Raw genomic sequence first — 57671 nt, forward strand, 5'->3', positions numbered from 1 at the left:
ATTAGGCGGTGGTGAGAGCGGTGTAGGTACCGCAATTTTGGGTAAACAAAAAGGTTGGGAGGTATTCCTTTCCGATAAAAATTCCCTTAAACCTCACTATCGTGAAACCCTCACTAACGAGGGAATAGAATGGGAAGAAGGTACTCACACCGAAGAGAAAATCCTCTCTGCCGATGTGATTATGAAAAGCCCTGGCATCCCCGATAAAGCCCCTATCGTGAAAAAAGCTCGCGAAAAAGGTATCCGCATTATCTCGGAAATTGAATTTGCCAGTGAGTATACACATAGTCTCATTGTGGGCATCACCGGCAGTAATGGTAAAACCACCACTACCTTGCTCACTCATCACATCTTTAAAGAAGCAGGTTTGCAAGTAGGCTTAGGCGGCAATATAGGCTATAGCTTTGCCGAATTGGTAGCTACCGAAAATCCACCCTATTATGTACTTGAAATTAGTAGCTTTCAGTTGGATGGCATTGAGCATTTCGCCCCTCATATCGCAATACTGCTCAACATCACCCCCGACCATTTAGATCGCTACGACTACAAGTTCGAGAACTATATCGCCTCTAAATTCCGCATCGCGATGAATCAAACCGAAAACGATTACCTCATCTACGATGCCGATGACCCAGTGATTGAAGAATGGTTACAACACCATACCCTAAAAGCTAAACTCATACCCTTTTCCATAGAAAAAGAACTCCCCTACGGAGCTTTCCTAAAAGATAACAAAATACACATTATGTTAGAAAATCAAACTGCTGAAACTACTGAAATCGATGTAGAAGAAATCAGCTTGCGTGGTAAACACAATATCAAAAACACAATGGCTGCAAGTGTAGCAGCCCGCTTGGTAAATATTCGCAACAACTCTTTGCGCGACAGCCTCAAAGGATTTAAAGGTGCCGACCACCGCCTCGAAGAAGTAAAAGTGGTAGACGGCGTTACTTATGTAAACGACTCTAAAGCAACCAATGTGAACTCAGTGTATTTTGCCCTCGATACCATTAAAACCCCTATCGTGTGGATAGTAGGCGGTCAAGACAAAGGCAACGACTACAACGCCTTGTTACCCTATGTACACGAAAAAGTAAAAGCTATCGTGTGCTTAGGCGTTGATAACGAACCTATCTTGCGCTCTTTTAGCAATAGCGGAAAAGAAATGATAGAAACCCAATCTATGGACGAAGCCGTGAGAATCGCCAAAAAATTTGCTGCCGAAGGAGATACCGTACTGCTTTCTCCAGCTTGTGCAAGTTTCGATTTATTCAAAAGCTACGAAGATCGTGGCGACCAATTTAAAGCAGCTGTAGCTCGCTTGTAATCTCTGTTTAGGTGATGCAAGAATGGCTCTCTACACACATCAAAGGAGACCGAGGACTATGGGTAACTATCCTGCTCTTCACACTCGCTTCTCTCCCAGCAGTCTATAGCACTAGTACAAACTTGGTGTATGTTGTTGGGAAAGGAACAACTATAGGCTATCTCGTCAAACATTTAGTTTTTGTTGCAGGAGGTTATACAATTCTTTATTTGGTACACAAGCGCCCTTATGCTCAATTTCGCGTTTGGTCAAAATTACTACTTCCAGTTGTGGTGCTTCTCTTGCTTATCACACTCCTCAAAGGAACTACTATCGAAGGTGCTAACGCCAGCCGTTGGCTCAGTGTCTGGGGAATTTCATTTCAGCCTTCAGCACTCGCTTTAGTCGTACTAATGGCTTATGTAGCTTCCTATTTAGCTAAGAATTACGGCAAAAAACTCACCTTCAGAGAAACTTTCTTACCCCTATGGGTGCCGGTAGGACTCATCTCAGGGTTGATTATGATATCTAACCTCTCTACCGCCGTACTCATACTCACTTCGGTGGTAATTCTATCGTTCTTAGGTAAATTCCCAATGAAACACATACTCTCGGCTATGCTTATAGCTATTGCTTTTATGGGAGTTTTCTTCTTGTTTGTAAAAGCTTTTCCCGAAGTAATGCCTAATAGGGTCGATACTTGGATGAGCCGTATCGAATCCTTTACCGCTGGTGACGACGAAAAAGAAGGCTACCAAATTGAACGCTCTAAAATGGCTATAGCCAAAGGAATAGGGTTAGGTCAAGGCCCTGGCAAAAGCACAATGAAAAACTTCCTCCCTCAAAGCTCCTCCGACTTTATCTTTGCTATCATCACCGAAGAATGGGGAACTGTAGGAGCTATATTCATAATGTTACTCTACATACTATTGCTCGTTCGCATTGTAGCAATTTCACTCAAAGCACCCACCCTATACGGTCAGTTGTTAGTGTTAGGCTTAGGCATCCCTATACTCCTGCAAGCAGTTATCAATATGGGAGTAGCAGTAGAACTCTTCCCAGTTACAGGGCAAAACCTCCCACTTATCAGTAGTGGAGGAACTTCATTTTTAGTAACTTGTATAGCTTTAGGATGCATACTTTCCGTAAGTGCTCAAAAACGTAAAGACGGCAAAATGGAAAAAGACAAAACTGAAGCCGATATAGAAGAAGAACTCGCCGAAAGCGCTCTCCGCCAAATGAAGAAAAACACTAATATTGAATAAACATTTTCACTTTTAACTTTTTCACTAACTAAAAAATGTCTAAAAAAGGAGTATTACTCGTAAATGTAGGGTCGCCTGATTCCCCTGCTGTAAAGGATATCAAGCGATACCTAAGAGAATTTTTAATGGACGAACGTATAATTGATTTGCCTTACCTATTGCGTTACACTTTGGTGAATGGCATCATCCTCAATACACGTCCGCCAAAAACAAGCAAAGCTTATCAAAAAATATGGTGGGACGAAGGCTCTCCTCTCATTGTAATCACTAAACGACTCACTGAAAAAATACAACAGCAAGTCTCTATCCCCGTTGTAATGGCTATGCGCTATGGTAATCCTAGTATAGCCAGTGGTTTGCAACAGTTGCACGACCAAGGAGTAGACGAGGTGCTTTTGATGCCCCTTTACCCTCAGTATGCAATGGCTACCACTCAAACTATTGAGGTATTCGCTCAGCAATTGGTAAAAAAGCAGTTCCCAAAAATGAAACTTATAAAATTCCCTGCTTTCTTTCACCGCCCCGAGTATATTGAGGCATTAGCCGAAGTAACCCGCAAATACTTAGAAAACAACCCTTGCGACCATCTGCTGTTCTCTTATCACGGAGTGCCCGAACGCCATCTGCGCAAAACCTCTCCTACCCCTGCTCACAAAAATATAGTGGAAAATACCTCCTGTTGCAATCCCTATAGTGAGGAAGGAAAATATTGTTACCGAAGTCATTGTTTTGAAACTACACGTTTGTTAGCCGAAAAATTAGAATTGAAAGAAAATACCTACTCACAATCATTCCAATCGCGTTTGGGCAACGATAAGTGGATAACCCCCTTTACTGCCGATAAAATAGCCCAACTCGCTCAACAAGGCGTGAAAAAATTAGCGGTTATTACCCCAGCTTTTGTTACCGATTGTGTAGAAACACTCGAAGAAATTGAAATGGCTGGAGGCAAAACTTTCCGCGAAAATGGCGGAGAAGAATTCAAAATGGTTCCCTGTCTCAACGACTCCAATTTGTGGGTACACGCCCTTAGTAAATGGATTAACGAATACCTAACACCTAATACCTAACACCTAACATTTAACAAAATGAATATTATCATTGCCATTGACGGCTATTCCTCAACAGGAAAGAGTACTACTGCCAAAGCCGTAGCCAAAGCGTTGGGCTACGTCTATATCGATACAGGTGCGATGTACCGCGCCGTTACTTATTTAGCCTTAGAAAAAGGTTATGTTTCTACCTCGGGCATCGAAGTAAAACCGCTGATGAAAGCCCTGCGAAAGTCGGAAATAAAGTTCGTGTACAACCCTGAGTTAGGATTTTCGGAAATCTATTTAGACGGTAAGAATATCGAAAACGAAATACGCGGTATTGAAATAGCCAATTGGGTGAGCGAAGTTGCCAAACAACCCGAAGTGCGCACTTACTTAGTAGACCTTCAACGCAAAATGGGTAAAGACAAAGGTATTGTAATGGACGGACGCGATATAGGTACAACGGTATTCCCGAATGCTGAACTCAAAATATTTATGACCGCTAGCGAACAAGTGCGTGCCCAGCGCCGTTATAAAGAGTTACAAGCCAAAGGCGATAAAGCATCGTTCGACGAAGTGCTTGCCAATATCCAGCACCGCGACCATATCGATACTACCCGCAAAGAGTCACCTCTCAAAAAAGCCGATGATGCCATAATTATCGATAATACAAATCTTACCATAGAGGAACAAGTACAAAAAATCTTAGCAATGGTTAAAAGTTAATATGGCTTTACACACTTTCGTAATTCGTAATTTGTCATTCGTAATTAATTTATTACCTTTGCCCCCGAAATAAAGAAAAGAACTATGTGCGAAAATCAACATACGTGTGGCTGTAGCAATGCCGAAACCCGTCATAATTGGACGAAAGAAGAAATAATGGCTATTTACAATAAACCCCTAATGGAGTTGCTCTACGAAGCCGCTACCGTGCACCGTAAATATCACGACCCTAACTCGGTACAAGTCTCTACACTACTCTCTATTAAAACCGGAGGTTGCTCCGAGGATTGTGCTTACTGTCCGCAATCGGCGCGTTACGAAACCGAAGTAAAGATAGAAAACGCCGATATGATGAGTGTTACTCACGTAAAAGCCCAAGCCCTTCGTGCTAAATCAGCAGGAGCTTCACGTGTGTGTATGGGGGCAGCGTGGCGTAACGTAAAAGATGGTCCCGAATTTGAACAGGTGCTCGAAATGGTGCGTACTATCAATAAGCTGGATATGGAAGTGTGCTGTACACTCGGTATGCTTACCGAAAATCAAGCTAAACGTTTGGCGGAAGCAGGCTTGTATGCTTACAATCACAACCTCGATACGTCAGAAGAATACTACAAAGAAATCATTTCTACCCGTAGTTATGACGACCGCCTCAAAACGATTGACAACGTGCGCAAAACCAATATCACTGTGTGCAGTGGAGGGATTATTGGTATGGGTGAATCACTCGAAGACCGCGCCGGAATGCTCGTGGCACTCTCTACGCTCAATCCACAACCCGAGTCGGTGCCTATCAATGCCTTAGTGCCCGTAGAAGGAACGCCTTTGGAAGACTGTGAGCCTGTAGATATCTTCGAGATGGTGCGTATGGTAGCTACCGCACGTATCGTGATGCCTCAATCGCAAGTGCGCCTTTCCGCAGGTCGTACTCAAATGAGCCAAGAAGGACAAGCTCTCTGTTTCTTTGCGGGAGCCAACTCTATCTTCGCAGGCGATAAGCTCCTCACTACTCCTAACCCCGATATCAATGAGGATATGCAAATGCTCGGTGTACTTGGTATGCGTATTCAGAAACCTTTTGAAACGCATCCACAGCCTCAAACGGTAGAAGCAGAAGATTCTCAATATCACTCCTTAGGTGAAAACCCTAAATGGACGCGCCCTAACCATAAAATAGAGCGCAACGAAGAAAAGAGGAAGATGGTTAAAATAGCACATTAGTAAATCTGCTAATTTTCTAATTATCTAATTTCCTAATTTTCTAATTCTATGTCCCCCGAAATTCTCAAAGAAATCATCACAACCCCAATGCCCTATGGCAAGTACAAGGGTACTATGATTGCTGATTTACCTTCCTATTACCTCGAGTGGTTCAGCACTCAAGGATTTCCCAAAGGAAAATTAGGAATGCTATTGGCTACTACTTTCGAGATAAAAACTAATGGTCTACAAGAGATAATCGATAAACTAAAAGAATATGTTAGTCAAGAAAGTTAACGGAAAGCAACCTACCTTTGGGGAAGGTTGCTTTTTTGCTGAAAATGCTACCCTTACCGGTGATGTGCACTTAGGCGACCGCTGTACCGTGTGGTATAATGCGGTTATTCGTGGCGATGTAAACACTATTTGCATAGGTGATGACACCAATATTCAAGATGGTGTAGTGATTCACGCTACCTATCAAACACACCCTACGACCATTGGCAATCGCGTGTCCATAGGGCATAATGCTATTGTACACGGCTGTACGATAGAAGATGATGTGCTTATAGGTATGGGAAGTATCGTAATGGACGGATGTGTGGTAGAAAGCCATAGCATTGTAGCTGCTGGGGCCGTAGTACCTCCTAATACCCATATAGAAAAAGGGAGTCTTTATGCAGGAGTACCTGCTAAGAAAATCAAAGAAGTAACCGAAGAACAATGTACTCTTATTGAGCGTACCGCCACCAATTACCCCAAATATGCCAGCTGGATAGACAACTAATTTTATAGATTTGACAATCTACAAATTTGCTAATTAACAAATTATTTGTATCTTTGCCATTATTTTTTAAACTAAGAATATCGATGAAAAAAATTATTGTAGCTGCAATGCTTGTGTTTTTCTCAGTAAAAACATTTGCGCAAGACCGTCAACATCAAGTAAATTTAAACATCTTGAACGCCATTTGGTTAGCATCAGTTGAAGTAGGTTATGAACACTTTATAGCCGATAACCAATCTATCGAAGGTGAATTGTTCTTCAACGACCGTTTTTCAGTGATTCCTAAAGGTAGTGGGAAATTTAATGCTACTAGTATAAAAGTAGGCTATAACTACTATTTTGAAGAAGATGGAGGTACAGGTCTCTATATCAATCCCTTTATAAAACAACGTTTTGGTAATTATAAATACGACGATGGTTCCAAAACAAAGTTAGATAGCTTTATCTTAGGAATTGGTGTAGGTTACCAATGGAACTATGAAGATACCTTTGTTGTAGCTCCTTATGCTAATATTGCTCGCAACTTCGGTAAAGGCGTAAACGACGACAAAAAATTCTGGGCAATCGAACCTAATTTTGGTATCAAAATAGGTTATAGATTCTAATCACACAATTGCTAATGAACAATTGGTAATAACAATCAAAAAACAGGTAATAAACACTATTACCTGTTTTTTATGCTCTTAACCCCTGAAACCTATCACCTAACCCCTATCACCTGAAAACAGTGTTTTCCCTCCTCAAAAGTGTAATACACTTTCAAACGGTAACTCTCCGCAATCGATTTTACTATAGCTAAACCCAAACCCGTTGAAGTAGCATCCTGCTCTCCCTTGTGGAAACGTTGGAAAATCTTAGAAGGGTCTAAGCGTATGGCATCTTTGGCAGTATTTTTTACTTGAAAACGATTCTCTTCTATCAATATTTGTATATTGCCTCCCTTTTCAGTATATTTTATAGCATTGCGCAATAAGTTTGAAACGAGCACCCTTGCTAAATCAGGATTCATCTCTACTTGAAAATCACTTATTTCTTCTATGTTTACTTCCAATGATTTAAAGGCTATCAAATCACTCAAGTCTTCTATAATATCAGTAGTAAGAGTTTGAAATGAAATATATTCTGCTTGCTTGTATTGTTGATTTTCTATACGAGTGAGCATCAGTAGCGACTTGTTTAGGTGAGTCATTCGCATCAACGATTGTTTTACCTCACTCAGTTGCACCAATTGCTTCTCAGTCAGCGACGAATCATTGCTGAGCAGTTCCAATTTGTTGAGCGTGATAGCCAAGGGCGTTTGTAGTTCGTGTGAAGCATTCTCAATAAACACCTTTTGTTCCTCAAACATCACCTCATTACGCTGCCACATCTGTTGGATGTTGTCGTGCAGTATGTTGAACTCTATAACCTCAGTAGTGATAGGTTGTAGAGTAGTTTTACTCCCCACCTCATATTGTCTAATTGCAGAGACAATTCCCTTAAAAGGCTTCCATATTTTGTTGATTACTAATAGATTGATAAGATACATCGAAAACACTAATACCACATAAAGCACCCCCAAGGCAACCGCCAAGTTGAATAATAGGTCATCTTTTTCCACTGTCGAAGTGCGTATCTCAAGCGTATAAGGGTTCATATCGCGGTCGTAAAACCCTGTTTTTAGCACCCTATAAGGCTCATCTTCATCGTCAAAAGGCATATAGAAAAATGCATTACTAAGGATATTGCGGTCAGAAAAATCTTCTTGTGAAGGGTAGACCCTAAAATCCTCTATACCAAACTCATTCACTTGCAACAGTTCAGGGTGGCGGAGGATATTTTGGATAATAAGCGTCTTTTTATCCTTAAGTCCATCGTCTATATTGTCGTACACTTCATCTAAAATATAAGCGTAGAATACAACTGCCCACACCGCCAAAATCACTAAGAAGGCGAGTGTAAGGTAGCGCAGAGTGTAGTTTTTCAATGATATTTTCATCCTTATACTAATTTGTAACCAATGCCGTAAACCGCCTGTAAATCTATCTCAGCTTCAGTGGTTTTGAGTTTTTTTCGAAGGTTTTTTATTTGCGAATAGATAAAATCAAGGCTGTCTACTTGGTCTATATAGTCACCCCACACAGCTTCAGCGAGTGTCATTTTCTCCACCAATCGATCAGGGCGAATCATAAAGTAGTATAATAGGTCGTATTCTTTGCGATTGAGAGTCAGAGTCTCCTCACCTACCTTCACAGTACGTGTTTCCGGGAAAAGACGTACGTTTTTAAGATGAATCACCTCCTCACCTTGTTGGTTTTTTCGTCGTATAATCGATTTTACCCGAGCCAAGAGTTCTGCGAGGTGAAACGGTTTTGCCAGATAGTCGTCAGCTCCTTTTTCAAGTCCTAACACCTTGTCTTCCACCGAGTCTTTCGCCGATATAATGAGTACCGAGTGGTTCTTTTTCATCGCTTTCAGCTCGTCTAAGAGCTGCATACCACTGCCGTTGGGCAGCATAATGTCCAACAGTATACAATCGTAGTCGTAATCAGCGAGTTTAGAAAGACCAGAGGTATAATCTTTCGCTGTTTCTACTAAAAAATGCTCTTCTTCAAGAAACTGTCGCAGGGTAAGCCGCAGTTCTTTTTCGTCTTCTATTATCAATATTTTCATACGGGGGCAAAGATAAAGATAATTAGTTAATTAAGCAATTTGTCAATTAGTAATTTTAGTTTGTTATTTTTATATTATTCATATACGTAAGACGAATAGTTATTAAAATATTTTAAAAAATATCGAAAGATTATTTTTGTCTCAAATACCCTTGTAAAGCTTCATTACTCCAAATTTAACAATAAATTAACCTGAAATTCATTTTTAGTAAAAATAATATCTTAAATCTGATGTTTTTATGATTTTAATTTGGTAAAAAGTAAAAAAACAATTCAATATTCATTTTTTTTACAGTTAAAATTTGCAAATTTAGAAAGTGAATAAAATAAAAAATAATCTTATTTAATTTCGTTTGATTATCAAACTACTACATATTTTAAAAAGAAAATATATAAAAAACGAAAAAAAAATTGCTCAAAAAATTTGCATTATGTTAATGTATTCATAACTTTGCCCCAAAATTAATTTATTTCAATAAAGTAATGAAAGTAAAAATATCAATGCTGATTTTCGTTTTTGCATTGTTTAGCGGTGCGCTAATGGCACAAACGAAAGTAACAGGTACAGTTACTGGCGGTGATGGAATGCCACTGCCAAGTGTGAGTGTTGTCATTAAAGGTACAACACGTGGAGTTTCTACCGACTTTGATGGGAAGTATGAAATTCAAGCAAATGCAAATGAGACCCTTGAGTTCATCTCATTAGGGTATGCTACTCAGCAGAAAAAAGTAACTCAAGCTAAAGGGCATCTCACCCTTAATATAGTAATGCAAGAAGAAGCATTACAACTCGGTGGGGTAGTGGTAACCGCTTTGGGTATCAAACGCCAAGAAAAAGCCTTGAGTTATAACATACAACAAGTGAAGTCTGAAGAACTTACTAAGGTGAAAGACGTGAATGTGGTAAATAGCCTCAATGGTAAAGTAGCTGGGGTAAACATCCAACGCAGCTCTTCTGGGGTAGGTGGTTCTACCAAAGTGGTAATGCGCGGTCTCAAATCATTGGACGGTAATAACGGTGTACTCTATGTGATTGATGGGGTGCCACTCTTCAACAAACAAAGTGATGGCGGAGGTAATAACTTCGGTCGTCCAGGTGGAGGAGAAGGTATTTCAGATATCAACCCTGAGGATATCGAAAGTATCAACGTACTTACAGGTCCTTCGGCAGCAGCTTTATACGGTAGTGAAGCCGCTAACGGGGTAATCCTTATCAACACTAAAAAAGGTAAAGAGGGTAAAACTGAAGTAAACCTATCCAGCAGTGTAGAGTTGATGACTCCTATATTATTACCTGAATTCCAAAATACTTATGGTAGCAATGGTGATAAAAGCTGGGGTGCTAAATTAGCAACACCTTCTACTTTCGAACCTCGTAAATTCTTCAATACAGGTACAAACTTTATGAACTCTGTTACCTTCTCTACAGGGAACGCTCAAAACCAAACTTTTGTATCGGCTGCACAAACCAATGCCGAAGGTCTCATTCCTAACAACGCTTACTATCGTTACAATGTAGGGGTGCGCAATACTGCTAATTTTGCTAAAGATAAATTGCACTTAGATGTAAGTGGTAACTTTATCCGCCAAGGTAGCCGTAATATGATGGCGGGAGGTGGTTATTTCAACCCCTTAGTAGGTTTGTATTTAATGCCACGTAGTATGGATTATCGCGATGTACAAGCTTATGAACGCTACAACCCTTCAAGAGGTATTTATGAAAGATACCAACCTTATTCTGATAGAGTTGACAGTTACTTCTCCGAAAACCCTTATTGGGTAGCGAACCGAGAACTCTTTTTGAACAACAAGAAACGCTATATGATGTCGGCTTCTTTGAAATACGATATCCTCGATTGGTTGAATGTTACAGGGCGTGTGCGCTTAGATAACGACTACGGTACTGCTGAAGAAAAACTATATGCCAGCACTACCAACTTCTTAATCGGTTGGAAAACTGAATGGGGGCCTAACAACAACGGTTCTTATGCTAATACCCAAACTAAAGATGAGCAAACTTATGCCGATATAATGTTTAACGTCAATAAAAACTTTGGCGAAAAATTCTCTTTAACAGCTAACGTCGGTTCAAGTTATAACGACCGTTATAGCACTGGTCTTTCGGCAAGAGGCGTGTTGTTCCGTTTGCCTAACCTTTTCTCAACAACTAACTTCGACCCTCAACGAGGAGGCTCAGGTCAGAGCTATTCTCGCGCTAAAAACGTAGCGGTATTCGCAAGTGCTGAACTTGGCTATAAAGGTATGTTATACCTCTCAGCTACAGGTCGTAACGACTGGTCTTCACAACTGGTAAACTCTGCCGAACCTTCATTCTTCTATCCTTCAGTAGGGCTTTCAGCTGTGATTTCTCAAATGGCAAAATTACCTGAGTTTATCAACTATTTGAAAGTACGCGGTTCATATACTGAGGTAGGTTCTCCTATCAGCAAAACAGGTATTACTCCAGGTACTATTACTCACGAACTTACTGCCGACGGCTTGAAAACTAATAAGGTATATCCTTATCCAGAATTTAAAGCTGAACGCACTACTTCTTGGGAAGCTGGTTTAAATACCAAATTGTTCGGTAATAGCTTGTCAGTAGATTTGACTTTGTACAAATCTAACACTTATAATCAATTCTTTGAACAACAATTGTCCGCTTCTTCTATCTACTCTTCTTTCTATTTGCAAGCAGGTAACGTTGAAAATCGCGGTATTGAGTTGTCAGTAAATTACAATAAAGAATTTCTTAACAAAGAACTCAACTGGAATTCTACTCTTACCTATTCACGCAATGTGAACGAAATAAAAGAATTAGTTCGCGGTTACCGCAATCCTTTCACTGGTGAATTATTCGATATTACCGAAGTGCGCAAAGGTAGCACTGTATTGCGCGAAGGCGGTAGTATGTCCGATGTTGTAGTAAGAGGTGTATTGCTCCGCGATGTAAACGGTGATCTTATCGAAGAAGCTTCTCAATACAAATTTGATAAAACTCAAGAAGTAAAATTAGGACGTTCTACCCCCGATTTCCAAATGGGATGGCGCAACACCCTTTCTTATAAAGGTATCGATTTGAGCTTCTTGTTCAACGGTAGCTTTGGAGGTATCGTTTTAGCAGGTACACAACCTATGCTCGATGCTTATGGAGTATCAAAAGCTTCTGCCGATGCTCGTGATAACCGTGGGGTAGTAGTGAACGGTAAAAAATACGACGCTCAAAAATACTACAATACCATTAAAGACCTCCCTGGTTATTACTCTTACGACGCTACTAATGTACGCCTCCAAGAAGTATCTCTCAACTATACTATAGATGGTAAACACTTCTGGGATAAAGTAAAAAGCGTAACGATTGGTGCCATTGGTACTAACCTTTGGATGATTTACAACAAAGCTCCTTTCGACCCTCAACTTACTTATGGTGTAGGTACCTATGCTACTACTGAGTTCTTTATGACTCCAAGTGCAGCTACTTACGGTGCGAGCTTGAAAATTAAATTCTAATTCAAAAACAACAAAACAATGAAATTATTCAATAAAAATATAGCAGTTGTAGCATTATCAGGTATATTACTCGGCGCTTGTACTAAAGATTTTGCCGATGTAAATACCAACCCTCTACAACCCACTGATGCCGATATCAATCGTGGTGGCTATGCCTCTGGTGGATATTTCGCCGAGTTGGTACAACGCCCCATCCCTACAGGAGTAGGTGTTGACCCTGCTAACGACTATCAAGTAGTACAAAATATGAGTACTGATAACTGGGTAGGTTATTTCTCTCCAGGGCGTAACAAATGGGATAATGGTAATAACCAAACCAGTTACTATGTGTCCGACTTCCGTGCCAATGGTACTTTCTCTACACTTATTACTAAGGTGATGAACCCTTATTTTGAGATTAAAAACCGATTGCACAATGTCCAAACTGTAAATGGTAAATTGGTGTACACCCCTAAAGATTTAACAAGCCAAGCGGCTTTTTCTTTAGCGCAAATTGTAAAAATAATGGCTATACACCGTGCTACCGACCTCTTTGGCCCTATCCCTTATAGCGATATGGAACCTGGTAAAATCAAAGCTAAATACGATAGCCAAGAAAAAGTCTATAAATCTTTCTTAAAAGAATTAGACGATGCAGTAACCATACTCAACCAATACGGGACTAACAACAAAGTGTTAGAAAGTTTTGACCCTGTGTACCAAGGCGATACCGCTAAATGGATACGCTTAGCCAATTCATTGATGTTGCGCTTAGCAATGCGCGTACGCTTTGCCGACCAAGCGCTCGCTCAACAATATGTAACTAAAGCTACTACTAATGCAGGGGGACTTATTGAAGACGATTCTCAAGCAGGTAAGTTAGTAACATCTAGTAAATATATTTTCGACCATTCCTTGGTAACTATGTTAGGTTATGGTGAGCTTAAAATGGGCGCGACTATCTATTCTTATCTAAAAGGATATAACGACCCTCGTATGGCTAAATACTTTACCAAAGCAACTGCCGATACCCATACCTCCGATTTCTATGCCGTGCGCTCTGGTATCGACCCTACCACCGATGAAACAACCTACAAAAATTTCTCAGTACCTACTGTAGTAAATGCAACTCCTACCTATTGGTTGCGCGCTTCCGAAGTGCAATTCCTGCTCGCCGAAGCTGCTTTGATAGGTTGGTATACTAACGATACTGCCGAAAATTTGTACAAAAAAGGTATTGAAGTATCTTTCGCCGAAAATGGTTTAACTGCTGCTCAAGCTCAAAGCTATTACAATAGCAGCGCTCAACCCGCTAACTATGCCGACCCTAAAAACTCCGCTTACAATATCAATGCAGCGAGCACTATCGATAAAAAATGGCTCTCTAGCGGTAGTACTGAAGACCACTTAGAGCAAATTATCACTCAAAAATACCTCGCTAACTATCCTAATGGTTTCGAGTCTTGGAGTGAATGGCGTCGTACTGGATACCCTCGTATGTTTACAGCTGCTTTAAACAGAACCAATGTAGGAGCGCAAAACATCCCTGCTTCTGGTAAAGATTTCGGTATGCGCCGCTTCCCTTTCCCTGAAAATGAATTTAAACAAAACAGAGAAAACGTTACAGCTGCTCAAAGCCTCTTAGGTGGTGCTGATAACGCCGCTACTAACGTATGGTGGGACAAAAAATCTAAATAAATTTAAAAGTAAAATACGATGAAAAAATTTGTATACACACTATTAGCCCTTACTATCGGACTTACAAGCTGTAGTAAGTGGACAGAAACAGAGTCGAATGCCGAAGATTTTGAAAGAGCGGCATTAGAGGACTTAAAGAACAAAAGAGACGCTGCTAAATGGCTCGCTGAAGCCGAACGTACTGAAGAGAACAAAAAAGCTCTTGAAGCCTATTGGGCTCAGCTCCGTGAGTACAAACAAAAAGCGTGGATCAATACAGGTGAAGCTGGCGGTCAGGTGCCTATGGTATATTTTTGGTTTGATGGACCTACTTGGCAACCTGTAAAAGGTATAGCACGTGGCTGGTTACAAGCAGTTCCCGACTCAGTAGTAGCTATCTCTATCTGGGGAGGTACCAATATGCGCCCTGAAACCCTAACCCCTAACCATAAAAAAGATATTGAGATTTTCCATAAAAAAGGAAGCTCAATTTTAATGTGCTGGCAAACACCAGGCGTAGGTTTAGGCTTACCCGCTACCAAAGATGGCAAAACATCTGGTTACCAAAATTTCCACAACAAATATCCTTATCCTGCTAACTATGACCAATGGCCAGCTATTTATGCTCGTGAGTTAGCGCGCTATATCATTGCTATGGATTTCGATGGTTATGATGTCGATTGGGAAACTTGTGGCGACCACGGAGCTGTAACTAAAGAAGGTACTCCTTTAATGATTTCTGACAATAACTACGAAAATATTGCTAAGTTTGTAAAAGAAATGTCTAAATATTTTGGCCCCGTAGGTACAGATCATGCTGTAAAAACTCAAGCTGAACGTGAAGCTAATTTAAAAGCTTTGTTTGAAGCCTCTACCGCTGGCTATCACCCTAAAGAAAAAGAATATATAGATGAGTTTAAACCTTATCTACCTGCTAACTATCTTACCAAACGTTACTATTTCTGTGCCGATGTACCTTGTGGTGTCGCACCTATCTTTGGTTCAAATTCCCAAACACCCATACTAAGTGGTAATGCTTTCGCTATTTATTTCGATAAACACTTTATGCAAGATTATCCACACGATGGTGTAAATCTTTCTGGTTCTCAACCTCCAATGTTAGGAGGACCTTACTACAACTCTACTTCTGCTAACTATCAAGCAGGTAATTTCCGCGTGATGATAGGTAAAGGTAAAGCCGTGAGAGAAGGAAAAGTGTGGGGCTTAGGTGCTTATCACGGACAAAGTGATTATGCTGTAACCAATGAAAGTGATGCTTTCTTTAAAAAATATCTCCAAGATAATAATATTACTCGTAAGTATTTGCACTACGCTTGGACTCGTGAAGCAATCCGCATCGCTAACCCTCGCCCTGATTACTCAGGGTATAAAGAAATGGAACCTACAATCATTCTCCCTTAAAAAATTATTACAATGAAAAATACAATCATAAAATTAGCGAGTGTAGCCCTTTTCTTAGGGCTCACCGCTTGCCAAGAAAAGTTAGACAACGACAATAGTAATAGTCTCGGAAACCTTTCAGCGGTGTATATGAACGACAATAATGTCAATGTGAGCTTTGCCAAGTCTACTGAATCGGGTAGCACTAAGTTTGAAATCCGTATGTCTAACCTCAGAGACCGCAATGAAACCATCACCATTGCTGCTACCGATTTTTTCCCTGAATACAACGAGAAAAACACCACTAATTACAAAATGTTGCCCGCCTCTGAATACGAATTGTATGAAGAAGGTAATACTGCCAATAAATCTACAAACGGTAGTTTGAACATCACTCTAAAACCTGGACAAACCGCTGTACAAGTAGGAGTAAAAGTACGCCCTTTAAATGAGAATAATTTCCCTATGGGCGTAAAATATGCTATTCCATTGCGTATTGTCTCTGCTTCTTTGCCTATTCTTTCTAATAAAGATGTAGTGGTAACCCTTAGTCGTCCATTTAAAACTTCAGTAGCCAAAATTAAACAAGGTTATGCTTTAGGAGTAAAAGTAGCCGATAATATACAAGGAAGTGATGAATTTACCATACAAGGAATGTTCTTGTTTGAAGAATTTCACTCCTATAATAATACCAATGTAAATATGTCACTTTTCCAAGGCGAAATGTTACCTTATACCCGTATAGATGCTGGTAAAATACAAGTAAAGAATGGTGGTGGTGACAGTCCTGACGACTGGGCAGAAACTTCTGATATTGCTATAAAAAAATGGGTGCAAATCACTTTTACTTACAAGGATTCTTTCCTTAAACTCTACATCAATGGCAAATTGGTTAAAACCTACCAACGCCCTAGTTTAAAAGTATCTCCTGGTATGCGTATCAATATCGAAAATACCCAAACCTCTTATTCTGCGAATCGCTATTTCCGCGAGTTTAGATTGTGGAACAGAGTCCTTACCGATGCCGAAATCGCAGATGGTCTATATCTACCTGTCGACCCAGATAGCAAAGGTTTAGTAGTCTACTTGCCTATCACCAAAAAAGACGGCTTTAAAGATATGAGCAAGTACAACAATACCACTATCTATAGAAAAGGTACTTCATATGGTAATACAGGAATACAAGATGGTGATTCGTATGTAAAAGATATTGATGAAGCTACCTTTACCCCTACGGTAGAATGGAAAGAGAATGTAAAATTCCCTGCTGAAACCTTAGAAACAGAAAATTAGTAATAAAGCTGTCCTGATTACCTTAGTAATCAATCGCTTTCACTCACATTGTAGGGGCGATTGGCAAATCGCCCGATTAGCAAATCGCCCTTACAAAATAAAACTTTTCAAACACCCCTTAAAAAGGCAATTACAATGAAAAAAATATTTATGCTCGCCTTCTGTTTAACTGCTTTAAACGCTTGTAAAAAAGAGGATATTAGCATTCAGAAGAACGATAGCACTACTTGGGAAATCGATAAGAGTATAGTCGATGACGATATTCGTACACGTATCGGCTACGACCCTCGTTATCAATATGCTTACCCTACTACTTCTGAAGTAGTAGTGCCTATGCTCAGCTTAGAAGGTTTTACACTCACAGGGCAAAACACCCGTTCCTTAGAAGTAAAACTTTCTCGCGCGTCCGAACAAGATGTAAAAGTTTCTTTAGTATACGATGCAACTCTATTTGAGAAACTAAAAGCCAATTATTCCGAATATGAATTAGGAGCAGCTTCTTTGGCGCAAATTACCTCTGCCGAAAAAACAATTACAGCAGGAACCACTACCACTACTTTTGAACTCAAAGTAGCTAATCAAGCTAATTTCAACAAAAAACTAATTCTTCCATTCGCCGTAAAAGTAGCTAACAACAATTTAGTGAAAACACTCGAAGGTAAAGATAGTTTCGTAGTGAGAATCTACCCTAAAACTATTACTTTTGATGTAGCTAATAAAGCCATAACTAAAAGTGCAGTCTTAGAAAATGGTAAAGCTGTGATGAGTAACAAAAATGTAAGTGTAACCGTAACCCCTTCCGACCCTATTGGAACTGATATTTCCTTAGGTTTGGTAAGAGATAATAGCTTGGCAGCTGGCAAAACCTTAGCCCCTGATAATATTATTGGGACTATCAATAAAGTCAATTTCAAAGATAAAACTACAGGTACTATTTCATTTACACTGCAAAATGTAGAGAGCCTTACAGCTAAAGGAAAATATATATTACCTTTAAAATTAATGGCTTACAACACTTCAGGTACAGCCCATCAAGTGCTTGATACTCCTATATTAGTAACTATTGAAGTAGGCGATGAAGATGTGCCAAATACTAATGAAATAGAAATACTTAGTTCCTATTCAGGAGCTTTGATCAATGCAAATAATTATAGCTTTGAAACCAATTATAAGCCCGACCATATCGAGAAAATGCACGATGGTAATGCTTATGGAAATCCTTGGTGGATAGACACTTCCATTGATGAGAATAGCGAGGATTCTCCTTATGTATTAGTAGCTTTTGACGAAAAAACATTGATCAATGGTATCAAGATAACTCAAAATACGCCAAACAAAAGAATAGGTTCTATGAGTATATATGCACAAAAAGAAGGTGCTTATAAACTTCAAGCTACTTATACCTCTACAGGTAGTAAACCAAGAGTTTTGTATATCAAGTTCAAAAAGCCTATCAAAGTAACTGAATTATATTTAGCATATTTCAGAAACGCTGACGACCAATATATTGACATCCACGAAATGGAGTTTTTCTAATAAAAAACATTTTCACAAATGTACAAAAAGCTAAAGAAAACTATAATCTTCTTTATCGCTGGAATATTACTTTCCTGCGGTAAAGAAGATATTTCTATTCAGAAAAATGATAGCACTACTTGGGAAATCGATAAGAGTATAGTCGATGATGATATCCGTACACGTATTGGCTATGACCCTCGTGAGCAACAGGCATATTTCTATAAAACAGAAGCTGATTTGCCAATGTTTTCTTTTGCAGATCTTACTGTTAAAGGTATAAATACAGCTGTAGCTGAATTGAAACTAACTCAAAAAACTACCCAAGATACTAAAATATCATTAGTATACGATGCTGCTTCTTATGAAAAAATAAGAGAAAACTACAGTGGTTATGAGTTAGGAACTCCTAATTTAGTCCAACTTACCCAAAGTGAAATCTTTGTTCCTAAAGGAGGTAATGTAGCTAAATTTGAATTCACATCTTTAAACGATAAAGATTTTAATAAAAAAGTAATTCTCCCATTTAAATTGAAAATTGAAGGAGATAAAGCTAAAATATTAAAAGGTAGTGATATTTTTGTAGTGAAAGTTTTTCCAAAAGAAGCACTTATTACAATCGATTCTCCATCTCTCAATAGAGTAGTAACCCTCGATGCTGCAACCGATGCCCTTTCTGTTGATTTTAAAGATATGGCATTTACTATCAAAAGTGATACTAAAATTTCTGAAGATATATCATTAGGATTAATACGTGATGAGGCTTATACTTCAAGAGATCTTGCACCAATAGGAACTGAAACTACTATAGAGAAAGTACCTTTTAAAAATCTAACAACTGCAAAATTTACTTTTAAATTTAATAATCTAAATCTAATAGGAAGAGTAGGAAGGTACACAATTCCTCTCAAATTAGTAGCTTATGATGCTAATGGAGGTGTACATACTTTAGCAAATATTAAACCTAAAGTGTTTATTACAACCCAATTGGTTTATCCTAAAAATAATATAGAAACATCTAATAGTTTAACCATTCCTTCTGGAAATAAAATTACAGGAGTTACAGGTGATTTTCAACAATTTTTTAATTTTGATAAAGAAGGATTTGGTAATATGTTAGATGGTGATGAAACTACTTTTGCTCGCTTTGCTTCAGCCGATTACTTACCTGAAAAATTAGGGTTTACCTTTGGTGAAAATAAAAAATTAAAAACAATTCGCTTAAAGGTAGACGCAAGTTCGCCTATTAAAACTATGGTAGTATATACAGGTGCTGATGAGCAAGTGTTAGGATATCTCACTTTCAATGCTTCAACTAATTGGTATGTAATTACTTTTAAAAAAGCAATAACCATAGCCGATATTTATCTTGCACAGTTTGGAAACGATAAAGAAGAAAATCAGTTTAAAATTTATGAAGTAGAGTTCTATGAACAATAATTAATACACCATTATGAAAAAATTTATAATAGCACTAAGTTGTTTTTCACTATTAGTATCTTGTAAAAAAGACGAGATTACTGTCGAAAAAAACGATAGCACTACTTGGGAAATTGATAAAAAAATAGAAGACAACGATATTCGTACCCAATTAGGGTATGACCCTCGTCTTAACTATATTTATCTCAGACCCACTGTTGCCGATCTGCCAATGCTCTCTTTTGGTAATGTAACTATTAATAGAAACTATACCAAAGAAGTAGAAGTAAAACTGCTTGACAAACCTTATGATAAGGATGTTCAAGTATCATTTGCTTATGATGCATCAGCTTACAACAAAGTAAAAGCTAATTATTCAGGCTTTGAATTAGGTGATGCTAACCTTGTTCAGTTGAGCGAAGCTACCAAAACCCTTAGCAAAGGTGAAACTTCTGTTACTTTCACGCTTACTATTAGCAATAACTCTAATTTTAACAAAAAAGTTATTTTGCCTTATGCTTTAAAAGTAACCGATAGCGGTCTTACACTTCCTAAAGGGAAAGATGTATTTGTACTAAAAGTCTTCCCTGAAGAAATAAAAATCACTGCGGTAACTCGAGAAGTACCTAAATTGTTAGGTTATTATAATGGTACAACCTATATTGGAGATAACGATAAAAAAGTAACTTTTACAGTAAAGAGTAGTTACGAATTACCTTCAGGACTTACTGTAGCTCTGGTACGCAATACCAATCCTTCTTTAGGGAGCAAAAAGTTAGCTCCTAACGGAGTAGAAGGTACATTGCCTGAAGAAAGCTTTGACGCTATAAGCAAAGACCTCTCATTCAACTTAGATGCATCAAACATCACAGCTAAAGGAGAATATGTATTACCTCTTAAATATATAGTAAAAGAAGCTTCAGGAGTTGAGCAAGAATTGTCAAACAACGGAGTTGTTGTAAATCTAAACGTAAAAGAATTAGTTGCTTCTAATGATAACGTAGAAGTCGCTTCTAAAGAATTAGGTACAAAATTAAATAGAAAAGGTATCCGTATATCATATTATGGAACTGTTTATTACTTAGGTGATATGATAGACGACGATCTCTCTTCTTTAGGATATGTTAAAGAAGGTGCGTTTGTATATTTTACTTTTCCTAAAGTAAGAAATATAAAAACGGTCGTTATAAAAACTCGTCAAGGTAATGAAATGAAAGCTCTTTCATTGTATGCTGGTCTGTCTCAAGGAAATGAACAAATACAAGGATCTGCTACATATAGTGGAAAAGGTGATTTCATTATCACATTCAAAAACTCAGTTCCTCTTATCCGCTTAGCGTTAGGTAATTTTGTCAATAAAGATGATGCAACCTCTCATTGGATGGGTATAACTGATATTCAATTCTACGAAGAATAACACCATCTAAAAATTGCCCGTGTGGCTCACACCCTTTGCCAAAGTTTATAGCATAAAAGCTATCAAAACTTTGGCAAAGGTTATTTTTTGACACATCCCCCTATCAACACATAAATTGCAGCTTGTCCCTCTCACTTGCAGCTTGGGGCTCAACTCTTACCTATTACCTATTACTTGTCCCTCCCACTTGCATCTTGGAGCTCAACTCTTATCTCTTACCTCTTACCTCATCACCTGTTACAAACTGTTAAATTTTTGTATACAAAAAGTTAAAATATAAAATATAAACAACTGCTGATAACCCTGTGTAAGAAAGTTTAACTACATGCTATTTGTTTATAAATGATACAGTTGTATAATTGTTGCTGCATTAATTAAATAAAGGTAGCCCCTTATAAACACCCTATTGGTTTTAACATTTAGCAAAAATAGATTTTGCAGTTTCGTTGGAAATGTGTACTTTTGTGCATTAAAGTACCGTTGTGTACTATCGTTTCAAAATAGCATTTATAGCATTATGAAAAAGTTTTTTCTAACAATTTTCTTACTACTTATGGCAATGGGTGGGCTCAGTGCCCAAGCATTGAACTTAAACAACTTCTCAGCCATTGGTGAAAATGGCCAATGTAGTTCTGATGGTAAAATAAAAGTATCCATACCTGCAGGTATGGGGCCTACAGGCACTAAGTTGCAAGTGAAGTTGGATATCCCTAACGACCCAACAGGTCGTACCTGGCCTCTCGAAATAGGCGTAACAGGTAAAGATAGCTACGAATTTACTACTCTCAAAGCCGGTACCTATACCGTTACTATGATAGAAGTAGCTACTAATAAAAAATCTACAAATCCAAAGGTGATAACCATTACTTCTACCTATGTACCACCCCTATTTGTAGCAAATACTCTAAAGTCTAACCCCCCAAGCTGTACCGGTGCAGGTAATGATGGAAGCGTCACTTTTACTATCCAGCCCGGCGCCAAAGGCCCTTTTGTAGTAAAACTCACCAAAGGGGGCACCTTAATATATAGTGGTAACCATACCAAAACTACCGCTTCTCAGTCTCTACCTATTACTATTCAAGGAGGAGCAACTCACCCTATCACTGTCGGTAGTGACTATGAACTCTCTGTAGAAGATTTAGCCGGAGGAGGAGTCCCTAACTGTGGAGATACCAATAAAACCAATATCACCATACTCCAACCCTCTCTCTCTTTAGCCTGCTTAGATTTAGAACTCAATTTCCTTAATTCAGGCATACGAATGAATGAAAACTGTAAGATAGGTCTTTCTTTTCAGTTGCTTCGTAAAGATAATGTAACACTTTCTAACTTCCAAAATGAAATAAAAACTTCTAATGCTGTATTCGTAAAACGTTACGATTCAGCAGGAAATTTCATTGCTTCCTATCCCATAGCCTCTACTTTTGATATGGCCTGGCGTGGAGCTCAGATAGCTAATTCTTCATCTTTCACTACCCCTTATGTGTTTCAAGAAAACGATATAGTAGAAATAATAGTAAATATAGGAAAAAACCCTATTAAAAGAAAATTTAAACTCGATGGAAGTATCTTAAATGTTATAAACAATACCGCAAGTACACCCGCTTATTCTAATCAAGATGTTTTTAGAGATAATTCTGGTTCAAGAGTGATTGAAGCTCTAAACCGTTCAGACTTGAACGTAAACCCTTCAAAATTATGTACCGACCCTACTCAAAGATATTTATACGTCGATAACTATTGGCGCTCTGTCCGTTTGCCCGATGCCGATGATCCTACCAAAACATTAAATTTTGGTACTTATTATTGGTATAACGGCTTAGTAGGCAAATGGCACCCTAACGCTTCTTTCTCAGGCGCAGGATATTATTACGAAATATATAAATTTATAGGTACAGGATTCCCCGGTTGGAATAACGCTTATACTACCAACCAAATGGACGAAACCGATACTTCTAAATGGTCAAATGAAAGCGGAAACGTAATTTGGCTCAACGAAAACTATGCCGACCTATCCGGATTACCCGATGGTTACTATATGGTCAAGTTTAAAGCTAAAAAAGCAGATGGTTCTTCTTTCTGCTACGAGCCTAAACGCGTTGTCGAAATAAAAGCTAAACCCAATGAAATAGCAAAACAATTCCACGGAATTGAGATAAATAAAGGCGTATTCAAAGGAACCGTATCAATACGCAAATGGCTCTCCCCCGAGCAATTTAACTATCCCGTAACTGTATCAATCGATTACTTAGACGACCCAGGAGCTGGAACAGGAAATCGTACCTACAATTTCCGCACTTCTATGCCCTTCGAAACCTCTCAGCGTACAGTTACTTATACATTCCCTATCGTAAGAACTTTGCTCAACCCTCAAACAGCACCTCCTAATACTGGGCTCTTCCAATTCGGAGACCTACCAGCTGGTAATTATCGCATTACACTTACCGATAACTGTAATAATACTACTTCCAAAGAGTTCTATTTCGATACTCCAATGCAGTACGATAGAGATCAAGTAAAAGTAGAACAAGGTTGTGCAGGCTCTTCTAAAGTAACTTACGACATAAGTTCCTCTCCTATAGGAACTATACGCGATGCTGTCTATACCTTATATAGAAAAAGCCCCTCTGGTAATTACGATATAGTGGTTGCTACTTCAAGAAACCCTAATCATACTTTCAACAACCTCCCTGAGGGCGACTACTTATTCGAAGCCAGAGGTTTCTACTATATGCGTATGAAACAAGGCGTATGGAAAGATAGTGCCCAATCAGGAAGTACAGGAATAATGAATTGGCAAAACCTTACCGACCCTAATGGTGTCGTAAATGGTTATAGTATGATCAATTCTCCTGACATCATAAACCCTTCCGATCCTCAAACCAACGGTACTACTGCCCTCCATAGAAGTAGAGTTTATCTCACTGTGAAACCAACAGGAGAACTCCAACGAAATGTAGTAGGTACCTCTTGTAATGGATCTGCAGGTTCCGGTATCGTAGCAGTTGGTATTAAAAACCCCAACTATATCCGATACCCTCTTACCTTTACCCTTAAGAACAAAGTTACCAATGCTCAGGTAGGAACAGTAACTTTCGGCGCTACCTCCACCGCTACGAACCACGTGTTCAAAAACGTAGCCAATGGCACCTATATAGTTACTACTTCCCACGCTTGTGGCGTCTATACCGATGAAGTCCTCGTAAATACCGATAGCTATACCTCCCCAGGAATTAGTTATGTTGCCCGCTCTACAAACCCTTGTAACGGCGACGTAGTCGATCTTACCTTCGGTGGTTCTACACAGCTCTTCGATATCGAGTGGTTCCGTATAGAAACTAATGGTACCGAAACCGAATTAGGCTTCGCTCAAACAATCTCCGATACCGTAACCCGCGATACTAAATATGTCGTGCGTTACAAATTGCAAGACCCTAACTTATGCGTAAATCGCAACGGTGAAGCCTCTATTACAATTCAGTTCGCTAAAGATACAACCCCTCCAGTAATTACAGGTTGCCCTACTGGAACTATCACCGTTGAAGCTATCTCCGGACGTTGCTATGGTGTACCTACTTGGGGTGTTGTAACGGCTACCGACGATTGCCGTATCGGTACTTGGAGCCAGTCACACCAAAGCGGACAACGATTCGATATCGGTACTCACACAGTTACCTATGTGTTCAAAGATACATCGGGTAATACCGCTACTTGTACTTTCAATGTAGTGGTGAACTCACGTGCCGTAAAAATGAAAGTGGATAACGACTATGTAGATGCTTCCGGAAGTCCTATCAACCGCGAATTAGGACTTACCGAAACATTCTACTACCGATTGAGATATAAAAACGAAGGTACAGCCAATGTTGCTACTGCTACCTTGCAGATTACATTGCCTAATCACCCCAATATCACAATAGGTACCCCCGATTTCAGTAAAGCTAAACAAACTATCTACCTCCCTACAGTGGTAGCTAGTACCGCTAATACTTTTACAATCGATATACCTAAACAAACCCTTACCCCTGGAGCTAATGAGAGAACCATACTCATCCCTATCACTCTCAATGGCGATTGTACCCAAATAGGTAAGCCTTGTATGAACTTGCTCACTTCTACCTATTCATTCACCTATGTAGGTGGTTTGACTGGCTGTACAATCCCCGAGCAAACAGCTACAGGATCTAAAACAATCGCTATCTCTACACAAAACTGTATGCGTAACGAGTTAGCTTGTAGCAACGGTTCTGGCATCAGTACCTTCCGCATTCAGGCTATACCAGGTTTCCTTGAATACAAATGGTATAAAAATAACATCTTACAACCTAACCCTAACAACGATTCTTTCTTTGATGCTACACAAACAGCTACCTATAAAGTAGAAAAAATAGCAGTGTGTGGCGGGGTAACCTATACCACTACCGAGATAATACAATTGCAAACCCCTGAAGACCTCGCCGATCCTATCAAACCGCAGTCTAACGGAGGCGATTTGTGTGCCGATAACAATATTTGGGTAAGTCACTTTATCTTGTGTAACCAGCCCTCACGCAATATAGTAGTAAACTTTAAAAATAGCAACTTCGTATGGCAAAAACTCAAACCTGGCTCTAACCCTACCAGCTTGAACTGCCCTAATGTCGATGATGCTGCTTGGGAAGATGTACATTCTAACCGTACTTTCGTGGCTAATGCACAAGGCCATTTCCGATTGAAAGTAACTAATCCTGAAGGTTGTGATGCTAAATTCTATTTTGATGTATTCACTAATTCTCTCAACGGAAGAATCCTTGACCACGGCGATATTACTAACTATCAACAAGGTTATATCCACGTACAAATGGCTACAGCTGGTATTACCTATAAATATGTACTAAAAGATGCTTTTGGAAACGTAGTAAACCAAAACGGTCAGCCTTTTGTCAATACTACTCAATTAGAGTACCGCGTTCCTGTTACTACACCAGGAACCTATACTGTAGAAATAACCTCTCCAGCATTACCCGATAGCTGTAAATTAGTATTAACTCAAGAAATTAAAAAAGTTACTACTCTTAGCGCTAAAGCCATCGCTAAAGCTTGGAAAGGATGTAACCTCCGCTCAATGCGATTTGAAGCTACCGGCGGTAAAAACCCTTATCAATTCGCAATATGGAGTATAGACGGCATCGTACAAAACGGCTATTCCGACTATGCTTCCGTACCAGCTTCAGCCTTTATATCAACTATTCCCGTAGGTTCTAGCTTCGTCGAAAGCGATATACATATCGATCAACCTGGTAAGTACATCTTCATCGCTAAAGATGATACAGGTGCCTATGCCCTTACCCCCGAAGTAGAAATCTATCCCGAAAGCTTCTTGGGCTACACCATAAAAACACGCGATATCCTTTGTGGTTTCGCCGATAATACCGGTCAGATTTCTGTAACTTACAACACTATACAAAATGTAAAAACTACCCTCTATAAGTTCGATAACTTCGGTGGTAAAACTTATATTGACGAAAATGGTACTGGTTTCTTCGATAACCTTACTGCTGGTAAATATGAAATAGAAATAAAAATTAAAATGGGTTCTTCTGCAAGTGCAACTTGTACCTATAGAAACCCTAATATCGTAATCAACAGTATAGAAAGTACTTTGCGTGCCTATGCTGGTGTGATCGAAGATATCTCTTGTGATACCGCTACTCCATCACAGTACAAAGTACGTGTCAACAACGTTAGCGGTGGTACAGGTACTGGCTACGAATATAGTACTAACAACGTAACCTATAGCACTAACCCTGTACTAATGGTAGGATCTACAGCTAGTGTGGTATATGTACGCGATAGCAACAAGTGTACCCTCGAAATCCCTATCACTATCCGCCCAATAGTACCCCCTACCGTTACCGCTACTACAGTCAGCTACGATTGCGAAGGTAAAGGTACCTTCACCGTAACGGCTAATCCAGCAGGTAACTACGAATATCGAATCATAAAAGACGACGGTACCCTTAGCGAAACTCGTACCTCTAATGTCTTTACACTCCCACCAGGCGTATATAGCATCGAAGCTATTTATACTCCTGCTACAGCTACAGGTACCACACCTAATATCTTATTCAAAGAAGACTTTGGCAAAGGTAATGATACTTGTGACTCACAATCAGTATTTATCACTTGTGCCGCCGGCGCAACTACTTTGGGTGATAACCAATATATGATCACTCGCCAAGTACCTACTGGCGGAACCAATTGGGTGACTACCCCTCCTTCCGATGCCTCTGGCGTTACCGATGGTCGCTACTTAGCTATCAACGGCACTTCTCCAGATAACGATAACGGGGTAATCTATAGACATACAATTAAAGATATAGTCCCTAATACCGAACTAAAAGTAGCAATGCAATTATTCAACCTATTGCCACCTACTTTTGTCGGAGGTGCTAACCCTAACATATTGGTACGCCTATATACCCCAGGTAATCCTGCTATCGGCGTACAACGATCATTAGGTGAATTGCAACGTATGGCTGCTTGGGAACAAAAAGAAATAACTTTCCCCGATACTGATATTACATTCAATACCGCTGTACTCGAAATTAGAAATACTGCCGCCGCCTCTACAATAGGTAGCGACTTAGCTATTGATGATATCGTAATTTCGCAACCTACTAAACTATGTGCCGTACGCGCCGAAAGTATCTCAGTGAAAGTAGATAACAACAGAGCATTTACAGTACAAGCTACTGCCTACGACGAAAAATGCGGAAAAGACGATGGTTCTATCTATTTAATAGTCAATAACCCCGCTGGTAACTCAGTACAATATCACGTCGCTGGTGCTACCGTTTGGACTCCATTAACACTTACACCGCTTACAGCTACTCAAGGAGTCGCTACAATCACCGGTCTTAGTGCAGTAAACAACGGAACGCTCTTTGTACGTCGTACTTCCGACCATAATTGCGAAACAAGTGTCGACTATACAATCAAAAAACCTATACCACTCACCGTTACGGCTACCATTACAGCGCCTGTAACTTGTTTGAATACTTTTGCTTCTGTACGATTTACTGGCGATGGAGGTGCAAAACCTTATAAAAAATTCAGTTTCTCACCTATTACAGGTACAACACCAGCTGCTAATAAAAACGCAGTAAATAACGAAGCCGACTTCAACCTCTCTAAAGGTACTTACCTTATACAGGTGGAAGATAATAACGGTTGTACTACTACCGCTACCCTCGAGGTTCCTGATGTGAAACCTTTACAAGTAGAAGTAGTTGACTTAGAACCTTGCTTCCGAGGAAATAATACCGGCCGTTTGCAGCTAAAAGTCCTCAACGGTAATGGCGAGTATAAATTTAGTAAAGATGGTGGTGCTACCTTTGAAAATGGCTCTGTTGCTGGTGGTACATCTCATATATTCGAAAATCTTACCGCCGGTCAATACAACTTTGTAATTAAAGATGGCGCTGATTGCCAAACTAATACTACCTATACTATCGAAAACCCATTGCGTATACAAGTAACTGCTGTAAATGCCTTGAGTTGTGTCGCAAATAGCGAAGCCGAATATAAAATTACTTATACAGGCGGTAGAGTAGGAACTCGTGAATTCTTGTGGAGTCATAGCCCTACCACTGGATTTACTGCCGCTGTAGGTACTGGTATGACCTTGAGCCAATCAGCAAATGTGTATACATTCAAAACCAAAGTAGAAGGCGACTACTACTTTAGAGTCCGTTACCTAATGCCTAATGGCGACTATTGTAATGTTACCTCTGATAAACAAGTAGTAAAAGTAGTATTACCTTCATTTGCAGTAAGTCCTACTGTCGAAGATGTGAGTTGTGCAGGTGCTAATACTGGTAAAATACACATCAACCCTGCCAGCGTAACTGGTGGAGTACCTCCTTACACCTTGTTAGTAGACGATGGACTCACCACACAATCACACCCAGTAGCCGATATCACTGGATTGCAACCTGGTACTTATACCATCACAATTCAAGATGCTATCTCTTGTAAATCACTACCTGTAGGATTTACAGTTTCCCAAGTAACAGCTATGGTAGCAACCGTTACTCACACACCTATACGTTGTGCCTCTTCAGGTACCCAATTGGCAATTGCCGAAGCAGTAGTTACAAAAGGTGGTACAGCTCCATACAAATTTACTTTAGTGAAAAATGGCGTTGATGTTCAAACTCAAAACAATGTTACTCAAAACACAATTGTTCCTTACAACAATTTAGACATCGGGAACTACCAAATAGTAATAGAAGATGCCAAAGGTTGTAAGTATACTCACAACTTCGTCGTAAATTCCGAAGCCAATGGCTTAGATGTACGCCCAACTGGCGTTACAGGTTGTGCAGGAAATAGCGGTGAAGTAGCAATCTCAGTATACGATAAGAGTGGAGGAGTAATCCAAGACGGACAGTACATAGCTGTTTACCACGAAGGTATGCAAATACCTTATGGAGCAACCGGAGGTGTAAAACCAATGCCTGATGGCCACACTTGGTATCGCGGTGGAGCAGTAGTCTCTACTACCCTTTCCGATGGTACAGTAGTACAAGCCTCTACACACACCTTTACTGGTTTGGTACCAGGGGTTACTTACACCTTTATAGTATACGATGCTAATACCCAATGTACCTTCACTAAAGAAGCAAACATCCACGTTCCTTCACAATCTAATTTGAAGATAACAATCAATGGAACGGCTTCTACTACTTGTGCCGATGCAAATGATGGTAAAGTATTTGTAAACTTGAAAAACTGGAGTGCAGGAACAACTCTCTTGACCTATAGAGTTTATCGCTATATACCATCTCTCATTCCAGGACTTTTAAATCCTACTATAGGCCCTGTAGGTGGAAATATCCCAGTGTCAGGTACAGAAACTGATGTTACAATTACAGGAGTTCCTGCAGGTCGTTACTTTATACTCTTTACCGATGGTAATAACTGTACTATGGGTAGCAAAGAGTTTACTATAGGTAAATCTACCTCATTGCTCACTGCTACAGCCACAGTAACCAAGTTAGCAAACTGCAAACAGCCTGCTAATGTAGGTTTGGGTAGAATAGCAGTAGAAGCTGCAGGTGGAACAGCCCCTTACCAGTACTACTATCACAATTTGGCTACTCCAGCCCCTATAGGTAATGCTTTAGATAATGCACTCGCAAACTCTATTGATCGTGTCGCTAAAGATGTACCTTCAGGTAATTGGCAAATATTTATAAAAGATGCCAATGGCTGTCTCACTAATACTACAGTAGTAGTAGGAATGGATCCTCAACCTTCTATTGCATCAGTAACAGTACTCGACGCTTGTAGCGACAATGCCGATTACCCTATAAATGTAGTGTTCTCTACTATAGGGGTAGGCCAAAACCAATACAAAATTGATGGTATTACAAACTGGCAAAATATCACTGTAGCTACCCAAACTACTTTGCCTATACGCTTAGCACCTAACGCATCACCTTACACTATTTCGTTCCGCGATGCCAATGGTTGCGAAACCAGCACTACTTTCAGAGTGAACGAGATGATTAAATACGATGCTTCTCATACACCTATGTATTGCGGCGGCTCAGCTACTACTACCATCAGTGTAACAAATATTACTGGAGGTTCAGGTTCTTATAAAATAGGATTGTATAGAATCGTTGATAAGGGTGCTCCTAACGAACGTGCCGTAACTATAGTGCCTCCTGGCACTGCAGTACCAGGTAACTCTTACAGTGTACCTACCGGCTATGGTATTGGAGCTTATCGCATCCACGTATACGATGCCACCACTTTTGGTACTTCAGCCGAATGTGCAAAAATAATGGATTTCAACGTAGTAGCACCAGAAGTACCTCAACTCGAAATACTCTCAGTTTCAACACCTACTTGTGCTAACGAAACAGCAACAATCCGTGTGAAAGCTACTCCTGTGGGTATTGCTCCTTATACATTTAAAATTGTAGATAAAACTACAGGTCTCACACCAGCAGGTGTAACAAGCATTACCAATGTGAACTACATTACATTTATAGGAGTCCCTTCAGGGCCTAAGATCACCGGTGGAATTGACTACTATATCTCTGCTCAATCAGTATATAGTTGTACAGCTACCATCACTGTAAATGTAACCTCTCCCGATGTAGTAACTGTTACAACAGGCGCTCTCACTAAAGAAGAGTACCAATGTATATTAGATGATGAAGGTTATCTCACAGGCGAAAGTGCTAATCCTAAACTCCACTTTGATATCACTGGAGTTTCAGGAGGTACCGGTAAGTATACTCGAGTAGAATTTAAAACCGCTTCAGGAACTTTAGTCAACCAGCAACAAATTGAAGATGGCGTAACTAAATATACTTATACTTTGCCTAATTATCTCACTGCCGCAACTAGTTATTATGCCGAAGTATTCGATACCAATGGTTGTTCAGCTTCTACTACTGTAGAAACTATTTCACCTACCCTGATAATGAGTAGCTTGATAGCAAACCAAACACAAACTAAAACTTGTGTTCAAAACGAAGTGTTAAGTATAACAGTAAGCACTACTACTGTATACAGCAATGAACCTATTGAGTATAGCATTATTAAAGTAGGTTGGCCAGGAACTGTTGGTTCGCCAGTAATACTCAACTCTCTCACTTGGTCTGCTACAATCGCCGACCCTGGTAACTATATCATTAAAGCAAAAAATATGGTTACTAATTGTGAGATTACAGCTAACTATAGCGTGTTAGAACCTAACACCCTATTGCTCGAAGCTAAAAATCCTAAACGTATCACTTGTAAAGGCGGTACTGGAGGTGAAATCACCTTAGAACTCACCGATACCCGTCTTTCCGATGGTGATCAAGTGGCAAATGGTTTCAACTATGTGATAACTCCATTACCTACAGGAACACCTATCACAGGACCATTCTCACCATCAGGTACTAAAGTTCACACAGGATTACCAGCAGGTCACTACAAAGTAGAAGCAACCTCTCCAATTACAGGTTGTAGCGCTGTAGCTACCTTTGAACTCGTAGAAGCTGCCGAACCTATTACCGTGTTCGCTAAAGAAACACGAAGTGTAACCTGCGATAACAACCGTGGCGAAATACTCGTTACCGTATCAGGTGGTTGGGCTCCTTATACAGTAAATATACAAGGTGGTGCTATCACTAAACAGAAAAACATTACCTTAGATGGCGATAGCGTATTGTTCAAAGAGTTAGGTGCTACAGGTACCCCTGGCGGATCGCTTACTTACAACATCACCATCACCGATGCTTGGGGTTGTAACGTAGCTTCAGGTACTACCAGTGTAACCTTGTTAGACCCCGATCCTATTGCAGCAGTAGTTACTGTTACCCAACATCCTACTTGTGTAGGCAGTGTCGATGGTGTTATCACCGTATCTGGTACTGTAACAGGTGGATCTGGTAATTTCTACTATACACTCCTAAATGAAGGAACAGGAGAAATATTAGGTCCACAACGCAATGAACCTAAATTCGATAGACTATCACCAGGTTTCTATACTTATGAAATTATGGATACTTGGGGCTGTAGCCTTATAAAATCACAATTAGAGGTGATAGAACCTAAACCTATAAAAGTATCGATTGTTTCTGCTACCTCCGAATTGCAAGTATGCTATGGCGGTGCTGATGCGGCTATTGACTTTACAGTAGAAGGCGGTCGCCCTCCTTACACTATAAAAGTATTGAATAAATACACTAATAGTCCTCATCTCCTATTAACAAGCGTAACTCCTACTACAATTCCTTTCCGTGATACTGGACTTGGAGCAGGTGAATGGAGAATAGAAGTAACCGATAGTAGCCCTAATGGTGGTTGTACAATGTCACCTACATTCGAGTTTACCGTAGATTCAGCACCAGACCTTAATGTAGACCTCGAAGTGATTAGTTCTTGTAAAAACAATAACCCTTATACTCAGTTACAAGTGCGTTTCAAAGACCAAGTTGATGTGAATAAAGTAACATATAGACTCAACGGAACTGGAACTCCTAAAAACTTTGTAGAAAGAGGTAACGGAGTGAATGTATGGTATATCTCCCCTCCAGATTTGAATACCAATATCCAAACTCAAACCATAGAGCTTATCTATACCAATATACACTCTATCACCCAAACCTCAAAAACTTGTAGCATTACACTCGCAAATGCATTTGAGGTGAAAAAAGTTGAAAAACTTAAACTTACAAGAACCCCTACTACAGTAGTGAATACCTTGCAAGTAGAAGGTAAAGATGGAGTTAAACCATATCGTTACGTATTCAACGGTCAAGATTACGATACAAATAATGTATACGAACTCAAAATCACCGATCCTGATTATGTAGACCCAATAAGTGGAAAAACTAAGAAGAAAGTAGAAGTACAAGTAATCGATGCTTCAGGATGTATAGCCTCTGATACTATATACGAAGAATATTTCGATGTGATGATACCTAACTTCTTTACGCCTAACGGCGACGGTGTTTACGACACTTGGGCTCCTATGCACGTTGAGAAATATCCTTTCCTACGCGCTACTATCTTCGACCGTTTCGGTCGCCGACTCAAAGTGTTGAGAGCTGGTGAAGCTTGGGATGGTAAGTATGAAGGTAGAGATATGCCTACTGGCGACTACTGGTACATCGTCGAACTCACCGACGAGTTTGATACCCGTATTTTCAACGGTAACTTCACCCTTTATCGTTAATGATAAAGTAAATCATAACAAAACAAAAAAGCTGCCCGAAAAAGGCAGCTTTTTTGTTTACCTCTTACTTCTTATCTCTTACTTATAAAAAAAGGCCGCCCAATCTCTTAGGCAGCCTTTTTGAATTTAATAATAAAAAAGAAAACTTAAAAATAAAAATTATGAAAAAAACTTTTTGTTTTACGCTTTATCTTTTTACACACAATTGTATTTTGGTTTCTATGGCTATGAAAAAGTCACTATTTCTTTCATTTCCTTTTCTTGACGGCACAAAGGTACAATAAAATTATGAACTACCAAACTTTTTCTTAAAAAATATTTAAAAATATTTAAAAGGATTATTAAAAATAATGATTTTTAACTACGGAAAATATATTAAAAACTCGCTATCATTGATTTTTATACAATAAAATTCTTTTTCCTTTACAAAATATCTAAAGATAATGTTAAAACAATGCCAAAAATTGAATACTGTTAAAAAGTGTCTTTCATACTTTTTCACTTCTTATTTTTAGCACTTTATAGGATAATACAATAAAAAAGATTTTAAGCACTTTTATTATCCAAATACTTTTCGTATCTTTGCACCCTAAAATTTAATTCACTATGAGTATATCAACAAACAAAACCATTGGCGAAATCGTTGCCGACGATTTCCGCACTGCCGCTATATTTAAAAAACACGGTATCGACTTTTGCTGCAAAGGAGGTCGCTCCATAGAAGAGGCTTGCGACAAAAAAAATATAGATAAGCAAGCCCTTATCAACGAATTAGAAGCTCTTCCTAAAGGCAATAGCAACGAAGTAGATGTACGCGATTGGCCTCTCGACCTTTTAGCTAACTACATCGTGCGCATCCACCACCAATACGTGCGTGACAAAACCCCTATGCTCTTGCAGTTCTTAGACAAACTATGTCGTGTACACGGTGAGCGCCACCCCGAACTTTTTGAGATCAATCGTATTTTCAATGAGAGTGCACAAGACCTTGCATCTCACTTTGTAAAAGAAGAAAACGTACTTTTTCCTTACATCGAAAATCTCGTGAAAAAACAACAATCAGGTGAGCCTCTTGGCGAAATACCTTTCGGTACAGTAGAGAACCCTGTAGCAATGATGATGCAAGAACACAGCGTTGAAGGTGATCGTTTTGAAGAAATCGTAAAACTTACCGATAACTATACACCTCCCGCCGACGCTTGTAATACTTACAAAGTAACCTATCAAATGCTCCAAGAGTTTGAAGCCGATTTAAACCGCCATATCCACCTCGAAAACAATATCCTTTTCCCTAAAGCCATCGCTTTAGAAAAACAACTAAGAGGCTAATAACAAAAAAAGCTGTTCAGCACCCGCTGAACAGCTTTTTTCTTATCTCTTACCTCTTATCTAAATCTAATATTTACCCCTACTAACTGATAGCCGTCCCAAGTATTGGAAGTGCTAAATTCCCAATGATATTTTTTAGGGTTGAGAGCATTCACTTCTTCTGTTTTTACTTTAGTAATGCGTCTGTTAGCAATCGTCTTACCGGTAATATAGCCCACAAATAGGGCAATAGGGTAATCGGAAGCCCAATGTACTTTACTTTGCATCATCTCGTAGCACATCAAACCTAAAGCTGTGTAACCTACGGGCTTTATCCATTTGTAGTCGGGGTAGTTTTCGGCAATCACTGTGAGTGCCGACATTGCAGTAGTGAGGTGTCCAGAGGGCATAGCGTCATACATAGGGGTATCCTCTTGGTAAGCTTTAAAGCTGGGAGCAAACGTCCATTGACTGTGCCAACGCCCGTCGCCTGCGGTTATAAACGGACTCTCGCGCCCTGTAAGTCGCTTGATGGGTTGTACAAATGCCCCCGATACGATAATGCTTTCTAATATCTGCATAGCAGTACTTTTAGCGCGATAATCACCTGTGATAAGACCATAAGTAGCCATCCCCCCACTGATAATGATAAAAGTCGTACCATTGCCAATAAAGTACATTGCTGAGTTTACATCGGCGGGAATAATCTTCAAAAAACCTAACTTCTTATAGGTATGTGCTTCATTTAGTCCTAAATTCTCTCCCAAATTTCTACTCTCTCTAATGAGCCAAGGGTCAGCGGGTATAAGTGCAGCAGTAGCACCAATAGCTGCCAATCCGTAAGGATAATTCGGTTTAGACACCATCTCGACCGCCGATTTTCCTATGTTGCGTGGTATTTTGTTGAAGATATCTACAAAACGCGGTTTTTGGTATACATAGGTTAGATTATCATTGATTTTATATTGTTTGCCTGATAAATCTACATCCGATGGGTGTGAGCCTTGCAAATGCTTTGCAATGCTATCCAATGTAGTTTGTGGAATAGAGTCGTTTTCCTGTGCTGTAACAGGATATAGGGAGAAAAGGAGAAAGGATAGTAAAAAGTATTTCATCGAATGAGTTCTGTTAAAAAGCTATCGGTGTTTTTGTTGTTATAGAAGGCTTTGATTTCTTCGGCGTTTTCTTTGAGTAATTGGCGAATGAAAGCATCGTAGGTAGTTTTACGGTCTTCTAAAAAGCCGTTGAAATAGCGTTCGCTTACTTCCAAACCATTGGCTTTTTCTATCTTTAAAAGACGTTCGTACAAAGGGGCTATATGCTCGCTGATGAGTGCTTGAGGCAATGCTTTGCGGTGTGATACAAAAGCAGTAATCTCATCGTGTTCATCGCGTACTATTTCAAAATTAGTAATCACCCAATAATAGCGCCCGCTTTTAGAGAGGTTCTTGATGATAGCGTGGAAATTATTATGCCCTTTGAGGTTTTCCCACAGTATTTTGAAAACTACTTTGGGCATATCGGGGTGGCGAATAAGGCTATGAGGCTGGTCGTATAACTCAGCCTCAGTATAGCCTGATACTTCCTGAAATGCCTTGTTGGTTTCCATTATATGTCCGTGCCTGTTGGTACGACTCATCAGGGTAGTGGTTTTATCCCACAACACTTCTTCGTCTATGGGCACGGGACGTTTGATTGTTGGAGTTTCAGTCATTTTCTTACCTCTTATCTCTTACTTCGTATCTAATTTGTGAAGCCAATTGCGCATATCCACTTCTTTGGCAATAGCAGCGCGCAATTCGGGAATGGCAATGCGCACTTGCTCCATAGTGTCGCGGTGGCGTAAGGTAACGGTGTTGTCTTCCAAAGTTTGGTGATCAACGGTTACGCAGAAAGGTGTCCCTACCGCATCTTGACGGCGATAACGGCGACCTACTGCATCTTTTTCGTCGTAAGCTACATTGAAATCGTATTTTAACTCGTTCACGATTTGTTCGGCAACTTCTGGAAGTCCGTCTTTTTTGAGCAATGGCAATACGGCTACTTTGGTAGGAGCCAACACAAAAGGCAAGCGCAATACGGTGCGAGTATCTCCTCCTTCTAACGCTTCTTCTTGCAATGAGTTAGAGAATACCGCAAGGAACATACGGTCGAGCCCGATAGAAGTTTCGAGTACATAAGGAGTATAGCTCACTTTTTCTTCAGGGTCAAAGTATTGCATTTTTTTACCTGAATACTTTTCGTGGTTACCGAGGTCGAAATTAGTACGAGAGTGGATACCTTCTAATTCTTTGAAACCAAAAGGGAAACGGAATTCAATGTCGCAAGCAGCATCGGCGTAGTGGGCGAGCTTTTCGTGTGGATGGTAACGATAGTTTTCTTCACCCATTCCCAAAGATAAGTGCCATTTGAGGCGCGTTTCTTTCCAATACTCATACCATTGTTGTTGGGTACCTGGTTTGATGAAGAATTGCATTTCCATTTGTTCGAACTCGCGCATACGGAAGATAAACTGACGTGCCACAATCTCGTTGCGGAAGGCTTTACCCGTTTGAGCGATACCAAAAGGAATTTTCATACGTCCGGATTTTTGCACGTTTAGGAAGTTAACGAAAATACCTTGAGCGGTTTCGGGACGCAAGTATAAATCCATAGAGGCATCGGCAGAGGCGCCTATTTTGGTGCCGAACATTAGGTTGAACTGTTTTACATCTGTCCAGTTGCGAGAACCTGTTTCGGGGTCGGCAATTTCGAGTTCTTCGATAAGGGCTTTTACATCGGCGAGGTCTTCTTTCTCAAGCGATTTACCCAAGCGGTGTAATATTTCTTCACCGCGTTGTTTGTATTCTAACACACGAGGATTGGTAGTTACAAACTGTTCGCGGTCAAAAGCATCACCAAAACGTTTTTGAGCTTTAGCGATTTCTTTTTCAATTTTATCGTCGAGTTTGGCTACATAATCTTCTACGAGCACATCGGCGCGGTAGCGTTTTTTAGAGTCTTTGTTATCGATAAGTGGGTCGTTGAAAGCATCCACGTGTCCAGAAGCCTTCCACGTAGTAGGGTGCATAAAGATAGCAGCATCGATACCCACAATATTCTCGTTCATTTGCACCATTGCGCGCCACCAATATTCGCGGATATTCTTTTTTAGTTCAACGCCATTTTGCCCATAATCGTACACAGCACCGAGTCCGTCGTAGATTTCACTGGATGGGAAAATAAAGCCATATTCTTTGGCGTGAGCAACAACTTTTTTGAATTGATCGTCTGTATTTGCCATATATTCAATTGATTTTCAGTTATTAAAATAGATTAAGTTTCGTTTCAGTTTAAAAATAATTGGACAAAAGTACTATTATTTTTTGGAAAAAGGAGTATCTTTGCCGAAAAAGTTGTTGTAATTGTGTTTTTTAGGTAGCCAATCACTAATAACAAATCATTAAACCTAACAACTAAAACTATGATACTATCAGATTTATTATCAGTTTTTACCCCTCATTATTGTAGGTCTTGTGGCAAAATGTTGAAAGAAGAAGAACACTTTTTGTGTCGAGATTGCAGCAGAGATTTGGAAGAGACTCATTTTCACTTACAAGCAGATAACGAGGTAATGCAATTGCTTTCACTACAAAATGATATTACAGCCGCAACCACATTATTTTATTTTCAGAAAGGCAGTGTGGCACAAGATTTGATACATCACCTCAAGTACAGAGGTGAAGAACAAATAGGAGAGTGGCTCGGCAATTGGTTGGGTACCCGTCTCTCACAATCACCTCTCTATCAGTCAGTAGAAGTGGTAATACCTGTGCCTCTACACCGCGATAAACTAAAGAAAAGAGGCTATAACCAAGTGGCTTTATTAGCTAAAACAGTGGCTAAAGTGTTAGGTGTGAGTTATATGGATGATGTATTGCTAAAGGTGAGCGCTAATACTACTCAAACTAAAAAAATATCATGGCGACGCTTAGAAGAAAGCGAACATATATTTGTATTACAACAGCCTGAAAGACTGATAAACAAACAGATATTACTCATCGACGACCTTATCACCACGGGGGCTACCCTCTCCCATTGTTGCGAGCAGTTATCCACTATCGAAGGAGTGAAAATTGCTGTGGCAGGAATAGGTTTTACCACCCGCTCTTAACATTAAAAAAAAGAAAATTAATAACTAAATAAATATTTTTGTATGAAAAACACTTTTAAATTAATGCTTGTAGCATTCGCTATGTTCGCGTTCAGTACAAACGCAGGGGCTATGACCCTTAATCTCAATAAAGTAGCTAAATCTCTTATCGTAGACCAAGATGGTAACGGTGGCGTGAAAGTGAAAAAGTCTTGTGATAAAGACGGCGAGAAAAAAGAATGTAGCAAAGACGGTAAGAAAAAATCTTGCTGCAAAAAAGACGGTAAAGAAGCCGATAAAAAAGAGTGCAGCAAAGATGGTAAAAAGAAATCTTGCTGCAAAAAAGACGGCGAGCACAAAGCCGAAAATGCAGAAGCTAAATAGTTTCTCATTATATAAATTTTAAAATTACTAGAAAACCTTAGCAGTTGCGCTGAGGTTTTTTGCTATTGAATCTAATGAAAACACTTATTTACAGTATTTTAATCCTTATAGGGGCATTGGCGATAGCCGCTTGTGCCAACGATGTGTTGCCCAAACCTAAAGGTGGACTCCGCTTAGATTACCCTCAAGCAGCTTATAGCAGAGTTACCAACTTGCCTAACTGTCCGTTTACTTTTGAGGCAAACACTTTTTCGGCTATAGAACACAAAGCCAACTCTTGTGATGTGAATATCAATTATCCCACAATGAAAGCAACGATTTACCTCACTTACAAAAATGTAGATGGCAATATACGCAAACTCCTCACCGATGCACAAAACTTTACGTACAAGCACACCGTAAAAGCCGATAATATTGCCGCAACCACTTTTGTGAACGATACGACCAAAGTGTACGGTATGTTCTATCAAGTGTATGGCAATGCAGCTTCACAATCACAGTTTTACGCCACCGATAGTGTAAAACACTTCATTTCGGGCTCTATTTATTTTAATGTAGAACCTAACTACGACTCGGTACAACCAGCGAGTAATTATTTGCAGAAAGATATGCGCCGCATAATGGAAACCCTTCGTTGGAAATAAAAATAGGGGAGAAGTGTTGGCAAATTAGAAATATTGCTTTACTTTTGCCCCACAAAACACTAAATGAATTATGAGTTTACAAACTAAAGTAATGGAAGCGCTCAAAGAAGCGATGAAAGCCAAAGATACCGTAGCTTTAGAATCGCTAAGAGCCATTAAATCGGCTATATTGTTAGCCAGAACCGAAGCAGGAGCCTCTGAAGAACTATCAGAAGCCGACGAGCTTAAACTCTTGCAAAAATTAGTAAAACAGCGCAAAGATAGCGCCGCGCTCTACACCCAGCAAGGTCGCAATGATTTAGCTGAACCTGAATTGGCACAAATGGCAGTAATAGAAAAATTCTTGCCAGCCCAGCTTAGTGAAGCCGAAGTAGAAGAAGCGTTGAAAGGCATTATCGCCCAAGTAGGTGCTACAAGCCCTAAAGATATGGGCAAGGTAATGGGCGTAGCTACTAAGCAATTAGCAGGTAAAGCCGACGGCAAATTGATTTCGGATATTGTAAAGAAATTATTGTCATAGTAGTATACATTTTAAAGAAGGGCCGCATAGTTCAATGGATAGAATGTCAGATTCCGGTTCTGAAGATAGAGGTTCGAGTCCCCTTGTGGTCACAAATTATTTTACAAACGGCATTACCATTAAATAGAAATTGAGGTATTGCCCTAATAATATAAGAATAGCTGTTCCAAAAAGGAGCAGCTTTTTTTGTTTGGCTCGTGAGGAAAGCAAGATGAGAAAAGGTAGTACAAAACTGAGAATGAGCATTGCTACAATAGCCTCTCCATAGCCTTTGCTAAGAAGGGTTTGGTAATAAATAGTTTCTTCAGGGATATTGGCGTACCATATCAGCATATATTGTGAGAACCACAAATACGCCCAAAAAATAGAGAATCCAAAGAGGTATTTTCCTAAATCGTGATAGTGCTCTGGCTTGCTAAATAAGGTAATGAGGGCAATGCCTGAAAGCAGAAAACTGCTGAGCAATTGCCACGCAAAGAGGGTACTATGCCATTCGGGAGTAAGACTCAAAAACCAATCCCACGCCATTGGAGTTTCGGTAAGAAAGAAAATAACTAAGAATAGTACGTGAGGCGTTAAGCTCTTAAACTTTTTTAAAGTATGGCAATACCCCACCCATACTGCCATATAGCCCACAGCACGCAACAGAAAATAAGGTTCGCGATGCACTATATACAACACCCCTAACAAAACTAATAACACTAACCATAAAGGTGTTGTGATACGCTTCATTATAGGGTACAAACTCATAGCCCACTCAGCGTGTGTGACTTTATTGATAGCATAAAATACCAATACCCCTACCGATGTAAGCGCTACAAACAACAAAGTGAATAGTGAATAGTGAATAGTGAATAGTGTCATACCTTTACCTGTTACTTGTTACCTCTTATCTGTTCTACGTACATTGTTACTTGCCAGCGTTCTTTCTCACTGAGTTGAGTAGCAAAAGCGGGCATAGCATTGCGTCCGTAGTAAATTACGTGATAAATACTTCCCTCCGTAAAATCTCTATTTTTATAATTAGGCACTCCAAAAAATTTCTCCCTTTGCACTAAAACTCCTTTGCCGTCGCCTTTCTCACCGTGACAGAGCGCGCAATAGATGCCGTAAAGTTCTTTGCCATTGGTGAGGTTTTGAGTTTGCTGTAGGGTATCAGTTGCTAAAGGGTTGTGCAATTGTGCTTTGGCTTGCTCATAACCCTCAATGGTATTAGGGTAGCGGTAGGGCAACTCACCTCTTTTTACAGTGTGCTCAGGAGGGGAGAGCGGTGCGACTTCATAAGTTTTATAAGCAGGACTCTCATACATATCGGGCATAAACTCAATATTGCGCTCTTGTTTGTTCCTACAACCAACTACCAATAACGTTAGCAATACATACATTAGGGACTTTGACAAAGTCTTAAACTTTGTCAAAGTGTAGCGACAAAATATATATATTATATGAATATCAACATATCCCATTATTTGTTAATTATTATTTCTTAATTGTTAATTGTTATCTCTTACCTGAATTACAAATTTATCATCACTACTTCTCTTTATAGGATTTTCAGCTTTTTTGAATGGATATAACCTACTTCTGATAAAGAAACTAATCACCAATAGATGCGCTGCAAAATATACAACCAACTCGAATATTACGGGTACAAAAGCGGGGAGATTTTGCCAGAAAGTGGCATTAGGCTTTCCGCCAATATCCATAGGCCAGTCTTTTATCATTGTGAAATAGGTGAGCCAACACCCGAAAAACAAGCCTATGAGTCCGTATAGGAAAGTAGCTTTTCCTAAGCGAGTGCGCTTAAGCCCCAAGACTTCGTCTAAACCGTGTACATAGAAAGGCGTATATACTTCTTGAATTTCCCTGCCTTCTGATTTTAATTCTTTTATTTTATCTAAAAGCTCTTCAGGAGAGGTAAGAGTTAAGAGATAAGAGTTAAGAGACTCCTGCCTGCTAACACCTGTCCCCTGACATCTGTTCCCTGACACCTGAGACCTACCCCCTTTCACTTCTGCTTGTGCAATCATTGGGAAACTCCTTGCATATAATAAGAACAACAAAAAGAAAAATCCCAAAGTGCCTACAAATATCCCTATATCCACCCACGTAGGACTGAACATCGTCCACGACGACGGCAGATAACCGCGGTGTAGTGAGGTAACGATAATCACAAAGCGCTCGAACCACATCCCTACACATACCACCAAAGCAACACATACAGAGAAAGTGATACTACGTCGTAACTTTTTGAACCATAGCAATTGGGGGAGGACTACATTGCAAATAATCATCGTCCAGAATGCCCACGCGTAAGCACCTGTAGCACGATTGCGAAATACGTATTGTTCAAATTCTGAGTGAGAGCGCATTACCATAAAAAACTCGGTGAGGTAAGCAACCGCTACAATACTACCTGCAACTAACATTACAATGTTCATCAGCTCAATGTGTTTCAGGGTGATATAAGCTTCTAACTTACATACTTTGCGCAAGATAATCAGTAGCAAACTCACCATTGCAAAACCCGAAAAGATAGCTCCTGCTACAAAGTAGGGCGGGAAGATAGTAGTGTGCCAACCAGAGACCACCGAAGTAGCAAAATCAAAAGAGACAATAGTATGCACCGAAATGACTAACGGAGTGGCAATACCTGCCAAGAGCAACATTGTTTCTTCCATACGTTGCCAATCTTTGGCGCGACCACTCCACCCAAAACTCAGCAAGCTGTAAATCTTCTTCTGAAAAGGCTTGAGAGCACGGTCGCGCAACATAGCAAAATCGGGAAGTAAGCCCACCCACCAAAACACTAAGGATACAGAAAAATAGGTAGCAATAGCAAACACATCCCATAGCAAAGGCGAGTTGAAATTGTCCCACAACGAGCCGTATTGGTTAGGAATAGGCAAGTTGAAATGCAATAACCACGGTCTACCTAAATGCAATATCGGGAAGATACTCGCTTGCAACACCGCAAAGATAGTCATTGCTTCAGCTGAGCGATTGATAGCTACCCGCCACTGTTGACGAAAGAGCAACAATACCGCCGAGATGAGCGTTCCCGCGTGCCCGATACCTATCCACCACACAAAGTTGGTGATGTCCCACGCCCAGCCTACGCTTTTGTTGAGCCCCCACGCGCCTATGCCGTCGCGCAAGGTTACCCATATTGCCCATACCCCCCAGAGGGTCGCAAGGAGGGTAATCCCAAAGGCAATCCACCACGCACGCGAAGCACGACCTTCAATGGGGCGCGCTATATCTTCACTGATGGTATGATAGGATTTATTTACCATTTACTTTTCATTTTTCACTATTCACTACTTTTACTTGATACACCACATTAGGGTCTGTTCCCAGCTCTGCTAAAAGCTGATACATACGTTCGCTGGCACTGAGTTGGGCAATTTTGCTTCCTTCTTCGTTAGTATCGCCAAATACCATAGCCCCTGTATTACAAGCAGCTGCACAAGCTACTACATTGTTGAACTCTCCTGGGGCAACCGCACGACCTTCTCTTTTGGCTTTTAGAATCACCGCTTGGGTGTTCTGGATACAGAGGGAACACTTTTCCATTACCCCTCGCGAACGTACCGTTACATCGGGGTTGAGCACCATACGCCCTATTTTGCTGTTCATATTGTAGTTGAACTGCTTGTTTTCACTATACTGAAACCAGTTGAACCTACGCACTTTATAGGGGCAGTTGTTGGCGCAATAACGCGTACCTACACAGCGGTTGTAAGCCATTTGGTTTTGTCCTTGCTGTCCGTGAGCGGTAGCGATTACAGGGCAAACGGTCTCACAAGGGGCATTATTACAATGCTGACACATCACGGGCTGAAAGCCTACGCACCTTTGTTCGTTTTCTCTTGATTCATAACGATCGATGCGCAACCAGTGCATATCGCGCGAGCGACGCACTTCTTCTTTGCCTACTACGGGCACATTGTTCTCGGCGTGGCAAGCGATCACACAAGCCGCACAACCCGTGCAAGCATTCAGGTCGATAGAGAGTTTAAAGTAATGTGGGGTAGTAGGGTCTTTCTTTGTTTTAGGGGGTTGAGGATTCCACACTTCGGCAGAGGAGTTTAAGAAAGTATCTAAACTGATTTCTTTAAGAATATTTTTACGCCCTACCAATTCATTTTGCAGTTGCAAGCAGGCAAATTCGTGTGTGCCGTCTGCTTTTTCTATGTGTACGCCTTGGTTTTTACAATGGTCTTTATAAAGAGGAAAGGCATTCACTCCTATTTGCATTTCGGCTTGTATGCCTGCCTTACGCCCATAACCTAAGGCAAGCCCCACACTGCCTTGTGCTTGTGCAGGGGTGATGAGTACGGGAGCGATGATACTTTTGCCGTTACCACTGATTTTCGCCTGATGCCCGTCCAAAGCACCATCAGCAGTATGCCAATTCTCAATACTTAGACGTTGGGCATCGCTGGGGTGCATCGTGAGGAAGTTATCCCACGTAGTGCGGTGGATAGGGTCGGGAAGCTCTTGTAGCCAAGGATTGTTAGCTTGCTGTCCGTCTCCCAAAGCAGTGCTGGTATAGAGGGTGAGTTCAAAAGATGTTTCTACTAATTCTCTGGGAAGTACTGTGCCTATTAGCCTTAAAGTTTCCTCTCGTGTGAGGGTCATAGGCGGTTTCCTCAGTGAAGGGATTTTTTCTTCTTTTGGCAACTCAAAAGATTTTATATCTTCTTTTACAAATGTGCCGTCGTGTAGGGCTTGTTCCCAAGAAAATCCCTTTAAAATATGGGCTTCCCAATGAGCTTTGATAAAATCGTAATAACTCTCCTTGTGTCCTATCCATTGCAAAAAACAGTCTTGCCATTGTTTGGTGTTGAAAAGCGGACGTATACAAGGCTGCATCAGTCCGTAGTGCCCGTATTTAAATTCTACATCGCCCCACGACTCTAAATAATGAGGTTGAGGTGCCCAAAGGGTCGTTTGCTGGGCAGTTTCATCAGCGCGCATCGCAAAGGATACCGAAAAAGGTACTTTCTTCAAGCCTGTAGCAAACACTTCGGCGTTAGGCAAACAGTATAAGAGGTTGAGATTGTTGATAAAGAGAGCACCTACCTTACCTTCGTTCATATCGGTGAGTAGCTGTTGTAGAGCTTTAACATTACCTTTACGGGTAAGCACGGGAGTTTGAGGCGAGAAAGCTTCACTTTGGAGATGTTCATTGATAGCAAAAGCGATTAATTGAGCTTCAACGCTATCAATACCTGTTACTACTAAGGCTTTGCTACCCGCTTTTTTGAGTTCGGAAGCTATTTTCTTTATTTTGTCTTCAATAGTAACTTTATTCTCCTCTTTTTCTATAATAGAGGTTGGGAAATGAAATTGCTCATTCTCCTCAAAACCTTTTAGGTATTGGAAACAGTAAGCTAATGCTTTTTTCACTTGGTCAGGAGTGAGTGCGATACGCTCATCGGCATTAGCGCCTGTAAGGCTGAGGTTGGCTTCTAACTGAATATGGCGCGACATTCCGTTTGCTTTGCTGGGAATACGCCCTTGCGCATAGCCTGCTTCATAGCCCCCGCCATTCCAATCGCCCAAGAAATCGGCATCAAATGAAACGATGAGCTTTGCCTTGCTGAAATCGTAATCGGGCATTGCACGCAATCCATAGCGCCATTCAAAAGCGGTGAGAATAGCATCTTCTGATATGGTATCGTATTCAACGAGCTTAAAGGTAGGGTATTTTTCTTTTAATAGTTCTACAAGAGCATAACTCGACGGACTTGCGAGTGTTTGACTGAGCATCACAATTTGCTTGCCTTCAGCTTTTGCTTTCTCTAAGGCAGAAAGGGTATCGGTCTTAATTTTCTGCCAAAAGCCATCCCCTGCAATGGTGCGAGGTTTCCTATTTTCGTCATACAAACTCAATACCGATGCCAATATCCTTGCATTCACTGCCCCTCCTGCTTTGGCTTCAGGGTTGCGCAATACAGCAATGGGTCGCCCTTCGCGAGTTTTCACCAGTACGCTGGCAAAGTCAAAACCATCGGCGATACAAGTAGCGTAGTAATTGGCTTCACCTGCTACAATACTTTCGGGCTGTATCACATACGGAATCGTTTTGTGTACCGCCCCTTCGCAACCTGCTAAGGCAACCGCCGCTGTAGAAAAACCTAAGAATTTTAGGAAATCCCGCCGTGATGTTGATATATTATGTATATTCTCATTCGTCATTCGTAGCTCGTAATTTGTAACTCGTCATTCGTAACTCGTCATTCGTAATTATCAATAGTGGCATTTAGCACATTCTAAGCCTCCCATTTCGGCAACTGTTAGTTTGCTAACATTTAGCTTTTTAGCCAAAGCTTTATGCACTTCTTCATAGTGCTGATAATAAGGGTTGTTAGCATTTATAGGCATTTGGCGGTGGCACTCTATACACCACCCCATTGTAAGCGGAGCATGCTGGTGTACCACCTCCATTTGTTGTACTTCGCCGTGACATTTCTGACATTCCAATCCACCCACTGTTACGTGCTGACTGTGATTGAAATAAGTAAAGTCGGGGAGTTTGTGAATGCGCACCCACTGCACCCCTTTAGGAGTGCCTATATATCGAAATTTCTGTTCGTCCCAGCCCACTGCTTCGTATAATTTTTTGATTTCTTTGGTGTAAAATTCTTTGGTGTAACCATTAGCGAGATCCTCTTCCCCCTCATATTCCGAGATGGTGTTGTGGCAGCCCATACACACATTCAGTGAGGGCACGCCTGCTACTGCCGAAGTCCGCGCTCCTGAGTGGCAATATTTACAATCGATTTGGTTATCACCTGCGTGAATTTTATGAGAGAAGTGAATAGGTTGTATAGGTTCATAACCCTCGTCTACCCCTATCTGCATCAGAAAGGCGTAAAGAGCGTAAGTAAAGCCCAAAAAGGCAATAATAAGGGTTGATATAATGATAATCTTTTTCAATTAACAATTAACAATTAACAAATGCTTTCGTCATTCGTAACTCGTCATTCGTAACTCGTAACTCGTAATTAATTCTCTTTACTTGTTCTTTGGCACTTTCTAAATCAACGTTCTCAATCACCGCATCCGAGAGGGCAATGCGTTGGGCATCACTCCATTGTTGTGCCATACGCGCGTGCACTTGGGCTTCGGTGCAATGATCGCGCGCCATTACGCGGGCAATGCGCACCTCCTCAGGTGCTGTAACCGTAATGATATAATCACAATCCTTGTAGCTTCCACTTTCAAAGAGGATAGCGGCTTCTTTCAGTACATAAGGTGAAGTTTGCTTCTTTGCCCACTGATTAAAATATTTTGCAAGAGCAGGATGTACAATGCCGTTGAGTATCGCCAATTTCTCAGAATTGTTAAACACAATTTGGGCGATATAAGCGCGGTTATATTCTCCATTTTGGTAAGCCTCCTCACCAAAAGCAGCGATAATGTGTTTCTTTACCTGCGCATTGTTAGCGATGAGTGCTTTAGCTTGTTCATCTGAATTGAATACCGCGATACCTAAGGCAGCAAATGCTTTGGCTATCGTGCTCTTGCCACTGCCAATACCTCCTGTAAGTCCTACTACCATCATTCTTTGCGTATGAGAAAATCAACCGTTGTTTCGTTCATTAGTACCACCTTTATCCGTCGTTTATGAGTGCTGATTTGTAGTGGAATATGCCCTGCGTTAGCCTCGCACATATCAGCAGTTACTTCTATATCGTTAGGAGTGAGTGTTTTAAGTAGGTTTAATTCCCCCGTACAGAGCACGCTTACCTCATCGGGAAAAACTTTTACTTGACTGTTTTTTGATACGCCCATCACTTTCACAGGTACTCGCAACTCTTGCTCGCTTACCTTATCTACAAAGGCCTGCATCGCTATTTTATGAGCGTTGAAATGTACCAAAGGGGTGCTTTTAAGGGTGTAAGTCTCACTAAAATTATCCTTTATAGGGCGTTTGCTATGATAGTGAAAAACAACCTGAGAGAGTGTGTCTATTACTTTTTGGCTACCCGAAGCCACTACCGAATCAGGAGAGAGCCTTAATTCTGTAAGTTGGTATTCTTTAGGGTATTCCACGTTTAGATGTACCACTACGGGGATTTTTTTAGTGTGTTTAGGCGCTAAATACAGTTGTAGTGTATCGGAGACTACCGAGCGTATTTTGAAGTTTGCAAGATAAGTATTGCTCAGTTTGTCTTTACTGTTTTTAGAAAGTGTATAAAAGTGTTCGCCTACCTCTTGTAGGTCGGTAAAATCTACAGTAAGGGTAGGGTTTTGTCGGTAGGATTTCAGTAGAGAAAAGCCATTGCCTTCAACTATAATTCTCACGAAGTTAGGGGCAGAAGGCAGTAATACCTCGTTGGTAGGAGGATTGATAACTATCACAGGGATAGATACTTCCCTAAGTAAATTTTTAGAAAGTTTTACTAACGACCAGATAAAAACCGATAAGATGAGGCATATTATAAAAGTGAGATTGCGGCGGTTCATAGCAACAATAAATTACGAGTAACCTAATAATGAGGGCAAAGATATGAAATGATTGGCAAATGAGCAAATTTGGTAATTTGGAATTTTGCAAATTATTTTTTACTTTTGTGCTTTCATTTTTCATTTTTAACTATGAAAACACTCCGAAATATCCTTATAGCCTTGGGCGTTACTTTCACGGCTTATGTTCTTATAGAAGGCAACAACCCTACTTTCTCACTTCCTGATTGGGATTTAGATTCTTTTTTTACTGCTGATGATAGTGATAATAGTGCTCTTTACAATCAAGAAATGGAAGATGAAGAAGTATATATAAGCGAAGAAAATGAAGATCTTGCAATTATCAATTTTTATAATTTTTGCAATACTTTAGTGGCAGCTTGCTATAATGAGGCAGCTGCTCCTGATAAGTTGCGAGAAATTAACAGTGCTTTAGAAGCAGTGAAAAAAGGCAAAACACCCCCTGAACTTTCTACTAAAAATACTCTTCTGAAAAATCTCAAAAAAGACAATCTTTCACAAGGAGTGCCTAATATATTAGGTTTTGAAAAGCGCGATGTAGAGAACGCATATAAAGCACTAAGAGCCAATGTAATTGCTATAATGGAAGCGCGCGAGAGTATTATTGCTGATTTCAATAAACCTCTGCAAGGTAGCTTTGTTGAACAAAAAATAGGCAACTTTGAAAGGCGTGCTAACCACCTTCTTACGATGCAATCACGGCTAAATGCACTCTTGCAAAACAGCATCATCGCTGCTGGTGACCATTTGATGGAAGACAATACACAAGCTACTACTTTCTACGACTATCAAGAGATGCTCAAAGCTTTTGAAAACCTTCTCAACCTCTTGGAAAGAGCCGAAGCAGGCGAAACCGTAGATGTACAAGAAGCTAAAAAACTCTATAACAGTTTTATAGAACAACATACAGCCCTAAAAAGCAAACCTCTTGGGCGTGAACATTTTATCAATACTGATGTCTTTTTGGTATTAGAACTCGAAAAACCAATTTTTCCCTCTTTGAGCCAACTCATTTATCAACTCACTAACTCTCAGAAAATAGACTCGGCTACTTTTTGGAATGTGCGACATCTGGCACAACCCCTCCTAAATCCTTATGCCCTATTTGATACTCGCAACGTCTCATACTACGAATACGATTTGTAACGCACTCATTTTTAACTATTCACTTTAAACTATTCACTTTTGAAAAAAGCTGTTATTATAGGTTTAGGGCTCATTGGGGGCTCCTTTGCCTTAGAATTGAAAAAACGTTTGGGGTACACCATTGCAGGCATCGACCTCAACCCCGCTCATATACAAAAAGCCTTAGATTTAGGCATTATCGATGAAAACACCGATTACAATCACCTCACCGATACCGACCTCGTACTCATAGCTGTACCCGTGAATCACATTCACAAAGTATTGCTACAAGTGCTCGATAAAATAGGTGAACAAACCCTTGTAATGGATGCAGGTTCGGTGAAATCGCATATTTGTGAAGCAGTAGCCACTCATCCTCATCGTCAAAATTTTGTCGCGGCACACCCTATGGCAGGTACAGAGCATTCAGGACCTGAGGCAGCGCTCTACGACCTTTTCGACGGCAAGGTAATGGCGCTCTGCGAAGTAGAAAAAAGTAATTGGCGATTGTTAGACCGCGCTTTAAGCATTGTAAAAGCATTGAATATGCGCGTGAAAATGATGCAACCCGCCGATCACGACCTCCATACCGCCTACGTGTCGCACCTTTCGCACGTAAGCTCCTTTATGCTGGGGAAGACCGTTTTAGAAATTGAAAAGGACGAAGCTCAAATATTTGATTTGGCGAGTACCGGTTTTGCCTCTACCGTGCGTTTGGCAAAGAGCGATGCCCAAATGTGGTGTCCTATCTTTTTGGAAAACAAAAACAATGTACTTAAAGCGCTGAATGAGTATATTAAAAACTTAGAAGCCTTTAAGATTCTTATTGAAACTGAACAAGCCGAAGCGCTTACTCAAAACATACACGAAGCCAATTACATTAGAAAAATATTGAAATAATGTATCTTCGTTTTTATATTGAACAAATTAATTATTATATTTATATGAAAAACTTTACTTTTTTATTTGCTCTATTGTCCTTTATAGGTACAGCAACCGCACAAAACACAAACATCGAAAGCCGACTCTATTATCAGAAATTAGATAATGTCGCTACTTATGGAGCTGGAAAATACCAACTCAGATATACCGACGTAGAGGTAGATGGCGTAATTACTAAGAATTTGCCAAAATTCATTCGAGGATTTGCTCACGACAAAGGTTTTACCGACAGCATTCCTAAAATAAACCCAAAACTGAATATATCTCACTATTATGTGAGCACCCACGAAAAGGTAAAGGATGGGCTTTGGAATAACAATATTTGTTATTTCATCTACGACAAAAAACAACTCCAAAAACCCATTAGAATGGTGCTTTTAAAATCAACCACTGCTGCAAAAAGCAATGCAATAGATGAAGAGATGCTAAAAGCCGTAATGAGTGGTAAATACCAAAAAGACCTCGAAAAAAACGCTTTAGGCGGAAAAGAATTCGATTTTTTAGGTAGAAAAATAACTTTGGATGACGAATGCTTTTGGGGAGATTTGGGTCTTGTGCGCTGTCCTACTAAGGGCGAAATGAATTGGAGTTTGTACCGCACTTTAGCAGAGGCTCAAGAGTCTGTTTTTTTGCAAGCAAAATCTGGAGAAGTATTGGATGCAATGGAAATCCCTGAAAAAGATGCTACTTTTAATCGTGTAGGAGATCGCGAAATTGAACTAATTTTTGAAGGGAATCCTACAAAAGCAAGAGAGATTACTTACCTATTGCACTACCAGAAATCTCAGGACATTGATAAAAAACTCATTGTTTACTATATTGCTACTACTGTGCGCGGATATCATATCGCTTGTGTGCTCAGCTATTGGGACGATAGCCCTAAACTCCCCAACACTCAGCTGCCAGCCTTTATCTCAGAATTTATGCAATTAAAATAAACTGATATCCAATGAAAACACTGATTCCTAAAACAACCGTATGGTACATTTTTGTCGCTCTTATAGCATCCAAATTACTGTTGGATTTGTATTATACATTATACTATGAAACCTCATTTTTTTTAATGCGATGGGAAGAAAATAGTATTTTTTTACTTAAAAGTTTTGTGATAAGCTATAGTGTAGGGCAATTTGTACCCTTTGAAAAACTTTCTAAAGGCGGAATCATTGCTATAGCATTATTGTGTTTACTCATATTGCCAATTATAAACATTTATAATTTTTGGCGTATTTATGATGAGTTTAATATTCAAAATCATTTAGGTTACTTAGGTTTAAATATCATTATAGGGATATTATTAGGAGTGATGCTACACAGAATTGCTAAAAAAGAAGAGGCAATCCCTCCAATAAATCAGCTTAACCCAAGAATAAGGGCAATTCTTTACATTGTTTCCTCTTTTTGGATAGGAGCTATTATATTAATGATCATAATGGGAGTTTATTATTCAGGGTCATTGTATTCATTTTCTGTGGTTGTTTCAATAGCAGGTATATATACCGTTTTGGGAGCAATTTTAGCACTATTCATTCCTTTTACACATTATACTAAAAGTACAAATTTCAAAATAGGCTGGTTTATTACAATTATTGTTTGGGCACTTCCGCCTTTAGTTCTAATTTATATAATTAGCCCTCCCTATATTAATGAAACAAGAATATTAGTTACTTATACTTGTTTCACCTTTTTCCCAGCTCTGATAAGCGGTTTTTACTTAGCCAAAAAGCTACAGAAATTAGGAATAACACCCTAAAAGCCTCTTACCTGTTACTTCTTACCTAATACAAAGTGTTCCCACACTATTGATTTCACTTGGTAATAATTGGTAATGAGCTTTGAAGGTCGTTTCTTTTTAAAGAAGAAAAATCGTTTATAAAAATGAAAATGCGCTCTTATTACTTCCCACGTAAAACGCGGCTTGCCTTGTAAAAGGAAACGCACTCCTGCAATGCCGTCCAATACCATACGTAAGAAAATTGTAGTATAGAGCCCTTTAGCGGGTAGGTTTTTCAGCAACATAAACAAACTATTGCGGAAGTTGAGGTAGGTTTTTTTAGGGTTGGTGGTGGTGAGTGTTGCTCCACCTACGTGATAGACAGTACTCTCGGCGCAATACACCACTTGTTTGCCGAGGTGGTGCACTCGCCAGCACAAATCTATTTCCTCTTGGTGGGCAAAGAAATCTTCGTCAAAACCTCCTAACTGGTGGAATACTTCTGCACGTATAAAAAAGCACGCCCCCGATGCCCAAAAAATGGGTACGGGGGAAGGCTTGTTATACTGACCTTTGTCCTCTTCTATGGTCTCAAATACCCTTCCTCTGCAATACGGGAACCCATATCGGTCGATAAAACCACCTGCTGCACCGGCATATTCAAAATACGTACGGCGTTTTTCATCTTTAATTTTAGGCTGTACCACTGCAATGCGTTCCTCTTCAAAAGTGCGCAGGATAGGGGAGAGCCAACCTTCAGTTACTAACACATCCGAGTTCAGCAGGCAATACACATCAGCTTTAATATGTTGTAAAGCGCGATTGTAGCCTCCCGCATAACCGCTGTTGGTGGGGTTTTCTACAATATGTATTTCAGGGAAGTGGGTGCGCACAAAATCAAGAGAATCATCGGTAGAGGCATTGTCTACGATATAGAGTTGTCCTTCGGGTGAGTAACGCACTACCGACGGGAGGAATTGTTCTAACAGCTTTTTGCCGTTCCAATTGAGTATTACGATGGCAAGAGTCATTGTGAGAGGTCGTTGTAATGAGGGAGTTCTTTTAAAAAATGATATTGATTGTGCTGGTAGTCCATTTGGCAATAGTAATGTGTAATGCCGTTGGTAACCATTAGATATTGAGCGTTTAAGGTAAGGTTGTAGCGCGCAATTTGGTCGAAAGTATGTTGGGTAATAGGCACATTCGGCGCTTTGCATTCTACCGCTAAGAGCACTGTTCCTATTTTAGTATATACTACCACATCGTAACGCTTGGTGAGCCCATTGATAGAGAGTTTTTTCTCCACATTGATAAGTGATTTAGGGTAACCTTTCTCCTCAATGAGAAAATGCACTACGTGTTGGCGTACCCATTCTTCGGGCTGTAACACTACATATTTGCGACGAATCACATCAAATATCCACAGTTTCTCATCGGCTACTTTAGTGCGAAAAGGGTAGTTTTTGAAATTTAATACTTCCATACTGCAAAAGTAGAATATTTTTTGTATTTTTGCACTATGAATGAAGTAAAAACCATTGTAGGCAACATAAAAAAAGGCATCATCGCTCCTATCTACTTTTTGATGGGCGAAGAACCTTATTTCATAGATATAGTATCCGATTACATCGAAGAGCACGTGTTGCAAGAAGACCAAAAGGGTTTCGACCAAATCGTGCTTTATGGTCAAGATGTAACGGTGCCTACGATTATTGATTATGCGCGCCGTTTTCCGATGATGAGCGACCGCCAAGTGATTATCGTTAAAGAAGCCCAAAACCTCAGAGCGACCATCGACCAATTAGTGCCTTATGTAGAGAACCCTACCCCTACAACGGTTTTGGTATTCTGTTACAAATACGAGAAGTTAGACGCACGCAAAAAACTGCTAAAAACCTTACAAAAGAACAAAGATTGCGTACTACTCGAAAGCAAAAAACTTTATGAACCCCAAGTAGCCGCTTGGTTACCCGATGTATTGAAGAAAAAACACCTCAGCATTCAGCCTAAAGCCATACAAATGTTAGTAGATTTCTTAGGTACCGACCTGAGTAGGATACAAAATGAGGTGAATAAATTAGCCCTTATCGTCCCTGAAAATACTGAAGTGACCCCCGAAATTATAGAGAAAAATATAGGTATTAGCAAGGAGTTTAACAATTTTGAACTCAAGAGTGCTATTGCCGCAAATGATGCCTATAAGGTAGCGCGTATCCTTAAACACTTCGCTGATAATCCTAAAGATAACTCTTTAGGTGGAACTATCACTGTTCTCTATAACTATTTTCAAAAGTTATTGCTATTTCATGGTCTTACAGACCAAAGTGAAAAGAATGTAGCGGCAGTATTGAAAGAAAATCCTTATTTTATAAAAGAGTTTTATTCGGGGGCGCAACACTACCCAATGAAGCGCGTGAGTGCTATCATTGCTACATTGCGCCAAATCGATCTAAAAAGCAAAGGCTTAGGGGCTACCAATAACCTCTCCGAAGCCGATCTTCGTAAAGAACTGATTATAATGTTACGAGCGTAATTTGAAAATCTTTTTGTAGCTTAAAAAATAATATCATACCCTTGTAAAAAAATAGAAATGTTATGCAAACAAATGTCATACCTTTAGAAGAAAATACAGATTTTCAACCTTGTCAATTAGTTGAAAATGAAGAAGATTTCTATTATGAGCTAACAGCCAAAGACCTACGTAAATTAGCTATAGCTGAAAAACAATCACAATTAGGAATGTTTACTGATAGTTCAGAAGTACATAGAAAAGCCCAACAGATGATCAACCAATGGAAATAAAATGGATTTACGACGCTGAAGAAGATTATTATAACACCCTTACTTATTGGTATAAACATAATGGGAGTTATACCTATTCTGAAAAAATAATGAAAGCAGTAGAAGTTTTACAAAGAGAAATAGCAAAAAATCCTTACTTTTTAGCAAATATAGTGAACATTTAGGAATGTATCGAAGAAACTTTTTAGATAATAGGTTTGTAATTTATTATAAAGTTATAGAAGATAAAAATAGAATAGAAATACACTATTTTAGAAGTACTAAACAAAGATCTTTATAAGAAAAAAGCTGTCTAACAAAGTAAAATGTTAGACAGCTTTTTTGTCATATCAATTGTTTTAAAATCGTGTAGAGGCACCACCACCTCCAGAGTGTCCTCCTCCAAACGAACCACCAAAGCTGTCATCTCCAAAACTGCTTCCTCCAAACGAACTACCTACCCCAAAGCCAATGTCTCTTCGGTAATTACGGTTGTGTTCAATCTTGAAACTCTTTTCCTCTGTATGCAGGTGGTTGCAATTTTTGCAACGAAATTGTACTGTAATTTTTATGTAATCATCATCTATTGTATCTTGGGTTACTTTTTCAACAATGGTGGTGCCTGTGCGCTCACATTTTTCGCAAATCATCTCGGCGAGCAATCGTTTTTTGAGTCGTTTGCAATAAAAATACCAATAGATTCCAAAAGGTAGGGTAGGGAAGAAGAGTATGAATAGAGGAATGTATTTTTTTGAGATACTTACATTTTCAACACTTAAATACTTCACATAAGGTGATCTCGTGGGATTAGCCATTAGTTCTTCCATTTCTTTTCTAGTCTTTCCAAATTTTATAAGAATAAAAAAGAAAAAAGCTATAGCAAGGTAGAAAGCTCCAGAAAATATTTCTTTTATTTCTTCCCACCAATTGGGATTTTCTTGTTCTTCAAGCAGTTGAGGCAAAGTGGAATCACCTGAGATGACTTTTCGTATTTCTTCAGCTCCCGCTATGAGCCCTGCACCGTATTGTCCTTTCTTCATCAGAGGAATCATTGTGCGTGTTTGTATGAGTTTGCACAAGCCATCGGGTAGAGTACCTTCTAAACCATACCCTACTTCTATAGTGATAGCGCGTTCCTTTGGGTCGGTGATCAAGAGCATTAACAAGCCATTGTCTTGGTCTTTTTGCCCTAACCCCCAATGCTCAAATAGTTGTAATCCAAAATCGCGTATATCAGCATAATCGTTGGTATAGCGAGGCAAGATCACCACTGCCATTTCCACTCCTTTTTCAGCGCGCAAGTCTCTACAGATAGCATTGAGACTATCAACTTCAGTAGCTGTGAGCAAATGCTGAGGATCGGTGGTGTACTGCTGGGCATCTTGCAGTTGTACGTTGGGCACTGTTTTTACCGTATAAGCCTCTTGAGCAAAGGAAAATCCAATGCCAATGATAAAGGAAAATAGTAGGGTTAATAGCTTGTTGTTCATTTTTTTAGAAACTTACTTTAGGAGCTTTTTGGCTACCTTCTTCGGCTTTAAAATAAGCAGCTTCACTAAAACCAAAAATTGAAGCGAAGAGGTTGTTAGGAAAACGGCGGCAAGAGATGTTGTAGTCTTTTGATGAGCTGTTGTAGTTCTTACGAGCCACCGCAATGCGATTTTCACAACCTGACAATTCTGCTTGTAAGGCTATAAATTGTTCACTTGCTT

The 57671-nt window shown here is 39.9% G+C and carries 44 protein-coding genes and 1 tRNA gene (2 of these 45 cut by a window edge); 29 read left to right on the forward strand and 16 right to left on the reverse strand.

Features of this window, described 5'->3' with window-relative positions; genetic code table 11:
- From murD to JMN12_RS13130, 8 genes are all read left to right on the forward strand, one after another.
- Positions 1 to 1327: the 3' portion of a UDP-N-acetylmuramoyl-L-alanine--D-glutamate ligase gene (gene murD / locus JMN12_RS13095; RefSeq protein WP_009414128.1), read on the forward strand. It extends 17 nt beyond the left edge of the window; the window shows 1327 of its 1344 coding nt (coding positions 18–1344); its start codon lies beyond the left edge, outside the window; it ends in the stop codon at positions 1325 to 1327.
- Between the two features lie 14 nt (positions 1328 to 1341).
- Positions 1342 to 2571: an FtsW/RodA/SpoVE family cell cycle protein gene (locus JMN12_RS13100; RefSeq protein ID WP_203080700.1), complete on the forward strand. Its 1230-nt coding sequence runs from the start codon at positions 1342 to 1344 to the stop codon at positions 2569 to 2571.
- 35 nt (positions 2572 to 2606) lie between these two features.
- Positions 2607 to 3641, forward strand: coding sequence for a ferrochelatase (gene hemH / locus JMN12_RS13105; protein ID WP_203139660.1), 1035 nt, complete (start codon positions 2607 to 2609; stop codon positions 3639 to 3641).
- Positions 3642 to 3659: 18 nt separating this feature from the next.
- Positions 3660 to 4334, forward strand: coding sequence for a (d)CMP kinase (cmk, locus tag JMN12_RS13110; protein WP_203139661.1), 675 nt, complete (start codon positions 3660 to 3662; stop codon positions 4332 to 4334).
- 84 nt (positions 4335 to 4418) lie between these two features.
- A complete protein-coding gene (bioB, locus tag JMN12_RS13115; RefSeq protein ID WP_009417015.1) occupies positions 4419 to 5552 on the forward strand; it encodes a biotin synthase BioB in 1134 nt (377 codons plus the stop codon).
- A gap of 48 nt (positions 5553 to 5600) precedes the next feature.
- Positions 5601 to 5828: a DUF3820 family protein gene (locus tag JMN12_RS13120; protein WP_009414122.1), complete on the forward strand. Its 228-nt coding sequence runs from the start codon at positions 5601 to 5603 to the stop codon at positions 5826 to 5828.
- Positions 5809 to 6318, forward strand: coding sequence for a gamma carbonic anhydrase family protein (locus tag JMN12_RS13125; RefSeq protein WP_203139663.1), 510 nt, complete (start codon positions 5809 to 5811; stop codon positions 6316 to 6318). The genes JMN12_RS13120 and JMN12_RS13125 overlap by 20 nt, the downstream gene beginning before the upstream one ends.
- An 83-nt stretch (positions 6319 to 6401) precedes the next feature.
- The gene (locus JMN12_RS13130) at positions 6402 to 6923 is read left to right on the forward strand and encodes a DUF3575 domain-containing protein (protein WP_088593642.1); all 522 of its coding nucleotides are present in this window, start codon (positions 6402 to 6404) and stop codon (positions 6921 to 6923) included.
- A gap of 95 nt (positions 6924 to 7018) precedes the next feature.
- Here the strand turns inward: JMN12_RS13130 and JMN12_RS13135 are convergent, their stop codons facing one another.
- Positions 7019 to 8296, reverse strand: a complete 1278-nt coding sequence (locus JMN12_RS13135; RefSeq protein WP_203139665.1) for a sensor histidine kinase — start codon at positions 8294 to 8296, stop codon at positions 7019 to 7021.
- 2 nt (positions 8297 to 8298) lie between these two features.
- Positions 8299 to 8970, reverse strand: a complete 672-nt coding sequence (locus JMN12_RS13140; protein WP_203139667.1) for a response regulator transcription factor — start codon at positions 8968 to 8970, stop codon at positions 8299 to 8301.
- Positions 8971 to 9452: 482 nt separating this feature from the next.
- Here JMN12_RS13140 and JMN12_RS13145 point away from each other — a divergent pair, with 482 nt between their 5' ends.
- From JMN12_RS13145 to ric, 9 genes are all read left to right on the forward strand, one after another.
- On the forward strand, positions 9453 to 12479 hold the full coding sequence (locus JMN12_RS13145) for a SusC/RagA family TonB-linked outer membrane protein (RefSeq protein ID WP_203139669.1): 3027 nt from the start codon (positions 9453 to 9455) through the stop codon (positions 12477 to 12479).
- An 18-nt stretch (positions 12480 to 12497) separates the two neighbouring features.
- Positions 12498 to 14156 (forward strand): SusD/RagB family nutrient-binding outer membrane lipoprotein, encoded by a 1659-nt coding sequence (locus JMN12_RS13150; RefSeq protein ID WP_203093780.1) that lies wholly within the window; start codon positions 12498 to 12500, stop codon positions 14154 to 14156.
- Positions 14157 to 14174: 18 nt separating this feature from the next.
- Complete coding sequence (locus JMN12_RS13155; RefSeq protein ID WP_203139670.1) at positions 14175 to 15557, forward strand: glycoside hydrolase family 18; 1383 nt, start codon at positions 14175 to 14177, stop codon at positions 15555 to 15557.
- Positions 15558 to 15569: 12 nt separating this feature from the next.
- Positions 15570 to 16829, forward strand: coding sequence for a DUF1735 and LamG domain-containing protein (locus tag JMN12_RS13160; protein WP_203083066.1), 1260 nt, complete (start codon positions 15570 to 15572; stop codon positions 16827 to 16829).
- A gap of 135 nt (positions 16830 to 16964) precedes the next feature.
- Entirely contained in the window at positions 16965 to 18365 is a 1401-nt protein-coding gene (locus JMN12_RS13165; protein WP_203139672.1) for a BT_3987 domain-containing protein, read from the forward strand.
- A gap of 18 nt (positions 18366 to 18383) precedes the next feature.
- The gene (locus JMN12_RS13170) at positions 18384 to 19784 is read left to right on the forward strand and encodes a DUF1735 domain-containing protein (protein WP_203139674.1); all 1401 of its coding nucleotides are present in this window, start codon (positions 18384 to 18386) and stop codon (positions 19782 to 19784) included.
- Positions 19785 to 19797: 13 nt separating this feature from the next.
- Positions 19798 to 21180 carry a DUF1735 domain-containing protein gene (locus tag JMN12_RS13175; RefSeq protein ID WP_203139675.1) on the forward strand — a complete coding sequence of 461 codons (1383 nt, stop codon included), beginning with the start codon at positions 19798 to 19800 and terminating at the stop codon, positions 21178 to 21180.
- Positions 21181 to 21697: 517 nt separating this feature from the next.
- Positions 21698 to 33907 carry a T9SS type B sorting domain-containing protein gene (locus tag JMN12_RS13180; RefSeq protein ID WP_203139682.1) on the forward strand — a complete coding sequence of 4070 codons (12210 nt, stop codon included), beginning with the start codon at positions 21698 to 21700 and terminating at the stop codon, positions 33905 to 33907.
- A 606-nt stretch (positions 33908 to 34513) separates the two neighbouring features.
- Positions 34514 to 35236, forward strand: a complete 723-nt coding sequence (gene ric, locus JMN12_RS13185) for an iron-sulfur cluster repair di-iron protein (RefSeq protein ID WP_009414110.1) — start codon at positions 34514 to 34516, stop codon at positions 35234 to 35236.
- A gap of 56 nt (positions 35237 to 35292) precedes the next feature.
- Here ric and JMN12_RS13190 read toward each other — a convergent pair whose 3' ends face one another.
- From JMN12_RS13190 to JMN12_RS13200, 3 genes are read right to left on the reverse strand one after another with little or no spacing between them, the layout of a single operon-like run.
- Positions 35293 to 36330 (reverse strand): phosphatase PAP2 family protein, encoded by a 1038-nt coding sequence (locus tag JMN12_RS13190; protein WP_203139684.1) that lies wholly within the window; start codon positions 36328 to 36330, stop codon positions 35293 to 35295.
- Positions 36327 to 36929: a PAS domain-containing protein gene (locus JMN12_RS13195; protein WP_203139686.1), complete on the reverse strand. Its 603-nt coding sequence runs from the start codon at positions 36927 to 36929 to the stop codon at positions 36327 to 36329. Before JMN12_RS13195 ends, JMN12_RS13190 begins: the two co-directional genes overlap by 4 nt.
- 18 nt (positions 36930 to 36947) lie before the next feature.
- The gene (locus JMN12_RS13200) at positions 36948 to 38498 is read right to left on the reverse strand and encodes a glycine--tRNA ligase (protein ID WP_198466726.1); all 1551 of its coding nucleotides are present in this window, start codon (positions 38496 to 38498) and stop codon (positions 36948 to 36950) included.
- 180 nt (positions 38499 to 38678) lie between these two features.
- Here JMN12_RS13200 and JMN12_RS13205 point away from each other — a divergent pair, with 180 nt between their 5' ends.
- From JMN12_RS13205 to JMN12_RS13225, 5 genes are all read left to right on the forward strand, one after another.
- Positions 38679 to 39368 (forward strand): ComF family protein, encoded by a 690-nt coding sequence (locus JMN12_RS13205; protein ID WP_034555927.1) that lies wholly within the window; start codon positions 38679 to 38681, stop codon positions 39366 to 39368.
- Positions 39369 to 39410: 42 nt separating this feature from the next.
- Positions 39411 to 39731, forward strand: a complete 321-nt coding sequence (locus JMN12_RS13210; protein ID WP_009414104.1) for a hypothetical protein — start codon at positions 39411 to 39413, stop codon at positions 39729 to 39731.
- A 74-nt stretch (positions 39732 to 39805) separates the two neighbouring features.
- Entirely contained in the window at positions 39806 to 40375 is a 570-nt protein-coding gene (gene gldD / locus JMN12_RS13215; protein ID WP_203080714.1) for a gliding motility lipoprotein GldD, read from the forward strand.
- A 70-nt stretch (positions 40376 to 40445) separates the two neighbouring features.
- The gene (locus JMN12_RS13220; protein WP_009414102.1) at positions 40446 to 40895 is read left to right on the forward strand and encodes a GatB/YqeY domain-containing protein; all 450 of its coding nucleotides are present in this window, start codon (positions 40446 to 40448) and stop codon (positions 40893 to 40895) included.
- Positions 40896 to 40915: 20 nt separating this feature from the next.
- Positions 40916 to 40987 (forward strand) — tRNA-Arg (locus JMN12_RS13225).
- Between the two features lie 4 nt (positions 40988 to 40991).
- Here the strand turns inward: JMN12_RS13225 and JMN12_RS13230 are convergent.
- The 7 genes from JMN12_RS13230 to JMN12_RS13260 all read right to left on the reverse strand — a co-directional run bounded on the left by JMN12_RS13230 (position 40992) and on the right by JMN12_RS13260 (position 49376).
- Positions 40992 to 41759, reverse strand: a complete 768-nt coding sequence (locus JMN12_RS13230; protein WP_203080715.1) for a hypothetical protein — start codon at positions 41757 to 41759, stop codon at positions 40992 to 40994.
- Between the two features lie 11 nt (positions 41760 to 41770).
- The gene (locus JMN12_RS13235; RefSeq protein ID WP_203139688.1) at positions 41771 to 42280 is read right to left on the reverse strand and encodes a c-type cytochrome; all 510 of its coding nucleotides are present in this window, start codon (positions 42278 to 42280) and stop codon (positions 41771 to 41773) included.
- Positions 42281 to 42388: 108 nt separating this feature from the next.
- Positions 42389 to 44191 carry a quinol:electron acceptor oxidoreductase subunit ActD gene (locus JMN12_RS13240; protein ID WP_203139689.1) on the reverse strand — a complete coding sequence of 601 codons (1803 nt, stop codon included), beginning with the start codon at positions 44189 to 44191 and terminating at the stop codon, positions 42389 to 42391.
- Between the two features lie 7 nt (positions 44192 to 44198).
- A complete protein-coding gene (locus tag JMN12_RS13245; RefSeq protein ID WP_203139691.1) occupies positions 44199 to 47102 on the reverse strand; it encodes a 4Fe-4S dicluster domain-containing protein in 2904 nt (967 codons plus the stop codon).
- 51 nt (positions 47103 to 47153) lie between these two features.
- Positions 47154 to 47843: a cytochrome c3 family protein gene (locus JMN12_RS13250; protein WP_203139693.1), complete on the reverse strand. Its 690-nt coding sequence runs from the start codon at positions 47841 to 47843 to the stop codon at positions 47154 to 47156.
- Between the two features lie 7 nt (positions 47844 to 47850).
- Positions 47851 to 48471: a dephospho-CoA kinase gene (gene coaE, locus JMN12_RS13255; protein ID WP_203139695.1), complete on the reverse strand. Its 621-nt coding sequence runs from the start codon at positions 48469 to 48471 to the stop codon at positions 47851 to 47853.
- Positions 48468 to 49376: a hypothetical protein gene (locus tag JMN12_RS13260; RefSeq protein WP_034555924.1), complete on the reverse strand. Its 909-nt coding sequence runs from the start codon at positions 49374 to 49376 to the stop codon at positions 48468 to 48470. The genes coaE and JMN12_RS13260 overlap by 4 nt, the downstream gene beginning before the upstream one ends.
- A gap of 132 nt (positions 49377 to 49508) precedes the next feature.
- Between JMN12_RS13260 and JMN12_RS13265 the strand changes: the two genes are divergently transcribed.
- Genes JMN12_RS13265 through JMN12_RS13280 form a run of 4 tightly spaced genes read left to right on the forward strand, consistent with a single transcriptional unit; the run spans position 49509 to position 53217 of the window.
- Entirely contained in the window at positions 49509 to 50543 is a 1035-nt protein-coding gene (locus tag JMN12_RS13265; RefSeq protein WP_203139697.1) for a hypothetical protein, read from the forward strand.
- Positions 50544 to 50582: 39 nt separating this feature from the next.
- Complete coding sequence (locus JMN12_RS13270) at positions 50583 to 51422, forward strand: prephenate dehydrogenase (protein WP_203139699.1); 840 nt, start codon at positions 50583 to 50585, stop codon at positions 51420 to 51422.
- 44 nt (positions 51423 to 51466) lie between these two features.
- Entirely contained in the window at positions 51467 to 52402 is a 936-nt protein-coding gene (locus tag JMN12_RS13275) for a hypothetical protein (RefSeq protein ID WP_034555939.1), read from the forward strand.
- 11 nt (positions 52403 to 52413) lie between these two features.
- Positions 52414 to 53217 (forward strand): hypothetical protein, encoded by an 804-nt coding sequence (locus JMN12_RS13280; protein WP_203139700.1) that lies wholly within the window; start codon positions 52414 to 52416, stop codon positions 53215 to 53217.
- Between the two features lie 14 nt (positions 53218 to 53231).
- Here JMN12_RS13280 and JMN12_RS13285 read toward each other — a convergent pair whose 3' ends face one another.
- Positions 53232 to 54209 carry a glycosyltransferase family 2 protein gene (locus JMN12_RS13285; protein WP_203139702.1) on the reverse strand — a complete coding sequence of 326 codons (978 nt, stop codon included), beginning with the start codon at positions 54207 to 54209 and terminating at the stop codon, positions 53232 to 53234.
- The gene (locus JMN12_RS13290; RefSeq protein ID WP_203139704.1) at positions 54206 to 54661 is read right to left on the reverse strand and encodes a type I restriction enzyme HsdR N-terminal domain-containing protein; all 456 of its coding nucleotides are present in this window, start codon (positions 54659 to 54661) and stop codon (positions 54206 to 54208) included. Before JMN12_RS13290 ends, JMN12_RS13285 begins: the two co-directional genes overlap by 4 nt.
- Before the next feature lie 36 nt (positions 54662 to 54697).
- On the opposite strand from JMN12_RS13290, the gene holA reads away from it, so the two are divergent.
- From holA to JMN12_RS15540, 3 genes are all read left to right on the forward strand, one after another.
- Complete coding sequence (gene holA / locus JMN12_RS13295) at positions 54698 to 55711, forward strand: DNA polymerase III subunit delta (protein ID WP_203139706.1); 1014 nt, start codon at positions 54698 to 54700, stop codon at positions 55709 to 55711.
- A gap of 62 nt (positions 55712 to 55773) precedes the next feature.
- Entirely contained in the window at positions 55774 to 55980 is a 207-nt protein-coding gene (locus JMN12_RS13300; RefSeq protein ID WP_203139707.1) for a hypothetical protein, read from the forward strand.
- Positions 55971 to 56144 carry a hypothetical protein gene (locus JMN12_RS15540; protein ID WP_314472825.1) on the forward strand — a complete coding sequence of 58 codons (174 nt, stop codon included), beginning with the start codon at positions 55971 to 55973 and terminating at the stop codon, positions 56142 to 56144. The genes JMN12_RS13300 and JMN12_RS15540 overlap by 10 nt, the downstream gene beginning before the upstream one ends.
- A 174-nt stretch (positions 56145 to 56318) precedes the next feature.
- Here the strand turns inward: JMN12_RS15540 and JMN12_RS13310 are convergent, their stop codons facing one another.
- Together JMN12_RS13310 and JMN12_RS13315 are read right to left on the reverse strand one after the other, a co-directional pair.
- Positions 56319 to 57449 (reverse strand): TPM domain-containing protein, encoded by a 1131-nt coding sequence (locus tag JMN12_RS13310; RefSeq protein ID WP_203139709.1) that lies wholly within the window; start codon positions 57447 to 57449, stop codon positions 56319 to 56321.
- A gap of 4 nt (positions 57450 to 57453) precedes the next feature.
- On the reverse strand, positions 57454 to 57671 hold the 3' portion of the coding sequence (locus JMN12_RS13315) for a LemA family protein (RefSeq protein ID WP_203139711.1). It continues 364 nt past the right edge of the window; 218 of the gene's 582 nt are visible here — the last part of the coding sequence; the start codon falls outside the window, past its right edge; its stop codon occupies positions 57454 to 57456.

The sequence above is a fragment of the Capnocytophaga genosp. AHN8471 genome (genome assembly GCF_016806945.1).
GTDB classification, from domain to species: domain Bacteria; phylum Bacteroidota; class Bacteroidia; order Flavobacteriales; family Flavobacteriaceae; genus Capnocytophaga; species Capnocytophaga periodontitidis.

What these genes read in the sequence shown, in the direction of transcription:
- JMN12_RS13310 (WP_203139709.1), bottom strand. Translation starts at nt 57,449, where the DNA reads ATGAACAACAAGCTATTAACCCTACTATTTTCCTTTATCATTGGCATT.
- JMN12_RS13220 (WP_009414102.1), top strand. Translation starts at nt 40,446, where the DNA reads ATGAGTTTACAAACTAAAGTAATGGAAGCGCTCAAAGAAGCGATGAAA.
- JMN12_RS13145 (WP_203139669.1), top strand. Translation starts at nt 9,453, where the DNA reads ATGAAAGTAAAAATATCAATGCTGATTTTCGTTTTTGCATTGTTTAGC.
- JMN12_RS13280 (WP_203139700.1), top strand. Translation starts at nt 52,414, where the DNA reads ATGAAAACACTGATTCCTAAAACAACCGTATGGTACATTTTTGTCGCT.
- JMN12_RS13205 (WP_034555927.1), top strand. Translation starts at nt 38,679, where the DNA reads ATGATACTATCAGATTTATTATCAGTTTTTACCCCTCATTATTGTAGG.
- bioB (WP_009417015.1), top strand. Translation starts at nt 4,419, where the DNA reads ATGTGCGAAAATCAACATACGTGTGGCTGTAGCAATGCCGAAACCCGT.
- ric (WP_009414110.1), top strand. Translation starts at nt 34,514, where the DNA reads ATGAGTATATCAACAAACAAAACCATTGGCGAAATCGTTGCCGACGAT.
- JMN12_RS13165 (WP_203139672.1), top strand. Translation starts at nt 16,965, where the DNA reads ATGAAAAAAATATTTATGCTCGCCTTCTGTTTAACTGCTTTAAACGCT.
- JMN12_RS13210 (WP_009414104.1), top strand. Translation starts at nt 39,411, where the DNA reads ATGAAAAACACTTTTAAATTAATGCTTGTAGCATTCGCTATGTTCGCG.
- JMN12_RS13130 (WP_088593642.1), top strand. Translation starts at nt 6,402, where the DNA reads ATGAAAAAAATTATTGTAGCTGCAATGCTTGTGTTTTTCTCAGTAAAA.
- coaE (WP_203139695.1), bottom strand. Translation starts at nt 48,471, where the DNA reads ATGATGGTAGTAGGACTTACAGGAGGTATTGGCAGTGGCAAGAGCACG.
- holA (WP_203139706.1), top strand. Translation starts at nt 54,698, where the DNA reads ATGAATGAAGTAAAAACCATTGTAGGCAACATAAAAAAAGGCATCATC.
- JMN12_RS13195 (WP_203139686.1), bottom strand. Translation starts at nt 36,929, where the DNA reads ATGACTGAAACTCCAACAATCAAACGTCCCGTGCCCATAGACGAAGAA.
- JMN12_RS13240 (WP_203139689.1), bottom strand. Translation starts at nt 44,191, where the DNA reads ATGGTAAATAAATCCTATCATACCATCAGTGAAGATATAGCGCGCCCC.
- JMN12_RS13155 (WP_203139670.1), top strand. Translation starts at nt 14,175, where the DNA reads ATGAAAAAATTTGTATACACACTATTAGCCCTTACTATCGGACTTACA.
- JMN12_RS13120 (WP_009414122.1), top strand. Translation starts at nt 5,601, where the DNA reads ATGTCCCCCGAAATTCTCAAAGAAATCATCACAACCCCAATGCCCTAT.
- JMN12_RS13230 (WP_203080715.1), bottom strand. Translation starts at nt 41,759, where the DNA reads ATGACACTATTCACTATTCACTATTCACTATTCACTTTGTTGTTTGTA.
- hemH (WP_203139660.1), top strand. Translation starts at nt 2,607, where the DNA reads ATGTCTAAAAAAGGAGTATTACTCGTAAATGTAGGGTCGCCTGATTCC.
- JMN12_RS13125 (WP_203139663.1), top strand. Translation starts at nt 5,809, where the DNA reads ATGTTAGTCAAGAAAGTTAACGGAAAGCAACCTACCTTTGGGGAAGGT.
- JMN12_RS13260 (WP_034555924.1), bottom strand. Translation starts at nt 49,376, where the DNA reads ATGAACCGCCGCAATCTCACTTTTATAATATGCCTCATCTTATCGGTT.
- JMN12_RS13285 (WP_203139702.1), bottom strand. Translation starts at nt 54,209, where the DNA reads ATGACTCTTGCCATCGTAATACTCAATTGGAACGGCAAAAAGCTGTTA.
- cmk (WP_203139661.1), top strand. Translation starts at nt 3,660, where the DNA reads ATGAATATTATCATTGCCATTGACGGCTATTCCTCAACAGGAAAGAGT.
- JMN12_RS15540 (WP_314472825.1), top strand. Translation starts at nt 55,971, where the DNA reads ATGGAAATAAAATGGATTTACGACGCTGAAGAAGATTATTATAACACC.
- gldD (WP_203080714.1), top strand. Translation starts at nt 39,806, where the DNA reads ATGAAAACACTTATTTACAGTATTTTAATCCTTATAGGGGCATTGGCG.
- JMN12_RS13140 (WP_203139667.1), bottom strand. Translation starts at nt 8,970, where the DNA reads ATGAAAATATTGATAATAGAAGACGAAAAAGAACTGCGGCTTACCCTG.
- JMN12_RS13160 (WP_203083066.1), top strand. Translation starts at nt 15,570, where the DNA reads ATGAAAAATACAATCATAAAATTAGCGAGTGTAGCCCTTTTCTTAGGG.
- JMN12_RS13180 (WP_203139682.1), top strand. Translation starts at nt 21,698, where the DNA reads ATGAAAAAGTTTTTTCTAACAATTTTCTTACTACTTATGGCAATGGGT.
- JMN12_RS13275 (WP_034555939.1), top strand. Translation starts at nt 51,467, where the DNA reads ATGAAAAACTTTACTTTTTTATTTGCTCTATTGTCCTTTATAGGTACA.
- JMN12_RS13150 (WP_203093780.1), top strand. Translation starts at nt 12,498, where the DNA reads ATGAAATTATTCAATAAAAATATAGCAGTTGTAGCATTATCAGGTATA.
- JMN12_RS13200 (WP_198466726.1), bottom strand. Translation starts at nt 38,498, where the DNA reads ATGGCAAATACAGACGATCAATTCAAAAAAGTTGTTGCTCACGCCAAA.
- JMN12_RS13100 (WP_203080700.1), top strand. Translation starts at nt 1,342, where the DNA reads ATGCAAGAATGGCTCTCTACACACATCAAAGGAGACCGAGGACTATGG.
- JMN12_RS13245 (WP_203139691.1), bottom strand. Translation starts at nt 47,102, where the DNA reads ATGACGAATGAGAATATACATAATATATCAACATCACGGCGGGATTTC.
- JMN12_RS13300 (WP_203139707.1), top strand. Translation starts at nt 55,774, where the DNA reads ATGCAAACAAATGTCATACCTTTAGAAGAAAATACAGATTTTCAACCT.
- JMN12_RS13290 (WP_203139704.1), bottom strand. Translation starts at nt 54,661, where the DNA reads ATGGAAGTATTAAATTTCAAAAACTACCCTTTTCGCACTAAAGTAGCC.
- JMN12_RS13265 (WP_203139697.1), top strand. Translation starts at nt 49,509, where the DNA reads ATGAAAACACTCCGAAATATCCTTATAGCCTTGGGCGTTACTTTCACG.
- JMN12_RS13135 (WP_203139665.1), bottom strand. Translation starts at nt 8,296, where the DNA reads ATGAAAATATCATTGAAAAACTACACTCTGCGCTACCTTACACTCGCC.
- JMN12_RS13170 (WP_203139674.1), top strand. Translation starts at nt 18,384, where the DNA reads ATGTACAAAAAGCTAAAGAAAACTATAATCTTCTTTATCGCTGGAATA.
- JMN12_RS13175 (WP_203139675.1), top strand. Translation starts at nt 19,798, where the DNA reads ATGAAAAAATTTATAATAGCACTAAGTTGTTTTTCACTATTAGTATCT.
- JMN12_RS13235 (WP_203139688.1), bottom strand. Translation starts at nt 42,280, where the DNA reads ATGTATGTATTGCTAACGTTATTGGTAGTTGGTTGTAGGAACAAACAA.
- JMN12_RS13190 (WP_203139684.1), bottom strand. Translation starts at nt 36,330, where the DNA reads ATGAAATACTTTTTACTATCCTTTCTCCTTTTCTCCCTATATCCTGTT.